This is a genomic window from Grimontia indica (assembly GCF_000333895.2).
Lineage (GTDB): Bacteria > Pseudomonadota > Gammaproteobacteria > Enterobacterales > Vibrionaceae > Enterovibrio > Enterovibrio indicus.
The window spans coordinates 114,424-172,094 of record NZ_ANFM02000016.1 but is presented as its reverse complement, the minus strand read 5'-3'; the positions used below and the strand labels follow the sequence as shown (position 1 = coordinate 172,094).

The following is a 57,671-nucleotide window of genomic DNA, read 5'->3' as shown; positions in this document are numbered from 1 at the left end:
ATCTGATAAATGGTGCTTTGATCACCGAGGGGCAAACCGCATTGCCCGTATACAACCCCGCCACTGGCAATGTGGCAACACAAGTCGATGTAGCAAGCGCCAAAACCGTCAACGAAGCGGTACGGCTTGCCAAAGAGGCTTATCCGGCCTGGCGTAATACGCCGCCAATCCGCCGTGCCAGAATCATGCAGAAGTTTCTGCAACTGCTGGAAGATAATACGGACACCATCTGCGAAATGATTGGCCACGAACACGGCAAAATTAAACATGATGCACTGGGTGAGCTTCAGCGTGGCATTGAGAACGTCGAGTACGCCTGTGGGATCCCGACACTTCTCAAAGGCGAACACAGCCGCGGCGTGGGGACGGGCATTGATGCCTGGAGTGAATTCCAACCCCTTGGTGTCGTTGCCGGTATCACTCCATTCAACTTCCCAGTCATGGTCCCACTTTGGATGTACCCTCTCGCCATTGCCTGTGGGAACTGCTTTATTCTCAAACCTTCAGAGCGCGACCCAAGCTCGACACTTTTCGTCGCCCAGTTGTTGCAGGAAGCCGGATTGCCACCGGGCGTGATGAATGTGGTCAACGGTGACAAAGGCACGGTTGATGCCCTGCTCGACCACAAAGACATCAGCGCTGTCAGCTTTGTCGGCTCAACGCCCGTGGCAGAAAGCATTTACTCCCGTGCAAGTGCTGCTGGGAAACGTTGTCAGGCATTGGGTGGGGCAAAAAACCACGCCATCGTGATGCCGGATGCTGACCTAGATAACGCCGTCAGCCAGCTTCTTGGCGCTGCGTTTGGTTCTTCGGGTGAGCGTTGCATGGCGCTTTCTGTTGTTACTGCTGTTGGTGACAGCACCGCCGACGCACTCATCGCCAAACTCAAAGAGAAAATGACAGATCTTCGCGTTGGGGCCTGTAACGACAACAACAATGACTTCGGTCCTGTGATTACCGGCGCGCACCGCGACCGCGTGATGCGTTTGATTTCAAGCGCCGAAACACAGGGAGCAGACGTTGTTGTAGATGGTCGAGAGCCTTTGGTTGCAGGTTTCGAATCAGGCTTCTTTGTTGGCGCGACCCTCATTGACCGCGTTACACCGGAAATGGAGAGCTACAAAGAAGAGATCTTTGGCCCGGTTTTACAGGTGGTTCGCGTTGAGACCATGGCTGATGCCATGCAGCTCATCAATGATCACGAATACGGAAACGGAACCTGTATTTTCACCCGCGATGGTGAGGCTGCACGTTATTTTTCGGATCATATTGAAGTCGGCATGGTCGGCATCAATGTGCCTTTGCCGGTTCCCGTCGCTTATCACAGTTTTGGTGGCTGGAAACGCAGCTTCTTCGGTGACCTGAGTGCCTATGGTCCAGATGGCGTTCGTTTCTATACACGAAGAAAAACCATCACCCAGCGCTGGCCTTCCGAAGCCGTGCGAGAGGGTGTGTCATTTTCAATGCCAGTGATGAAATAGTGTGAAAGCGTGATACTTAAGGGGCCCACTTGTGTGAGCGAGCTTATACAGGTGCGCCCCGACAATACGGTTTATACCCAAACGACCTGAAGGTGCTCGCATTCAGAGGTCATCAATGCGTTCAATTCAAGGCAAATTTCGCGAGGAATAGTGGTTCTATTTCCGTGGAATTTAACGAAGAAGTGGGCGCATTGAGGGCCTCCCTTCGGGCGAGTTGACTGACGTCGTGCTCGTTGTTGTCCCTTTTTGATGGAGGTGACTACACCTACAAAGGGACGCCGTGATCACAACGCCAGTCAAACTCGCTGAATCCGGCATCTTCAGGTTGTTTGGGTATACAGTCTAATGCGGATATACTTTCACCATATCGACTGAATCAGGTGCAGGGATGACGACAGAAAGACGCGAAAAAGCCTCATCAATAACCCGTGTATTGGAAATTATCGAAGCAATTTCCTGCTCAGAGCGGCCGCCGAGTCCAGCCGAACTGTCAATCATGCTCGATATTCCTAAACCCAGCATTCACAGATTGCTGCAACAGCTCGAACGGGAAGGCTTTGTACAAACCAACATGCGTGGAAACCTTGTACCAGCCAACCGTATGCATGACATCGCGCTCGGTGTATTACACACCACACACTTTAAAGCTATTCGACAGGCGATTTTGCAAAAGCTCGCCAATGAAGTGGGTGAAACCTGTGGTATCTCGTTGCCAAATGGTGTCGACATGATCTATTTCGACCGTGTACAAACCAACTGGCCATTGCAGATTAATCTGCAGACCGGCAGTCATACGCCGATTTGGTGCACCGCCAGTGGCAAACTTTACCTCAGCACCCTGTCAAAACGACGACGGCAGCGACTTATCAATAATATGAGTCTGGAGCGACATGCCAAGAATACGATTACAGATCCCATTGACTTGGAACGTGCGCTCACCGAAATAGAAAAACAGGATCTCGGCATCGACAATGAAGAGTTTGTAGATGGTATGGCTGCTATAGCGGTGCCTATACGAAATGAAGACGGACAGTTACATGCATGTCTGTTTACCCATGCCCCCGTGTTCCGAAGTTCGTTGGATGACTTGTTAAAATTCGAACCCCAGCTGCGTCGTGCAGCGAGGGATTTAGAAGCCCTAATGAAGGAAGGTTAAGCCCACTTTTTGCCTATCCGCCCAACGACTATCCTGCTACATTACCCATGATGTCGGCAGGTTTGTTTAGCTTGTAATTCCATCATTTTTCCGCCTATCCCAGAAAGATACATCCCTATTATTTTCAAATAGTTAATACCATTCAAACCTGCAATCAAACACAATAACCCTACTAATTTTAAGTAGTCTTATTATTGATTCAATTTTGGGCTAGCAGGATATTTCAGACCTCCTAGGATGAATATCGATACGTTAAGTATCAACTTGACACAAGGCAGTATCGTCAATCATCAATAAAGGGATAGTTTCTCATGAAGAAGATCACCGCATGTTCGTTAGCCATTCTGATGGGTTTCTCCATTCAGTCCGCATCAGCAACCACTCAGGAAGAGTTGGGTAATATTGGCGCGTATGTCGATTCCATACTGAATCCGAACATGACCCACACCGCCAATACCACAGGCACGACGTATAAAACCCACCAGCCTCCTTCCGTCAATCAAGCAGGTGAAGCGCTGCACTATTTGGCGTTTGCAGAGTATGTCTACAAAAGCTGGGGCGCACCACGCGGATGGGCACTGACGGAAAGCATCCACGACAGCAGCACAGGCTTCCACGCTGCTGTTTATACCAGTGGCAGCAACGCAGTAATTGCTTTCCGTGGCAGCGAACTGGGAACTTCTGACTGGGTAAACAACGGCATTATGGCCGCAGGTGAAGTGCCACCACAGTATCGCTTTGCAATTTCTGAGTCAGCGCGGCTTGCCAACAAATACCGCAGCTACAACATCCATTACACGGGACACAGTCTCGGTGGGGGCTTGGCAACAGTTGCCGCCATTCGCACTGGAAAACCAGCCACCATTTTCGATGCATCAGGTATTGGTAATGCGGTTCTGGCAGAGATAAAACAATCCATGACGAATGCAGGAGTTTCCGCATCTACTTGGTCAACCAATGCCCGTAGAATCACCAACTACAATCTGGAAGGCGAATTCGTTTCTGATGGCGATTTGCAGCAGGATGCCGACGTGATCGGCATAGATTCAAAACAGTATGGCAATATTTTCTACCTTTCAGCTGCCCGCTTTACGCCACTGTTTTTCCTTAATACAGGTCTGTCCCGCCACTTCACGACGCCATTGAAAGAAGAATTGCAGTTCCTTGCCCAACCTGTGTTCAGGGTTAATTCGAATGATTGGAATAGCATTGATAACGACATCAATGGGTTTATGGCGCTGTTTTACATTGACTGGACAGACGACACCCTGGACTTGATGGCGTGGCAGGCTGAATACGCCATTAACTCCTTCCCAAGTTTCCTTGAAGACCTTTGATAGCAACGTTGGCTAGGGGCTGTTGACCTTTGGTAAGAAAAAGCCCCTTAATCGGCCAGATTAAGGGGCTTTACTTTAATGGAACATCAACCAGGGGGAACAGTTGAATTCGTTACGCCGCGCGTGCCACAAAGGCTTTCGTGCGTTCGTTTTGAGGATTACCAAAGATCTGGGATGGTGGACCCTGTTCGACAATCACGCCGCCTTCCATAAAGATCACCTTGTCGGCAATCTCACGGGCAAACTGCATTTCGTGGGTCACCACAATCATGGTTTGCTTTTGCTTAGCGAGTGCTTTCATTACCGTCAACACTTCCTCTACCCATTCAGGGTCGAGTGCTGACGTAGGTTCATCAAACAGAATCACTTCGCCTTTACAGGCCATGGCACGGGCGATGCCGACACGTTGCTGCTGACCACCGGAAAGTTGCGCAGGGTATTTCTCTAAATGCGCTTCCATTCCGACGCTGACCAACAATTTACGTGCAGCTTCCAACGCTTTATCTTTTGGCTCTTTCCACACGGTGATCAGCGATTCCGCCACGTTTTCCAGTGCGGTTTTGTTCGCGAACAATGCATAGCTCTGGAATACAAAACTGCTTTGTTTACGAAGCTGGTGAATCTCGCTTTTCGATACCTTGCCAGCGTTAACACGCACATCACCAATCTGGATTTCACCACCACTTGGCACTTCCAGGTAGTTCAGGCAACGAAGCAGTGTTGACTTTCCCGTGCCAGACGGACCGATGATCACCACAATCTCACCTTGTTTGACGTCGAGGTCGATTTGCTTCAGCACTTCGACATCACCAAAGCGTTTGCTCAAATTTTTCACTTCAATCATCGTGCATACGCCTTGTTCAATCGGACTTCCATCACCGTTTGAATACGGGTGAAGAAAATCACCACCAGCCAGTAAATCAAAGCCACCGCCATGAAGGCTTCAAAGAACTTAAAGCTCGAAGAGGCTTCCATTTGTGCCTTCGCCATGATTTCCGCCACACCCAGCGTGAACGCCAGTGAAGTACTTTTGATCATGTCGATGAAATAGTTCATCAATGAAGGGGTTGCGACGCGCGCTGCCTGCGGCAGGATAATACGTTTCATTGCCTGCAGTTCAGTCATGCCGACACTCAGGCTGGCTTCCATCTGGTTCTTATCAATCCCCAGAATCGCACCGCGAATACTTTCTGCCATGTAGGCGGAGAAGTGGAGCGACAAACCAATCACGGCGGCAGTGAAAGCATCCATCCCTACGAAAATCGGGAAGACCTGTGGCAATCCGTAATACAGTAAAAAGAGCTGAACCAGCAGCGGTGTACCGCGGAAGAACGAAATGTACACGGCAACGACAGAGTCGAGCACATTGACTTTGAACACCCTTACCAGTGCCAGCAGCACCGACAGCACCAGAGCAATCACAAAGCCAATCAGTGACATTTCCAGAGTTATTCCCAGATACTTCACCAGTATCGGGAACAACTCCAGCATGTAGTTAAAATCGAAGCTCTGCATTATTGCGTGATGTCAGAGTCAAACCACTTCTCTGAAATCTCGCTGAGGGTGCCATCAGCTTTCATTTCAGTCAGTGCCTGATCCACTTTCGCTTTGATAGCCAGCTTCTCAGGAGTGTTCAGGAATGGCATTGCATTTTGGATAGTTTCGAACGGTTCACCCGCCAGTTGCAGAGGCAGACCAGACTTCTTGATAAGCTGTGCTGAAGAAACACGGTCCATCACGAACGCATCGGTGCGACCCAGTGCCACATCTTGTTCGAAACCAGAATCGTAAGTGATGATGTTGATCTCGTTGGCTTTGTCGTAGTTACGCAGCAGTTGCTCAAAGTTACTGCCAAGGTTAACCGCGACTTTCTTGCCTTTCAGATCCTCGATACCTTTGATGTCTTCGCGGCCTTTACGTACAACCACCTGCGCACCGTCCACCACATAAGGAACAGAGAAAGCGTATTTTGCTTTACGCGCGTCAGTCATGGTGATTTGGTTACTGATGGTGTCGATGTGACCCGCTTCCAACATGCCGAAAAGGCCAGAGAAGTTTGCAGTCACGAACTCAACGTCGTAGTCCGCACGCTCGCCAATTTCATTCCATACATCAATTTCGAAGCCTTGCAGCTTGTCCATTTTCACAAACGTGAATGGGAAATAGCGGCCAGACATACCCACTTTAATTTCTTCTTGGGCAAGCGAAGCGGTCGAAGTGAAGCTTGCTGCAAGTGCGACAGTAGCAAGCAAAACGTTTTTCATAGCAGGCATGGTTACAACTCCAATTGTTATTTTTCCTAAAACACCTTCCGTCGGGTTCACGTATTGTTCGTAAGGTGTTTCGTTTTATGGAGCCAAATGTAACTCATACATTTTTTTGTGATAAATAACGAAATGTTCTATGTAATAATCTGCAAATGAGAGCATTTATAGATACATCCGCCGCATTGGTTACTTTTTGAGCAAACATTACTCTGAACTAGCCCCGCTCTATCGAATTTTAAAAAGGCAGAAAAAATTTCACCCCTCTCACCCACTCGCCCGTTTATACCGACAAACCAGCAAGAAAAAGGAATCGGTATATGAAATTCAATCAAGTCACTATCGCTATCGTCACAGCACTGACCGTGGTTGTCGGCTGTTCAGAGTCCATCCACGACACCACTCAAACCTCGCCTCAACAGGAGCCACCTCTGGTTCAGGAAGAATTGGTGGAGCTGGAAGTCATGGATGCAACGAATCCACTACCCGCTACTCCAACCTCCAAAATGGCGTATAGCCGCGTTGCTACCGATCACCAATTTATGGTGATGCCAATGCCAGGTGTCGATCCCTACGTGCAACCTGAAAACCGAGATAGCTACCTAGAAACCCCAAGTAACGCCACTCAATTAGTGACAGTGTCACCCTTGTCGACTTTCTCTGTAGATGTCGACACAGGCAGTTACGCCAATGTTCGCAGTTACCTGAAGATGGGCAACAAGCCGCCAGCAGACGCCATTCGTGAAGAAGCCTTCATCAACTACTTTGATTACGCCTACCCAACACCTGTAACCAAAACCAGACCTTTTTCTGTCAGCACTGAACTTGCCCCAGCGCCATGGAATGCGGAACGTAAGCTAATGCGCATTGCACTCAAGGGTTACGACATTCCGGTCAACGAGCGTAAAGCATCGAATCTGGTGTTTCTGGTAGATGTGTCAGGCTCCATGAATGAACCCAATAAGCTGCCGCTGTTGGTACAAAGCCTCTCTCTGCTCGCTAAAAACCTTGGAGAGAAAGACAAAGTGAGTCTGGTGACTTATGCGGGGAATGCCTCCGTCGTACTCGAACCCACCAGCGGCGACAACCAACAAGCGATCGTCGATACACTTAAAAGCCTGCAAGCAGGCGGCGGCACCTATGGTGAAAGCGGGATCAAACTGGCTTACCAGCAAGCGAAGAAAGGCTTTATTAAAGATGGCGTAAACCGCGTGATTCTGGCGACAGACGGTGATTTCAACGTCGGCGTGACCAGCTTGGATGCGCTGAAAGATCGGGTGGAAGAAGAACGCGAGAACGGCATTTCTCTCACCACATTGGGCTTTGGACGTGGTAACTACAACGATGCCATGATGGAGCAACTCGCCAACATCGGCGACGGCAACCATGCTTATATCGATACCTTGCACGAAGCGCAAAAGGTACTGTTGCGACAGATGAGCGGCACACTGCAAAGCATCGCGGAAGATGTGAAAATCCAGGTCGAGTTCAATCCAGACACGGTTAAGGAATACCGCCTGATTGGCTACCAAAACCGTAAGCTGCGTGATGAAGATTTCAACAATGATAAAGTCGACGCTGGTGAAATCGGTGCAGGACACACAGTCACCGCCTTATATGAACTGACACTGGTTGGTGACCAAGGACGCATTGACGATCTGCGCTATCAGCAGAAAAAGACAGACGAGGCCTCACACAGTGACGAACTCGCCCAGGTCAAAGTCCGATATAAGCTGCCCGGCAAAGACAAAAGCCAGCTCACCACTCAGGTGATTAATGCCAGCAAAAGCAAGCCAACATTCACTCAGGCCAGTGCGGATTTCCAGTTTGCCACTGCGGTTGCCGCCTTTGCGCAGAAGCTCAAAGACAATCACTATGTGGATGGTTTAGCCTACAGTCAAATAGCTGATATCGCGCGTGAAAACCGGGGCAAAGACCCATTCAACTACCGCGGCGAATTTATCAGTCTGGTGGAGATTGCGCAGAACCTTTAGGGGCATTCGTTAACAGGCATCCATGGATAAACAAACCGACGAAACATTGATGGTGAACTTCAGCAAAGGTGACCAGCGCGCCTTTGCTGAACTCTATCAACGCCATAAAAATCCGCTATATCGCTACTTCGTCCGTCAATTGGATACGGCGCAACACGCCCGTGCCGAAGAGTTATATCAGGATGTTTGGTACCGCGTGATTGATAAGCGGAAAAGCTATGTGCCGACCGCCAAGTTCACCACCTGGCTGTATCACATTGCCCATAATCTGGTGATTGATGAACACCGAAAAATGATGTCATCCAGCGCTTATGCTCAATCATTGGACGACAATCAGAGCGAAGTCCCCGATTGGGACGGCGATAAGCAAACTGCCATCAAAGCCTGTATGGCACTGCTCGCGCCTTTGCAGAGGGAAGCATTTCTACTTCGTCATGAAGCAGGCTTTGAGCCAGCACAAATATGCGAGATCGTCGGCGCGAAAGCGGAGGCTGTGAAAACCCGGCTTCGCTATGCTATGGATCAACTTCGCCAGTGCCTGACAAAAAAACTCGGAGACCGACAATGACAGCGCCAATCAAAGACGAAGACATCGTCGCGCTGTACAAGGAAAGCGCGACAGAAACACCAAGCAAAGACTTAGACAATCGCATCCTTACCCATGCAAACAGTCAGAGCAAAAAACACATACCTTGGTGGACCTATGCAGGTGCCGCCGCAACGGTCGCTTTTATCGCTTTGCTGGCACCGTGGAAGTGGGTGGATGACACCCTAGAAACGCCTCAAAGTATCGAATCTATTATCGAACCTGATATCGAACCAAGGAACGCCCCTGCATTCATCAGCCCAGAAGCCTTGTCTGACCATGAAGCCGATGCGGTGCGGTCAATGGAAGTATTGCCACCAAAACCAGAGGAACAGCGTTTCTTCCGCAATTCACCCGCGGCGGCGAAATCTCTGCCCCAAATGGAGATGGAACTGGAAGAATCCATCATCACTGAGTTTGCAGACGTTGAAAGACTGCTTGATGAAGGTCAGGAACAACAAGCGCGAGAACTGTTGGAACAGATGCTGACCGACGATCCCAAGCTAATTAACAAGTTGCCGGAAAGACTGAAAACTCTGGTGGAAAAAGAAGGAAAATAAATCCAAGGTCTGATGTGGAATCAGGCCTTGGTGAGCTTCTCGACTTCTAGACATTACCCACGCTAGAAAAGGAGTATCGGATAAGGGTGAGTTTTAGGCAGAAATGAAAGTGTTGGATTCACTCACACCGGATTGATGCCAGTCAGATACTCACCCTTGCCCAAAGGCGTAATACACCATGAAGTATGCACTACTAGTCGGTAATGTATACCTATCCATACCAGCATGTTAGATGATATCACCCATCAATAGTCACAAAATCGGTCACGTAAATTCGAGTTTTAGTCATAACTCGAATTTAATATTAAATGATTAAAAAGTACTGATAAATTTATGAGAAAAAAGTTGTTAGACAATGAAAAGGCAATTAGAAAATTATAAACACCATCAGTGATATAAAAACAATTCTGTTTTGACACAGAGTTGACAATTAAAAACGCCTCCTCAACAATGTAGTTGCATTTGTTTAGCGTATAAACTATATGCATATATTGATTCCGTTAATCATTAATTTAATTAACAAAAGGGAAATATGATGAAGAAAATCAATTTTATCGCAAAAAAAGGTCCTGTACTCGCTACTAAGAAGGAACCTGAAAAGCCAGGACCTTGCTGTACGCCTTAATATCTTTACAGCAGATTCCATATCTCTAAACTTGTCTGAATAATACCTGTTATAATTTGGTATTCTGACTTTAAAATCAGGGGATGCTTTATCATCCCCTTTTTATGCTTTAGTTGTGAGATTAGTGAATGCACGTATTTCTTTTTTATATTACCGTAAAAGCGTTTTCACTTTGCATTTAGAATAAAACTGTGACAAGAGCTTCCTATTTATATCAACTTATCTATAAAAAGAGAAAATCTCATTCTTTGTCATTTTTGCTGTTGGCTTTGTTGTTAACCGCATCTCAAGCGCCGCTTCCCTATTTGTCTGGTCATCTCATCGACCAAGTCCTTCCCAGCTCAGATTCAAACTTGCTGCTCAAGACGGTATTCTTACTCGCTATGCTTTACTGCAGTTACCTGATTTTAAGCTACGTTAACGCATGGTTTCGCCTAAAGGTGCGTAAAGAGATTATGATTGAGTTCAATCAGGATGTGATAAAGAGCATTCTGGGGTTGAACTACAATCAACGACTTAAAATTAACAACGGTGATCTCTTGTCCCGGGTAACTAGGGATATCGACCAGTTTGAAGTCATTATGCCTTATGGCTTATCAAGCACGATTCACCATCTTGTCTTGTCAGTGGTGCTGCTGGTAATCGTATTTTTCCTGAACTGGCAATTGAGCGCCATACTGCTTGTCCTCCTGCCTGCTGCTGTCATGGTTTACTTAAGATTTGATGGCGCCCTTTGGTCTTCTTCCAAAGAGGAAACTAACGCCTCGGCAAGAAAGATAACTGTCGTACAAGAAACGATTGAATCTGATGCAGAAATAAAACTGTACCGCTCTGAACATTTCTTTTTGCGGTATTGCCGACAAGCCGTTGAAAAGCTGGAAAATAAGCGTTTTACCCGTCAGTTGTATGATACCAAGGTCAACATGATCATCATGGGTATCCCTATGCTCGCCATGGTCATCATCTGGTATCTGGGCGGTGCGATGGTGATTGAAGAACAGCTCACTATAGGCTTAATCATCACCTATACCGCCACGTTGAATTTGATGGTGCCGTCGCTGATCAGAATTATTGAATTTGCTTCAAGCCTCCCGAATGAATTGACAGCCTTAATGCGCGTAAAAGAGTTATGTGATTTAGCGAAGGTACAATCTGAACGGGATTTTCCTGACCACACCGAGCTTCAAGCAAATCCTTCTGCTTTCATCGAAAACATGGCAATAGAGGGAATGAGCTTTTCCTATCAACATGATTATCCGTTGTTTTGCAGCCTTGACCTCACCTTTGATCGGGGCCGCGCCCATTTGATCAATGGCGGTAACGGTGCGGGTAAATCAACGTTGCTGACCATACTCAGCGGAGAGTTACAGCCTCAGTCAGGGCATATCAGGTTGGATTCAACGCCCCTAAGTACGCTTTCAAACCGATCTGAATGGATTTCGATGGTGCCGCAGCGAATTCACATCATCTCCGATTCTATTCGCAACAACGTCACTTTCGGTATGGATGTTGAGGAAGAAAACATCCATCACGCTCTGGCTCTCGTCGGTCTGAATCAATGGATTGAGCGACTTGATAAAGGCATTGATCATGTCATCAAAGACGCGCATTCAGAGCTTTCAGGAGGCCAAATTCAAAAGCTGGGCCTCGCGCGTGCCATATTGCGCGATACACCGATTCTATTGATGGATGAGCCTACCAATAACCTGGACAGCGAAGCGGTGAAGCTACTTATCGATATTATCCGTACCCAAAGGCAATCCAAGATTGTGGTCATTGTCAGCCATGACGACCGCCTGTTTGATACGGTGGATCGAATTGTTTATCTCGAGAATGACAGCTCCAACTATTCAACCCGAGTCAGTGAAATGAACACCAAAGGTCAACAGACCCTAAGAAAGTGAGTAGCAAGAAAGTGTGGTTTTCCCCGAAACGTCAGTCAGCGCTACACACAGGCACACACGAAATGTTTAACTGGGGAAAAAGGCTAAGGAATGCATGATTTCAACGTCGACATCAATACAAAACTAATCAAATAGCCTCGCCTCCTTATCGTAGTAAAAACAGGGAATTGAAAGCCTCTCTATGACGTTAAAACAGTATGGACACAAACAATGAGACGCTACTTCAAGAGTATATTTGCCATCGTTGTGCTGGCTTCCGTTGCTGCTGGCTATTTTTTCTATGAGGAGCCGCCCCTTAGTGTTTCAGGTGTGCAGGTACAACGTCATGATATGGCCTACATCATCCGCGTGACGGGCGAAGTCATCAATGACCGCACTGTTTCTCTCACCGCGTTAGTCAATGGCCGTATTGAGGACGTTTACGTTGCCCGTGGCGATAAGGTGAAAAAGGATGACACGCTGGCTTCCATGGATAACCGTGCCTCTGTTGCCCGCCTCAATCGTGCCAAAGCCGTCGTTCAGCAACAAACGGTTCGTCTGAAAGAACAACAGCAGCGTTATGCCAGATTGTCTGAGCTCTCCAATAGAAAGCTCGTTGCCGTCGAAGCCCTGGATCAAGCGCAATACGAATTAGAAACGGCGAAAGCGGCGGTGGCGATAGCCAAAGCTGACGCCCAGATGAGTGCCATCGAGCAAGATTGGCAAAGGCTCGACGCACCATTCGATGCCGTTGTCACAGACAAATGGACTGAATCGGGACAGTGGGTTGAAGCCGGAACCCAACTTTTCCAGCTCGTCGCCATTGAAGGATGGGAAATTGAAGCCAACTTAGACGCCGTTGATACCGGAAGAATTCACACCGGCCAAGTGGTTAACGTGTCTTCTGATTCCTTTCCTGACCAAGTATGGCAAACCCAAATCCATTGGATTGGCCCAGCCATTGAACGCTCTGCAGAGCGCTACTTAAATACCTTTCCCGTTCGCATGGCCTTAGGGCCAGATGCACCGCAACTGCTACTGGGACAACAATTGGATATCGAAATCGTTATCGAAGAGCGTGGCGATGTTCTAAGCCTGCCATACAGCGCCCTGCGTGAGCGCGAACCAGGCCTGTTTGAAGTTGCCCTGGTTGAGCAAGGCGCTATTCGCTTACAGCCAATTGAATCTGGGTTAGAAACAGACACCCATGTTGAAATACTCAGCGGTATTCAAGAAGGGCAAAAAGTCGCGCTGTTTGATAGCGGGTATCTGGAAAATGGACGTGCAGCAAGGTTTATCGCGAACAATGATCAAAATTGAATCCTTGTATAAATCCTATTTCCGTGGGGAGACGCCATTACCCATCATACAGGGTGTCGATCTGCACGTAGAGCAGGGAGAGTTTGTCACCATCATGGGTGCATCCGGCTCAGGAAAGAGCACCCTACTCAACATTATTGGCTGCTTGGACAAAGCCGATAAAGGCACTTACCACCTGGACGGAACCGGTGTTCATCAAACCAATGACGATGGACTTGCAAAGCTTCGTTCGTCGTTAATGGGATTTATATTTCAATCTTTCAACTTGCTGTCACGCCGTGACGCGTTAGCCAATGTCATGCTGCCATTGGTGTATCAAGGCACACCGTCCTCACAGCGCCGAGACCTTGCGTTATCCGCACTTGAACGGGTTGGACTGGCAGATCGTGCCACCCATTTACCCAATCAGCTTTCCGGTGGCCAGCAACAACGGGTTGCCATTGCACGGGCACTGGTCAACAAACCCAAGTTACTAATTGCCGATGAACCTACCGGTGCGTTAGATAGCCAGACTGGGCAGCAAGTCATGGATTTGTTCAGGGAGCTTCATGCTGAGGGTCACACCATTATCATGGTGACTCATGATGCGCATCTGGCAGAGGCTGCAGACAGAGTCGTGCACATGCGCGACGGCAGGATAGTGGTATGACAGGGTTGCGGATTCTGCCGGATTTGTTTAAAGAGGCGCGTCTGGCCATGCTGGCGAATTGGGGCAGATCTATGCTCAGCATGATTGGTATCGCTGTGGGTATCGCCGCAGTGATGACAGTCGATACCGTCAGTACCGGAGGCAAAGCCTTTGTCATGCAAGAGCTGGAAACTTTCGGTCTCAAGTCTGTTTGGGTGTATCGCACACAAAGCAGCAAAGATCCCCACAAGCGCATGCGGACAGGCACAGGTATCACCAATAACGATTTAATCGCACTTCAGGGAGATTGCTGCCCATCCGTCAATCTGATCAGCCCCATCGTTAAACCCAGAGGCGGAACCCCAATCGTCCAAGCTGGCAATCGCTACAGCAATGCTGAAGTGGTTGGCGTCAATGCCGCCTTTTTAACCATCAACAACGATAAATTGCGAATTGGCAGAGGCCTAAGAGACGCAGAAATCAGAAATCGCAGACCTGTCGCTATTATCGGCGAAACCGTCGCCTCAGATTTGTTCCCTGGCATATCGAACCCTTTAGGTCACTCGTTTCGAATATCGGGTCGCGAATATCAGGTTGTTGGCGTGCTCCGTTCTAAAAGTCGGGATCTACTGGCCAGCATCGGCTCTGCGGGAGGCGATGTGAATAACCGCATATTAGTCAGTTACCCACTGGTACAGGCACTTAACGGCAATAATGACGTGAGCTACATTCAAGCTGAAGCCACAATGGTAGAGGCCGCAGAAGCAGCGGCCGCGCAGATAAAAGGCGTGCTTTCCCGTCGCTATCAAGGCGTTTTTGAATATCAAAGCAGCACACTCGCTTCCTACATTCGAACCACAGACAACATTCTTGGTGGCGTGACCATTATCGGCATTATTGCCGCTTCTAGTGCGTTGATCGTTGGTGCCATTGGCGTTGGTGGGATCATGAGCACGGCCGTTGCTGAAAGGACGCGGGAAATCGGTATTCGTGCCGCGATTGGCGCCCACCGCAGCCACATCATGATTCAGTTTATTGTGGAATCCGTGCTCATATGTCTGATTGGCGGTTTGGCAGGTTTAGCCGTGGGCATGCTGATCGGCGTGGTCTTGGACTTCTTTACCGGCTTTCCGCTATTCCCCGGCATCTTGGGCATCAGCATTGCCCTTTTTGTATCTATTTTGGTTGGATTGGTTGCGGGATACTTGCCCGCCCGAAGAGCGGCCCAAATGAAACCCGTGGACGCGCTTAGAGACTCATGAAGATTCGCCGGCACCGACCTTAAGGCTGTCCTGATATTCCTCGTAGAATGATGCAGAAAGTATAAGAACATTTCTGGTGAGGTGAACAAACCAAACGAACAGCAGGGAATCAGTCACCACATACGCAACGCCAAGGAGTATTGCGAAAAGAAAGAACTCTAATGAGTGCCACCCTAGCGGTCTGTTTTCCTCATGAACGGTCCAAAACAATACGGCTGACAAAAAAATAGCAGCCCATGCCGGTAAAGCCAACACTAGCGTACTGATTAAAAATACCCGCCATATCAGCTCTTCGTAAGCTGTGATCCCCAATTGAAATAGCAGATAGTTTTTGTTTTCTTTAAGGCACTTGATCCCGCGGATGCTATCAGCCATAAACTTTATGGGTTGCGGTGAACTTAGCGGCAATCCCGCGAGAAGTAAGACGCAGCCAACAACAATGCCGCCCAAGACTAAAGTGCTAATTTCAATAAAAGATGCCAGTTGCCAATCCAGATAGAAATACAAGGTATAAGCAATGACGGGCAGCATGAGCAGAAAGCCAACGCGATCCCCAATGAATCGCGGGTAAAGAAAAGACAAACAGACAACGGCGATGAGCAGCAATACAAGCAAGGCCACGTTTAGAAGAGCCCTTGCCTAAAGTGACGGCGCAATACGCCCTCTTTGTGCTCTTGCAAAAATGCCCGGAAATCCTCTGAAAACATCGCGTACAGATGGTAGTCGTTCCATCCATCCCCCACAGGGACATAGTTTTTCAGCACACCTTCTTTGATACCACCAAATTCTGCCAGACGAATGGAATCCTCATTTCCTGAAAGAACATAACCATAGACCTTATGTAAATTCATGACATTAAAGGCCATTTGCAAGCTCAGCAACGCTATCTCTGGCCCAAAGACACTGGTACGGTATTCCGCTTCTCCCACGAGGTAACGAAGATCTGCAGTGCGGCTTTTCCAGTCGATGTTATTGAACCAGACCATCCCGATTGGCTTGCCACTTTTGACTGAACACACCAAGCCTAAAAGGTTGTCTCCACCATAAACCGCAGCATTTTGCTCAAGCCAACTCATCACCTGCTCTTGGGCACCATCCGCAAACGTCGAGCTGTCAAAAACCGTTGAATTCAGATAGGGATCTTCCAGCCAGCGAGCAATGGTATCAATATCTTCGAGATTGGGACGACGCAAAGCACAATAAATTCCACGAACACTGTCAAACACGTTGATCCTCACTTCCCAGCATTAATAAATCGTAATAAGCGCCTTCAACAAACAACTGATCTCTCAAACGGGCTTCTTCAGTAAAACCTAATCGTTTCAGACAATCTATTTCTTGCTGTTCATGAGGGAGTAACTGGACATAATACTTACCGATGCTGTAGTTCCGGGCCAACCAGTTCATGACGAACTTGATATTTTCGTCAGCAGAGTCACACAGCAAATGAACATCTATATAGGCAATGCCCTCGAACACAGCTCTTATTCTGAGAAATCCGACTTTGGTGGTTTCACCCAATACCACGAAATCTCCACCACCCAACGCCGCATCAAGTTCGGATTGTGAGCAGCCAAGAGGGTAAGCCAGGTTTTTATATGTAGAACATTTGAATCCTGATGATCCTAAATCAAGATAATCATCCACCGTTGCCAATCTAAATGACACTGAAATCTCCACTCTTTTTTATAAGGAAAACACGCTCACTATTCGGCGAGGTCTATACCCAAACGACCTGAATATGTAGGGTTCAGGCCTATGAGGCATGTTGAGAAATATGCTCAATGAGATTTTTTCGCTTGATAAACGACAGGTCGAACGTGGCAGCCAGCACTTCCCGCCCATTCACATAGGAATGACCCGTTAGCCTGGCGCCCAATCGGTTGATGGCCTTTATGCTGACGCGCGCTTCTAAGGTGTCTCCCGGCAGAGCAGGAGACTTAAATCGCATTTGGCTGACAGTGCTGGCAACCACATCGGTTTCTTCTTCAAATTCACTCCGGTAGTGAATCAACACAATGCCGGCCTGTGCTAATGCTTCACCCATCAAAACGCCAGGCATCATGCTGACATGTTTGAAGTGTGCATCAATCAGATCTGAAGATTCAGGGATGTGGTATTGCGCCACGGCCTCAGACTCAGTCAAATAACTTACTGAATCAACGAATAAGAAGGCATCACCATAGGGCAAGATTGAACGAACAGCCGCTTTACTCAATCCACCCTGTGGCCCCCTCAATCCATCAATAATATTTCGATTCATAGACGCCATTCACAGACAAAGGTCATTCCACTTTTTGCAGGATGGTCGCCGCATTCGTGCCACCAAAACCGAAATTTAAAGACAGAACTCTCTTCAAATCAGCTTGTGTGGTTTCACGTACGATGGGAGCATCCTCAAACAGAGGGTCAATATTTTCGATATTGATGGATGGCGCAATGAAGCCATCTTTTAGCATGGCGATGCATGCAATCAGCTCGATAGCACCCACCGCCCCAATCGCATGTCCAGTCATGGATTTCGTTGACGAGAACCTTGGAACATTGCCGCCAAATGCACGGCGTAATCCATTGACCTCCGCCACATCACCCGCGACGGTGCCTGTCCCATGCGTATTGATTGCATCGATATCGGCAGAGTCAATACACGCGTCTTCTAACGCGCTGGCAATACAGTCAACAAATGTACCACCATCAGCTTGAGGCAGAACCAAATCATAAGGATCTGAGTTAGCGGCATAACCTGCGATTTCTGCATAAATTGGCGCATTACGCGCCAACGCAGAATCAAGTGACTCTAAGACAAGCACTCCTGCCCCGCCGCTAATCACAAAGCCATCTCTGTCTCGATCGTAGGGGCGTGATGCTGTTTCCGGGGTGTCATTAAAACCGGTGGACAGTGCCATTCTCAACGCTTGAAAGGAAGCGACGATCAGGTCGCTCACTTCCTCACAACCACCTGTGATGGCTCTGTCTATCACTCCATCACGTATCAGTTCATACGCATGTCCGATATTGTGCGTACCTGTCGCACACGCCGACGAAATGGAATAGCTTCGCCCATTAATACCAAAGAGTTTGGTCAGAAGTGCACTTGGTGTACTGCTCATGGATTTGAGCACGGTATAGGGTTCAGTTCTTCGAACCTGACCATTGAAATACTTTACACCTTCTCGATGTATCACACCGACATCCGCCACACCGCTGCCGACAAGACAAGCCGTTCGCGGGTCAGAGAGCGCTTCAGAACTTAAGCCGGAAGCCGAAATCGCGTCATTGGCAGCGACACTGCAATAGAGTGTTGATGTCGGCATCGCCCGGCGGAGTTTGAGCGGAATGTTCGTGGACTGTATTTTGGCTTCTTCTAAATCGATTAAACCGGCAACACGGCTCGTTAATCCATATTCAGACCAAGATTCGACAGCGCGAAGACCACTGCGACCAAGCTTTAGCGATTCGGTAAAAGTGTCAAAGTCGTTGCCAATGGATGAAACAACGCCAACCCCTGTTACGACAACACGTCTACGATTATCCATTTTTTTCGCTTAGCTTGGATTCAATGATTTCTAAAAGATCACTCACAGTGTCAAGCTTGATTAAGTCTTCGTCATCGATGGATATCCCCAAAGAGTCTTCCAAATCAAGAGTGAGTGAAACTGCTTGCATTGAGTCCATACCAAGATCATCACGCAATGACATCGATGGGACAATATCTTTCGCTGAAATAGCATTTTCTGACTCAGACTCTAATCGACTCATGATTTCCGATATTATCGAATCTGTTAAATATTGTTTGTTCTCGAGGATAGAATTCATATTAATTACACCAACTACATGAATTAATGATAAGGTTCGTATATCCGAACAACGACAAGACGAAATAATTCAATCAATTGTTTTTTATTGCCAATCGATATGGGAATTTATCTAGTTGCTGTTAGCTTATCTTTCACGACAACCTGCTTCAAACCCTTTCAACATTTCTTCTGTCAAAATATCATCACATCTCAAATACAAAACATAACATACAGTTTAAATACCGTTCCCATTCGAATGAGATCAATGGATATCCTTGATTTTTTATAGCCCTTTCAAATGACTCACACTATTCTAATTAGAATTTATTAAATATAACTTACATGCTAATTTGGAAATTCGTGACACTCTCCCATAAATTATTTAGTGAAAAATCAAACTTCATTTTCAGTCATTTTTAAAAACACTGTCTTTACTTAATATATACACAAACCGTATAGCGTTCATTTTTGTTCATCAAAAGATGTGCATAAAAATTCATTATGCACTAGATTACATAATATTTAAGTCACAAAAAAATCTCACTCAAGTGACACAACTGTTAACCACCTCCGTCCTAATATTCCCATTGATTTACACACAACAATCGTACGGAGAATGCGGATGAAACACTCGCTACCAGTATCTATTTTTTCCTCAGCAGCGCTGATGTTGTCAGCAAGCGTGTTTGCTGATACCACACCATACCTGCCGTCAAACAGTGTTGTTGTCGACGCTTACATAGGCGGTGATGAGTTGACAGAGGCCAACAATGGTGCCATCAAAGTTGTCGAATACAATGAGACGACGATTAATTTTAATTACGCTTTTGACACCACGTCTCATATGTTCACGGCACCTGTGGCTGGTCTCTATAATATCGATGCCCGTTATGCTCAACGTACTTGTGGGTTTAAGTACCTGCTTCGGATTGGCATCTCACTGCCAAATGCTGTTCCTCCTGGCAGCAATGCTTCTATTGGCCCTGTTACTTTTGCAAACAACGACACGGGTTGTGCCATCCCTGGCGTCGCAGCAGTAAACAGCATTATGCAGCTTGAAAAAGGCGAAACTATTTTCATCCAAGGCCGCTATCAGCGTGCACCTTATGATGTATCTCCTTGGAACTACCAGAACCGCTATCAGAACCGTCTAGTGATCACCTATCTAGGCTGTAACTTCTGCGGTTTTCCCCCAGCAAGTTAAGTCAATATCAAATAGAAAGGGACGCAGATGCGTCCCTTTCTATATCGAAATTGTGCTTGTTAGTAACGCTTTTCAACGGTGAAATCATCAAGCTCCAGACGCCAAACGCCATCAGCTTCTTTCACCCACTTTTCCAGCGTGATATGGCCTTCGCCGATATTCATTTTCCAGCGAGATTCCATCACCACAGTTTTATCATCAAGCTCTGTAAATTTGGGTTCTATGTAGACCAAATCTGTCGCACCATCGCTGATCAATTGCTTCCAGAATGCCGTTGCCGCCGGACGGCCATGATACACACCAAACGGGTGGGAAATCATGGTCGATTCCATGGTGTATGCATCACCAAGATACTGATAGTCACCTTTATTGAATGCAGCGATCCACTGTTTTGATGCTTCTTGTGCCTCTTCAATCGGGCCCGCATAAGCTGCACCTGCGAATACCATTTGAGTCGCGATTGCCGCTGCCATTAATTGCTTTTTCATCCTTCACTCCACATCGCTTTATTTGGGTTGAGCAAAGAGTACCTACGCATTATTGTTAGATATATATCGCACAATAGAAAACACTGTTTATGGAAACTAAACATATTAGCTACCAAATGCAGCTTTACGTCGCCTTGGTTAGGGCAGGCAGTTTTACTCAGGCCGCAGAACAACTGGGCATTACCCGCTCTTGGCTCAGTCAGCAAATCAGTGGATTGGAGAAATCACTAAACACCCTGTTGTTGCATCGCACCACCCGCACGCTGCGGATGACAGATTCCGGCGAGCGCTTTTTTGAACATGCCGTAGCAATGGAAAATTTGCTGGAAAAAGCCCAGGAAGATATTTCTTCAACCCAAGCGGGCATAAAAGGAAGAGTCCGAATTTCCTGCCCAACAGCCCTGGCATCGGTATTGGTTGTCCCTACGATTAAAACCTTAAGGTGCGAACATCCTGAACTGGATATCGAACTTGTCGTGACGGATACCATCCAGGATCTGCTGCAGGAAAATATCGATGTGGCGATTCGTGTTGGTAACCTCCCCGATAGCAATTTGAAAGCTAGATTACTCGGCCGATTTCACCAACGCTGGTATCAGTCACCTGAATTGCCAGAAAATTCAGATAACCAAATTTTGCTGCCATGGCAAACCGCTGAACATGCCAACGTGCTTCGTGTAAACAATATCCTCACCGCTGCCGAAATGGCAAAGCAGGGTTTGGGACGTGTATTGCTGCCTGATCTTTTTGCCCAATCTTGTTGTGAGCAAGGGTTGTTAACCTTGGTTTCAGGAGCAGAGCCTGAGCCAGAACAACAGCGTCATGTTCACGCCATCCACGCGTTTTCAGAGTTTACACCCGCGCGAATCCGTCTGGTTATCGACACGCTGCTGTCGAAGTTCCAGCTTTCACAGTCAAACATGGACTAAACAAAAACGGTGACTACCCGAGTCACCGTTTTAAGCGCTGCTTGTTATCAAATCACCACTGGGTTTCACCTTCGTGAACCTGTGCGCCTAGCTCCAGCGTGAAGGTGGCACCCAGTTTCGGGTAGTAACCCACCATGGTATCAATCACGCCTTTGCTGTTTTCGCTCTTGGCTTTCGCATCTGCAAATCGTTCAATCCAGGTGGCTGTGTAATCAATGGTCGAAGGATCCAGTTTGCCTTCGGTTTTCATGTGACCCGGGATGACCAGTTCAGGCTTCAAAGACTGCATTTCCTTGAGCTGATCCAACCACGCTGTCACTTCTTCATCGGTTTGGGTGTCTGCCATCCAAACGTGCATACCTTCAACAATGCCGACGTTACCCAGAATGGCCTTCTCAGATGGGATCCAGAGGTACGGACGATGCGCTAGTACCCCATCTGTGCCTTTGATTTCGATAACCGCATCATCGACTTTTAGCTCTGCGCCGTTAAATACATCAGGTACACGAGGTTGCTTCGGTGCGTTCGAACCCATTTTGGGGCCCCAGAAACTGATCTTGGTTTCCAGCTTTTTCACGATAGCGTCACGTACTGCTTGAGTGGTCAGCACATTCGCATGTGGGAAGATTTCAAGTAGCTGTGAAGCGCCGAAGTAGTAATCCGGATCCGCCTGGCTGATGTAAATGGTTTTCAACTCTTTGCCGGAGTCCAATACTTTAGCGGCGATTTGCAAAGCATCCGCACGGGTAAAACCTGTGTCGATCACCATCACTTCTTTTTCGCCTGCAACGACGGTAGAAGTCACGTTGAAGCTGTTGTCGTCTCCGTAGTAAATGTCAAATGTCAGTGGTGTAGTCTCCGCCATTACTGGGGCAGTCAAAGCGAAAGATAAAGCTAATGCGATTGCTGTTTTCATTGTTGTACTTCCTCGTTATTTGGGCTTTGGAAGAAGCATAACGATTGGATATGCTCGGAAATACCGCCTATTCTTTGCATCATTATTTCTCAAATCGAACAGATAACGAGTGAACTTATGGATAAGTTGACTGCCGCAAGGGTGCTTCTCGATGTGGCGCAAACGGAAAGTTTCACCGCCACCGCTGACCGGTTAGAGATGTCCCGACCTATGGTGACACGCTATGTGGAAGCCATGGAAAACTGGCTTGGGGCGAGGCTGTTAAACCGCACTACCCGCAAAGTGTCTCTCACCAATATGGGTAAGCAAGTGCTACCAGATATGCAGCGATGGGTGGAACAGGCACTGCATCTGGAAGAGAGCCTGATGCCCGGCGAAGCGCTGAGCGGATTTATCCGCATCAGCACCAGTATGTCATTTGGTTTTTCCCTGTTGATGCCAGCACTGCATGAATTTCGGGAGCGTCATCCCGGTGTCACCATTGATATCGACGCACAAGACAGAGCGGTTGATCTGGTCTCCGAACGCGTTGATCTCGCCATCCGCACCGCCAGCAACCCAGATCCTTCGCTGATTGGCCGACCCCTCGCTCCCTGTGAATCAACCTTGGTTGCCTCTCCTGCCTATCTGAAATCGCGGCCGCCTATCTTGGTACCGGAAGATCTCAAAGCGCACGAATGCCTGGGCTATAAGAACTTTGGCCGACACGAATGGCACCTCACCAAAGGCCATGAAAAACAAACTATTGAAGTAAATTGTCCGATCACTGGCAACGAAGCAACAGTGCTGCTTCATGGCTCATTAGCAGGCATGGGAATTTCCATGCAGCCGACGTATCTGATCGAGGAAATGCTGGAAAAAGGCGAACTGGAAGCAGTATTGCCGGAATGGGAATTAAACACCCTGACCATCTATCTGCTGTACGCATCACGCAAGCATCTTTCGAGGCCTGTGCGTGCTTTGATTGATTTTCTGGTTGAGTATTTTGATGGGAAATTCTGACGCTCAGGAACAGACCCTCCCCTTGAAGGAGGAGGGAGTATAGGCGCTTACTTGTAAGCACCCGCTGCGTAATGCAGTTCGTAAGAGTGGCTGTAGATCTCAAGGATGTTACCGAACGGGTCTTCCATGTAGATCATGCGGTAAGGCTTCTCGCCTGGGTAATAGAAACGTGGCGCTTTCATGCGCTTCTTGCCACCCGCCGCGACAATTTTTTCTGCCAAACCTTCCACATCCGGGTCCTGCACACAGAAGTGGAAGATACCGGTTTTCCAGTATTCGAAGTTGTTCTCTGGGTTTTCTTGATTCTTGAACTCAAACAGCTCAACACCAATGCGGTCACCGGTAGAAAGGTGCGCAATGCGGAAACGTTCCCAGCCGGCACCGAATACATCCGTACACATTTCACCGATGGCAGAATCGTCTTCAACAATCTCAGTCGGCTCCATGATGAGGTACCAGCCCAGTACTTCGGTGTAAAACTTCACCGCTGCTTCCAAGTCAGGAACGGAAATACCAATGTGTGAAAAGTTACGGGGATATGGCGTTGTCATGGTCAAAGTCTCTCAATGCGTTATCGGATGAAGAGAAGTTTACTTATCACCTGTTTCATTGAAAAATTATCGATTATTATTAAATCCATAATATTTTGTTATTCATCCCCATATGCTGAATCCTAAATGGCTCAACACCTTCGCCACGCTGGTTGAAACTGGCAGCTTTACCAAAACCGCTGAACGACTTTACATGACGCAACCCGGCGTCAGTCAGCATGTGAAAAAGCTGGAAGACGAGTTGGGGGAAACCCTCATATACCGTGAAGGAAAGCAGTTCGAACTGACACGTGAAGGCATCATGCTGAATGCCTTTATCGCCGAGCAAAAACAGCAGCAGGCAGACTTTCTGGCAAGAATGAAAGACGATGATCCGCATCAAGGAGCAATTCGCATTGCCTGTTCTGGCGCAATGGCGATGAAGCTATATCCGTCTTTGTTGAACTTGCAAACCTCATACGCCGGCTTATCGGTGCAGCTTGAAGCCGCGCCCGCAGACAGAATTCGTCAGATGCTCATGGATAACCAAACCGACATTGGCATCACTACCCAAAAATTCGATCACCCTGCCTTTGAAGAAACCTTACTCGGTGAAGAAGCACTTTGTGTGATCGTGCCTTCCAACGCTGATATTCCCCAAGGCAATTTCCATGCGCTTGCTTCATTGGGCTATATTCATCACCCCGATGGAAAACACTACGCCGACTTGGTGCTTGGAAGTAACTTCCCCGAAGAATACCGTGGCGTCGAATCCTTGAATCATCGCGGTTACGTCAACCAACTGGCGCAGATCCTTTTGCCCATATCAAAAGGCATTGGTTTCACCGTGTTGCCAGAAAGCGTCATGAGTCGATTTGAGCAAAAAGAACAGCTTACGTCGCTCCCGCTGGAGTCACCGGTTTCTCAATCCCTGTTTCTTTCGAAGAAGAAACATCGTGATTTGCCGAAGCGATTCGAAGCAGTGATGGAAATCATTCACCAATCAACATGCAAATAAAAAAACCGCCCAAGCAGGCGGCCAATGTCTTCAAGCGTAAAGACTTAACACACTTTAAACTTGCCAATGAGTGCATCAAGCTCATCCACTTTTCTGTCGAGCGAGGCAATGCGGTCTGCACTTTGCTGAGCACTGTCCAGCGACTTGGAAGAAATATCGCTGATGGCGGTAATATCTGAGGCGATTTCTCGGGTCACGGATGTTTGCTCATCGGCTGCCGTCGCAATCGTGCTTATCATGCTTTGCACGGATGCGGCGCCATTGAAGATGTCATCCAGCGCTTTCACGGCGCTCTCGCTGTGGTTTACACCAATCTCAACCAAACCACAGTTCTCTTCGGTACTGGTGACGGCATTTTGTGTGCCCGTCTGGATCGATTGGATAATAGTAGAGACTTCTTGCGTCGCCTGCGTAGTGCGCTCCGCCAGTGCGCGAACTTCATCTGCGACAACGGCAAACCCACGCCCAAACTCGCCCGCACGCGCGGCCTCGATTGCCGCATTCAGCGCAAGCAGGTTGGTTTGTTCAGCAATACCCTGAATCACTTTGATCACGTTGCCAATTTCTTCACTGTGGCTGCCCAGCTCACGCATCGATACCGACATTTCCTGCATTTGCACAGACACCTGCTGAATACTGTTTACCATCTCACCAATCACGCGGCGGCCTTCATGCGCTGCTTCCTCTGAGCGTTTGGCTTCATCAAAGGTCGCAGTCCCCTGATTCGCCACTTCAGAAATGGTCAGGCTGAGTTCTTCAGACGCAGTCGCAATCAAGGTCGCTTTTTCATCCTGCATCGATGCGCCTGATACCACATCCTGACTAATCGTAGACAGTGCTTTAGCCGAAAAATGCACCTCTTCAGTTACGCCACGGATGGATGAAATCAGGCTCACCAATGATGCTTGCATCCCGTTAACAGACACCGCCAGGCTGGCGAGTTCATCGCCAGACTTATCTTCAATCGATTCATTGGAAAGCTCTCCATTGGCGATACGCTGTGCCGCTTGGTTCAAGATTGTCAGACGACGTGTAATCGAGGTGGAGAGCAGATAAGCAATGCCGCAGGAGAGCAAAATAGCCACCGCTGCAAGAGAAAGCAGAGTCATTCGCATCACTTCATAGGCTTCAAGCAGACTGCCAAGTGCCTTATCAGTTTCAGCCACTTCCTCAGAAGAAACTTGGTCGAGAATGTCTTCGATAGGTGCAAGGTGCATGAGATACACGTCGTGAAGCTCTTCCACCAAATCAGACATTTCAACACCATTTCCTACCCGCGGAAGAATGCTGTTTTCAAAAGCGGCTAGATAAGCCTTCATGTGCTCTTCTATCTCGGCCAGTCTCTGAAAGTCTTCCGACCCTGGGGTTTCCAACAGGCGCACATGACCAATCAAATCCATATACTCTTTGATGTTGCTCTTTAAATCCTCCTTGGCACCAGTGACATCATTTATCACTCCCATTGAATCCCGGTAAACATCACCGGCTTCATCAATCAGTCCAAGATAACCTATCGCTTCCGGTACATCGTCGGTTCTGACCTCGATACCAACCTCCTGAAGAAACGCCAACTTAATCCAGACAAACGCCACCATACCAACTAACAGGCTAAGAATGCCCCCAAACCCAAAAAACAATTTTTGACTGACCGTCAGCTTCCTCAACATGCTGATTCTCCTCCCCGATGAAATGAATCATTTACCGTATGATGTATCGACCTACGCACCATTCGCTTTAGTGATAAATCGAACAATTACATAACAGGCACGCCGCGTTCTCTCAGGATGGGCACATCATGCTTTACTATTCAGTGGGTTAGTTTTTGAATAAAAAATGCGCAGGATTTGTTAAAAGACCCATTGATAACTTGTAGGGATGGAAACAAGGGAGAAGCACTGATGAAGCGTCAATCGACTGCCGAGCACTACCAGAAAAGACTTTCTGTGCTGTCGGATTATATCTACGACAACCTGGAAGACGATCTGGATATGGACAAACTCGCTGAGGTTGCGCTGATCTCGCCTTATCACCTACACCGCATTTATCGTGGGATTTACGGCAATAGTCTGACGGATTCCATCCGTTGGGTACGTCTTCACTATGCGGCGGATAGGTTGATTAAGACGGACATGAGTATTGAAACAATTGGGCGTCTGGCGAGATACAACTCTGTGCAAAGCTTCACCCGTGTTTTCAGTGAGACCTTTGGCATGCCACCTGCACGCTTCAGACGTGAGGGTGATCATGTTCAATTTTCGCAACCAATACGGAAGAACGAGGACTACCCCATGCAAGAGATTACAATCAGAGAAAGCGAAACGATGACCCTTATCGGATTCGAACACCATGGTGATTACATGAAGGTGGGCCAGCAGTTTGAGAAGCTGCAGGGCTGGCTGGCGACACGTAACTTGATTGACGAAAACACCCGCTTCTTTGGCGTCTATTTCGATGATCCTGATACCGTGCCGACTGACGAATTGCGCTCCTTGGCTTGCATCAAAGTGAGCAATGTAAATGACTTTCCTGAGGAAGATGGCTTAAAGCGTTTTGACATTCAGGGAGGGAAATGTGCGGTGATGCATTACAAAGGTCCATATGCCAACATGGACGCCGCGTACCGCTGGTTATTTTCTGAATGGTTACCAAATTCTACTGAGCGGGTCGGTAACCAACCAGCCTATGAAGAGTATCTGAATGATGTCCATTCCGTACCACAAACTGAGCTGAGAACGGACATTTACATCCCTCTTGAATAGTTTTTTTAAGTGTCTATCCAATCATGGATAATATTTAAGGCGGTGTTTAAATTACCGCTTTATTTATTTGTTTTATATAGTCTTAATAATTTTTCAAGTTCACACCTCCCTTGAAATTTCGAACAAAAAACTCGATTTAATACCGTTATTTCATGTCATTACCAGCAACAGAAAGCGTTAACGCCCATATCTTAAATCTCATGCTTTTTTAATACTCATTCATGTTGATGAATAGAAATTCAGTAATGAATATTACAAATAGTGTAATGAACATTAGATACAGTGAGTTACAGCCTTATAGGTAGCATGGTTATTTGGCGACAGATTTTCATCCTTCATACTTCCCTAAAACTCCATATGTGCCACTGACAACGCCGTCTCGATAGCGAGACTAGACCTCATTCCCTGTGCGGTTTTCCGCCTTTATATTTCATTTCTGAATAAGCCAATACAGAACAATAACGGCACGTGCTCAACAGGGAGACAATGACGTGGCAAATATTATCAATGGGACAGAAGAAGACGATTATCTGCGTGGAACCAACGACGTAGATACAATTTACGGCTACGGTGGTAACGACTTTATTCAGGCCGATGGCAACACCGACTACGTGTATGGTGGTGATGGCGATGATACGGTGATCGGCGGTGACGATGAGGATATCGTCCATGGCGATGCCGGTAATGACTGGGTACGCGGTGGTTTCGGCAACGATTTTCTCTACGGCGATGATGGCGATGATCGCGTCGAAGGCAATACAGGCGATGATTTCCTTTACGGTGGCCGAGGCAATGATTTCCTCTACGGTGGTGAAGGCACCGATGTCCTGTACGGCGAAGAAGGTAACGACCGTTTAAGAGGTGGCGAAGGTAACGACACACTTCACGGTGGCACAGGCCATGATGTGCTTTTCGGCAACGAAGGGAATGACACCCTCAATGGTGACACTGGCAACGACGTCCTTTGGGGAAATGAAGGCAATGATCACCTCGTGGGTGATGATGGCAACGACCCTGATGTCGGCCAAGGTTCAAGCAGTAGCAGCGGTATCCAACTGAAAGCCGATGGCCCAGCCGTTGAAAGTGCGGCAAACACCGGATGGACCACCACGACTGTCACTATCGACGGCGTGCCCTATGTGGTGACCACCCAGTTCGGCTATAGCGGAACCACCATCATTTCCCGCGTGGAAACCGATGGCACCCTAACGGAAACTGACCGCATTACCTTTGATAACAGCACCAAAACTGCCTCTATCTCTTCCAGCGGTGACATTACCGCTGACATGGCTGATGCAGGCCTTTCTGTAAATGCGCTTGGTAATGGCCTTCATCACTCTAATATTTCGTTTGTTGATGGCAAAGCAACCCTGTTTCTGACATCTCAAAACAGCGGCTCTATCACCACATTTGAAATCTCTCCCGACGGTACTCTCTCGCTGGAAGGTGGTTTATCAGAATTCGGCGGCTCGCAAACCTGGCTGCGTGACGGCATCATCCGTGAAAACGTGGTGTTTGAAGCCAACGACGGCAGCGAATATGTGTATGTCACCCGTCCTTTTCAGGACCGTGTCGATATCCTGACCTACGATCCGGAAACCGGTGTAATGGCCGAGACAGGCAAATCGGTTGTCGCGGGTGACATCACCTCAAGCATCGATATCATCGAAGCTTACGGCCAGACGTTTGCCGTCGCGAGTGGCAACGCCAGCGTTCACCTCTACTCGGTGAACGAAACCACAGGCGACTTGACGGCGATTGACACCGAAGCGGTCACCAATGGCAGCGGCAACTCAGTTAACTTTTATCAGACCGCAGATGGCACCACATACGCTATTAGCTCAAGCTCTGGTGGTAACTACGCTTCGGTCTTTGAATTGGGTGCTGATGGTTCACTGACGCTGACTGACACTGTCGATGGTGGTGGCGCGTATATGTCGACCGCAGGCTATGTGGAAGGCCAGCCTGTGTTTGTGATGCCAAATGCGACCGAAGGTGTGGATCTCTTTACCATTGATGCTAACGGCCAGCTTGAACTGCGCACGACCATCACGGATCTTCAAAATGACAACACGCCACCTGTGATTGTCCAGACGGTTGATGGCAGCTATTTCCTCGTCGATGCTGACGGCAATGCCTCTTCTGTGAAATTGGCCGTTGATGATTTCTTCAGCGAGCCACGCAATGACTTGCTGTTCGGTGGAGATGGGGAAGATTTACTGGAAGGTGGAGCTGGCAACGATGTCCTCACCGGTGACAACGGTGTGGCTTCTGAAATCGATATTGCCCAAGGCGATGCGGTCACCAATGAAGCCAACTCAGGTTGGACGACGACGACCATCGACATTGATGGTGTGCCCTATGTGCTGACAACCGTATGGGGCTACAGCGGTGCCGCGATTCTTTCCCGTGTGGAGAACGATGGCACACTGACAGAAACGGATCGCATGGTGTTCGACAACAGCACCAAGACTGTTACCACCACTTCACAGGGAGATATCACCGCACAAGTGCAAGATGCTGGATTGTCCGTTGGCTCAATGGGTAACGGCTTGACGCATTCCAACATGGCGTATGTTGATGGACAGGCAACCCTGTTCCTGACCTCCCAAAACAGTGGTTCAATCACCACCTGGCATATTTCTGATGACGGTAAGCTGTCGCTGGATGGCGGCCTATCTTATTTTGGTGGTTCGCAAACCTGGCTGCGTGGCGGTATCGTGCGTGAAAACGTGGTATTTGAAGCAAACGACGGTACGGAATACCTCTACGTCACACGCTCCCAGAATGACCGCATTGATATTCTGACTTACGACTCTGAAACCGGGAAAATCGCCGAAACGGGCAAAACGGTTGAGGCAGGCGATCTGGTTTCCGGGATCGATATCGTTTCCATCGGTTCGCAAACTTACGTGGTTTCAAGCGCCAACGGGAGCGTTAACCTGTACGACGTCAACCGTGTTACCGGCGACCTGACGCTGGCTGATACCCAAACGGTCACCGCCGGCGGAGGCAACTCTGTGAACTTCTACCAGACGTCAGATGGCGCTACCTACGCCATTACCTCTGGTAGCGGTGCGGACTACGCATCTGTGTTTGCTGTCAGCGAAGAAGGCACGCTCACACTCACTGACACTGTCTCTGGTGGTGGCGCTTACATGTCATCGGCAGGTTATGTGGATGGCGAGCCTGTGTTTGTGATGCCAAACGCAACCGAAGGTGTCGACCTCTACACCATCGACACAGATGGCAAGTTGGTTCACCAGCTCAATGTCACTGGCATTCAGAATGACAACACGCCACCGGTTATCGTTCAGACAGAAGATGGCAGCTACTTCCTGGTGGATGCCGATGGCAATGCTGCCTCTGTTGAACTTAGCTTTGGTTATGACAACCTGTCGAATGAAACTGATGGTTATGACGATGAGCTTCACGGTGGCACCGGCAACGACCGACTGGAAGGCAATCAGGGTGACGATAAGCTCTACGGCGACGAAGGCAACGACGAGCTGAAAGGCCAAGACGGTGCGGACTTCCTTTCCGGCGGCGCAGGATTTGACACCCTCACAGGTGGCAAAAATGCCGACGTTTTCTTCTTTGACAGCGAGTCGGGTTCTGACACCATCACTGACTTTAATCTGCGAGAAGACAGCATCCAGATTGACAGTTCTCTCGCCAGCGGTGCTGACGCACTTCTTTACTGGCAAAGCGGCGCTGATACTGTGATTTCGGTTAATGATGGCGCAGCAACGATTACCCTGGAAAACTTCGATGTGGACCGTGTGTCTGCGGACATGTTCGACTTTACCTGATAAATCGCTTTAGGAACCAAACGGCCCCAAGGGGCCGTTTTTTATGTCTCGAGCTTTCATATCAGGCTGAGAGCTCTGAAACTATCCAGTTATGGAATGCCTGCACCTTTTTAATCCTGAGGTGAGAATCCGGGCAGACAAAGTAGTATCCAAACGCCACTTTCTGGTTGTGCTCACGGCCAAAGGGATACACCAAACGCCCTGCTTTCACATCTAGGTCCGCCAGTGCAGTGGAAGTAAGCGCTACGCCTTGCCCTTCTATCGCCGCCTGCATAGCGAGTGCTTCGCTGGAAAACTGATGACCGGAATTGGCATCTGAATGCTCAACACCTGCCGCGCGCAACCACATTCCCCAGCAAGGAGCCTGTGCCTGAGTGGTTTGCCAATCAGAGCGTAATAACATGTGGTGCTTCAGGTCTTCTGGTGAACGCAAAGCATGTTTGCCTTCCAGCAACGCGGGACTACAAACTGGCACCACTTCTTCCGGAATCAACACCTCACAGTGCACGCCAGTGTAATTGCCACCACCATAGCGAAGCGCAATATCAACGCCATCCTGTCTAAAATTCACCAGAGATTCGCTGGCATCTACCCGCAAACGATACGCCGGATACTGCTGGTAAAAACTCCCTAATCTTGGCAGCAACCACTTTGCGGCAAATGTGGGGGACACACTTACCACCAGCTCGTTGCTGTGACGATGCCGATGCAGTTGCCGAATTCCCTCCTCGAGTTTGGCGAACCCTTCTTCCATAAACGGATAAAGCTGTTCACCCACTTCGGTAAGTGAAATTGAGCGCACCTTGCGCTCAAACAACTCAACCTCTAGATAGCTTTCCAGTGTTTTAATTTGCTGACTAACGGCGGCTGGCGTGACATGCAGCTCTTTCGCAGCCTGCTTAATACTGAGGTGTCGCGCTGTACTTTCAAAAGCTCTCAGCGCATTCAACGGGGGAAATCGAACTTCCATGACTTAGTTTTCCTTATCCATAACACAGGAAACCTCGTTTGTTGTAGCAGAAATAGTAGCCCAAGATTGGTTTCAACTTAAGCATATCTTGGTCAACAGAGATAAAACCGGAGGAAAGACAAATGAAGATTTCAGAAAAGAAAAGTCATACTTTGTTGGTCGCGCCTTTTGAGCAGAATAAAGAGACGCATATTGAATTAAGCCGAATGATATGGAAATTGGTCGAGAGCGTGATGGCTAGGTATCAGGCACTTAGGCTCAAACATCAACGGGAAAAACTTCGCGATTCACTCACTGACTATCCGGACTACCTCCTTAAGGATTTTGGATTAAGTCCGGAAGAAATCAGTGTGATTAAAACCCGAAGTGCTCATTTAAAGTCAGAACAAATTGTGCACAGTGTGAGAAGGAATTGAGCGTTCACCTACCCTAGGTGAACTTTCCACCTAGGCTAGGACTTCACTTTATCGCTAAGTTCACACTGCGCTTCCCACTTTACATACCAAGCTTCCAACTCCTCTATGGGCTTGGGATGACAGATAAGAAAGCCCTGTATCAGCATGTTTGGGTAGTGGGATGTCAGATATGCCAACTCCTCATCCAACTCCACGCCTTCCGCAACCACTTTGCATTCGGATTCCAGTGAGAAATCCGCCAAAGAACGGACGATAGCCTGACCAAAGTGATCCGTGTGGATCTTGCTTATCAGGGAGCGATCAACCTTCACTTCTGTAAAAGGTAAGTGACGAAGATGCCGGAAGTTGGCAAAACCCGTCCCAAAATCATCAAGCGAAACACCGAAACCCTGCATCCGTAAACGATTCAAGGACTCCAGTTGTTCCGGAGAATTCAACGCCGACTCTTCGGTGATTTCCAATGTTATTCGCTGTCGTAATACATTCTTTTCTTTAAACAGCGCACCCAAACGGTTGGGAATACTCAGATCATCCAACTGCTCCGCAGATAAGTTGATGCTAACAGTCACATCCTGCCCGAAAATCGCCGACAATGTTTCCATGTCAGAGGCTGTTTTCTCCGCAATCGTCGTTGTCAGTAAGTCGACTAAGTCATGCTGCACTGCCGTAGACAGAAAGCTTCCAGGTAAAATCACCCCTCCACTGTCAGCGTCCAGAATGCGTGCTAATACCTCAACACTTTCTACACAACGAGTGACGGGATTCACTTTCGGCTGGTAATAAGGCACCACACTGCCATTGATCAGGTATTTGATCAGAGCTTCACGCGCCATTGCAGAATTTTGTTGAAACTGCATTTCATGCGGCTTTGGCAGTTTGTTCAGTGTCTTTTCCAAGGCATCAAGGGTGATTGGCTTTGAAATGCTACCCAGTAGATAGACCCACTGAAGCTTAGCGATTTCCGCAGCCAATTCGGTAACACGGTTTTCCAAATCAGAAATAATGCATACCGCACCTCGGAAGTTCATCTTCCCCAATTCACGGATAACGCACATACCATCAATATCTGGCATCCCCAAATTAGTAAAGACCACGTCATAATGTGTCTTTCCGATGTTTATTTCATCTAATGCTGTTTGCGGGCATGAAAAACAGCTGACTTTTTCATAACCCAAGCAGCTAAGCATTTTTTGAATCAACAACAACACGGACTCAGAGTCATCTATGACTGCAACATGTTTAGTATTTTTCACTCTCCCACCAACCCAATGTCCTATTAGTGCCAAGAATACTTTCAATCTTGTTGTTGACTTAAAGATCTGTGATTTTTGGTAATTAAAATTGACACACAGACCTTTTCTCCTCTCTATATTTTTTGTTCTTAGAAGAGTGATAAATCTAATCGTTTATATGAAATTAACTTGATAGAAAATCGCCAAAACAAACCAAATCAACGATTAATAATTAATAGAAAACATATCAGCTTTGCGCCAGAAGCGTTTGAAAAAAATGTCTCCTTTTTGGGAGTAATTACAATAAAATCATCTAACCATATGTTTGTAAGGTTATTTTTCCATAAGCAAGCAAGTTTACATCCATATCACTTCGTATCAAGTGGTTTCATACCGTTATCAATGTATCATTTTAGAGACACATGGCTTATACATATGAATCAATTTCCATATATCAAATAAGGTTTCCAATAATAAATTTCGAACATACAAGATAAAAACTCGCAGAATAATGTATGAAACTCTTAACCCATAATCCATTGAGATACATTTAAACAGACATTTTAAACACAAGAAAGCGGTTGCTGTCATAAATGATGTCAATATCAAGATATGTCTAACTTCACCATGTTGCCGCGAGTAAATTCAATCACTTCAATTAAAGATTCTAGTTTAACGGATACTAATAAAACGAAGAATGAAAAGTAGTGAGGGACATCTTCGTCTTTAAAAAGCTAACAGTTATATCAATATTGGAAGGAAGATCATTAATTTGAGGAATCGAAGTGAAACGTCAATGGACTCCAAAGCATTTTTTCATCCCGCATGTCAGCAATGCCTGACACCCCAACTTTTTTCGTTGCTCCGGGATTCATTTGTGTTTGCTCTCTATACCCAAACAACCTGCAGGACTCGCCACCCGTCAATTAGCCCTGAGGGAGGGGCTCAATGCGAGCATCTTGAGGTTGTTTGGGTATAGAATACGGGCCTGAAAATTTGTAATGAATTAGAGTGCCCTTATGTCTCGTGACTACACATTCGAATGCCTTGTCACCATGCCACGCCATGAACTGGAAGAATTCAGCGCCCGAATGATTGGCCGCATGGTGCCAGAAGATGTGATGACTGAAATCTTCACATTTGATCAGGAAGAAATAGACAGTGAAGAACGATTGTTGTCAGCACGTCTTGATGCCATGTTGCGAATGACTGCAATCGCACTGAATGAAACCCAGCAAGCTTTTGATGATTCAGAACACGCAAAGCAGAACAGCGAAAGAATGACGCGATTGCTCCTTTGGCATTTCTACGCCATCTCTTTTCGTTTGGAGCAAGCCATAACGTTGGAAACGCATTGTGAAGAAGTTGAGAAGCTGCTGAAAAGCGCGCCGAAAGATGTGTTTGGCTGGGTGAATACCCTGACAGAATTACTACACACCTATGCCGAGATCAGTGCGGAACAGAACCCTGAAAGCTAACTAGGCATTTTCCCCCAGCTTTTTCAGCTCCTGTTCGCTGAAGTTTACAAACCCGATAGGAACATCGCTGCCAAGCGCAGCGATGATCTTTTCTGCACTTTCCGCCCCAAATCCACCACAAAGCTCTATGACCTGTGCACCATTGGCGATCAGCCTTGTTGCTGCATCTATCGCTTCTTCATCGGTGCTGACACCCAGTATTTCCGTTCTGAACAATGGAGACTCGATAACAGACTGATGTTCGTGTTGCTGGTAATCCGGCGCTTTGATGATAAAGCCGTAGTGAGAGATCATGTTGAATCCTTTTAGCTAAAGTGATTTGTAAGAGAGAGACTGTTGACCCTAACATCTTAGTCCCAACTTCCCAGAAATTATCCACGCAATTGAATCCTTTGGGTTTTGCTCTATCTTTTCAGATACACGCAGTTTGTAGAGCTCCTCATGAACCTGAAACGCATTGAAACCTTTGTACTCGTCGCCACCCTTCGCAGTTTTCGCAAAGCCGCTGAACAACAGTTCACAACCCAGCCTGCCATCTCGTCGCGCATTGCAAGTCTGGAAAAAGAGTTGGGCGTTATTCTGTTTGACCGCGAAGCCTCGCCCATTACCCTGACCGCCAAAGGCCGCGAACTGCTGCCCTACGCTGAGAAAATGCTACTTACGGCGGAACAATTTCAAAAGCGGGCTGAAAACAATGCACTGTTTACGGGAACCTTGAGGCTGGGGATTTCTGAAACCGTCGTGCACACCTGGCTGACGGAGTTTCTTCGGAGCTTTAACGATAAGTTTCCGCGGCTGGATATCGACATCACGGTGGATGTAACGTCGAACCTCCGTCATGACTTATTGGATAGAACGCTAGATTTGGCTTTCCTGATGGGACCGATTTCGGAGCCTTCCGTCCAAAATATGCCGCTTTGCCGCTATCCGCTGGTATGGGTGGGAAGCCCGTCGTTGGGGCTTTCCAATTACACAATGAATTTGGCTGAATTGGCCGACTTCCCCATCATTACTTACGCAAGAAATACTCAGCCCTTTGGCGAAATTAAAGAACAGTTTGCTCAGGCTGACGCCGCCAACGCCCGCTTCTTTACCTCCAGTTCTCTTTCTGCCTGTTTGCGGATGACCAGAGACGGATTGGGTCTGGCGACCCTACCGACTGTCATTGCCGCTCCTGAAATTGAAACGGGAAATCTGCTACTTGTTGATTGCGGATGGGTGCCGTCTCCGCTCGGCTTCACCGCTTCTTATCTACATGCCCCAATGAATGGCGCGGCGGAAGAAGCAGCAAAACTGGCGGTGGAAGTGGCGGCGATGCACAGCATCAAGGTTGACTAGGCGGGGATTGCTCCGCTTTCACCAATGTCTTCGGCCTGTAGCCCTCCGCTTTCCATTTCTTCCATACGGACTCATCAACACTGACATTCACTGCTTTCAGCTCATCAGGTTTATTGCCAGCATAGGCGCGGTAAAAGCGGCCCTGATCGTCGCCTTTACCTCTGAATCGACGAAACATCCCATAAAGCCCTTTCAAGAATTCTTCATAGGAATCTCTGGGAGATGTTTTCCATGCATCCTGATCGAATACCACGCGGGAAAGATCTAATACCAACCCCTTGTCCTGCGCTTTTTCTGCCATCCACTTGAACGGAATTTGCTTTAATTCGTCGTTTTTATAGCCGCCACCGACGTTGGCATGCGCACCGATAAACCAGCGCTGCTCCACCTTTTTAGGGTCACGGGTTTCTTCTGAACCGACTGGAAGCGTCCACAATGCAGTGTCGTAAGCAGCACGGTGTTCATCCAACGCCACTGCATGAAAAGCATTGAGTACACTTCGGGAGAGTTTGGTGTCGTGCCATTTGAATATGCCTCGCTCGGAAAGCACAGTGCCCGGCACACCCAGCGCACCGACAGTGTCCCATATTCCAAGAAAATGCACCTTAGGCTCGTCACAATAGGCTTTTCGAAAGGCAATACACTCTTTGGAATTGGGCGAGAGTGCCTTATTGCGATAGAGCGTTTTTGCTTGCTCTAACAAATCAGGCGTCGCTGTTCTCAATACACCACATTTTCGGATGAGCCCCGCCAGACTCCTTGCGGTATAAGCCCCTCGGCTAAAACCAAAGATCCAAATCTGCTCATTCTGATGATAGTGCTTGGCTAGCCATCCATAACCCTGCATCAGGTTCTTCGTCAGACCCCATCCTGTTGTCCCACCGAGAAAGCGGGTAAACGGCGATGTGCCAACACCCGGATCATAGAAAAAGCGCTGCCTGTTTCCTTTGTCATCCGTGGGTTTGATGCATTGAGACATCAGGAAAACGTTGGTCTGATCCTGAGGGTCATTCCAGGTGCCATCGAAAAGAACAATCAACTTCTCGCCAGAAGCCTCTCCCTGTTCGCTTGTTACAGCGTCCTGATCCTTGTCAGCCATAGATACCTCCTCCACACATCACACTTTCTTCCCGTGCTCTGTGACGCCTGCAGGAAATTTCGTGCGGTGTGGGTGTGATTATTGCGTTGTGTCCGATGCTTTTCTTGAACGGTAACTCGTCTGAAATTCTATGCATTGTCAGGTGTTTAACCTTATACAAACCCGAGACAAATCGAGCTAATTCATGATGATTACGGCGTATCAATCACTTAGTACCCGTGAGTTGAAAGGATGTCTCACAAACTGAACAGGGAAAGAAAGTTGGCTGACAAAGTTGTCAGCGTATCAGGGCATAAAAATTATTTATCAGAAAAGGTAAAAAACTATAATTGGACGAAATGACATCAGACTGCAACATTTAGTTAACAAGACATTCAACCAACGAGGCCAAGGAAAGCCATGAGTCAACTTGCAGGACAAGAAGCCCCTCTTTCATCCAATCACTACGAAGCAGCCCTGACACAGGCACGTGAATTAAGAAATCTGACACGTGACGGCAAGTTTATTGGTTCGACAAGTGGATTTGCCCCTGGCATCGCACAGGGAAACCTTGTCATTCTTCCCAAAGACTGGGCGGACGACTTTCTTGTATTTTGTCAGAAGAACCCCGTTCCTTGTCCTCTGTTATCAGTATCCAGCCCGGGTGAACCAATGATTGATTTGCTTGGCAAGGATATCGATATTCGCACCGATGTACCTGAATACCATATCTTCCGAAACGGTGAATTGGCTGAGAAAACTCATGACATTAAAGATCTTTGGTGGCATGACATGGTGACTTTTGTCTTGGGTTGTTCTTTCTCGTTTGAAGATGCTTTGATTCGTGCTGGCCTGTCTCTTCGTAATATTGATTGCCAATCGAATGTATCAATGTACCGCACCAACTTGGCGACGACACCAAGCCAGTATTTCAGTGGTAACATGGTGGTTACTATGCGCCCGTTTAAACCAGCAGACGCTATTCGCGCCATTCAAATCACTTCCCGCTATCCGAAATCCCATGGTGCGCCAGTACATATAGGAAACCCCGCCGACATTGGCATCAAAGATCTCTCCAACCCGGATTTTGGTGATGCAGTACCTATTAAGGATGGTGAAATCCCCGTTTTCTGGGCATGTGGTGTAACGCCACAGTTGGCCATTATTAATGCTAAGCCGCCCATCGCCATTACCCATGCACCCGGCAAGATGCTGGTGACGGATATCAGTAACGAGCAACTCTCAGTTTTATAAGTAGTAGGGTCCGTAGACCCAAATAGGACACTAGTGAAAAGGAGACTTCCGATGAAGTTGTTGAAAAACCTGCTGCCAGCCATGGCAGTGTCTCTCGCTGCACTGTCAGTGCCGTCTGTACTCGCTGCACAATGGCACATGCCAACGCCTTATGGCGATGCTAACCTGCCGACCAAAATCGCCTATGACTTTGCCGAGCAAATCAAAGAATCCACAGGTGGTGAAGTCGATATCAAGGTTCACTCGGGCGCGTCTTTGATGAAGCACCCTGAAATCCCTCGCGCAGTGCGTACTGGTCAGGTGCAGCTTGGCGAAGTTTTCATTGGCATTATGGGTAATACCCACCCTATTTTTAAGCACGACAACATTCCTTTCCTGGCCACTGACTACGAGCAAGCCCAGAAACTGTGGGAAGCCGCCAAGCCTGAAATTGAAAAGCAACTCAGCAAAGAAGGCATGATCCTGCTCTACACTGTGCCTTGGCCAGCACAAAGCCTCTACACCAAAAAGCCGGTGAATTCGCTGGCGGATATTAAAGGCACCAAGATGCGTGCTTACAGCCCATCCACTTCACGTCTTGCTGACTTGATGGAGACCACACCAACCACGGTTCAGGTGCCGGATATTCCACAGGCATTCAGCACTGGCATTATCGATGCGATGGTGACTTCACCTTCGACGGGCGCAAACGGTCAGGCGTGGGATTACCTGAGTCACTTCACCGAGATCAAAGCCTGGATTCCAAAGAATTTCGTGGTTGTGAACAAGCGTGCGTTCAAACGCCTGGATAAAGATTCACAGAAAGCCATTTTGGATGCTGCAGCAGCAGCCGAAGCACGTGGCTGGGCAGAGGTTTTAGATCAAGAAGCCAAAGACACCAAAACACTGGCTGACAACGGCATTGTGGTTTCGAAACCTTCCGAGCAATTGCTAAATGAGCTTCAGGCGATTGGCGTGACCATGACTGAAGAGTGGGAAGCAGAAAACTCACAAGCGCTAGCGCCTGTTTTGAAAGCCTATAAAAACTAAGTAAGTAGTTACTTACTACGACGTACCCTCCCCTGGAAACGGACTTGGGGAGGGCTTCAATACCCTGAGCTACGCCTGTCTGGAAGCATTATTATGAAACGAGCTCTGTACCTGCTGTCGGGTGGTTTATCCGGCTTCTTTATTGTGTTGATCATGCTGATCATCCTCGCCCAAATTATTGGCCGAATGATGGGCTTTATTGTCCCGTCAGCAGAAGATTTCTCCGGTTACGCTTTGGCTGCCTCAACCTTCTTTGGCCTCGCCTATACCTTTCGTGAAGGTGGTCATATCCGCGTTAACCTTGCTATTCAAAGGTTGCCAGAATCGCTGCAACGCCCTCTGGAAACTCTGGTCCTAACCCTTGCGTTTTTGCTGCTTTGTTTCTGTAGCTATTACTGCACTTATATGGTCTGGGAATCCTACGACTTCGAAGAAGTCACCCACGGTTACATTCCGATTCCTCTGTGGATTCCACAAGTGCCACTCGCGGTCGGCATGATTGCATTCAATCTCGCCGTGCTGGATAGCCTGATTGACAACATTCGCGGTATTACCCCCCATTACAAGCAGTTGGAAGGTGAAGACGTTTCGCTCGAACTGATTGAAAACCCTGACGAAGCAACAGCTCCGCAGGCAAGCAGCAAGGAGCGCGCAAAATGACGGACATGACCTTAATCTCTTTTATTCTCGCCCTCTCCATGCTGCTGTTTTTAGCCGCTGGTCTATGGGTCTCCCTTGCCTTGATTGGTGTCGGTGTCATGGGTCTGTACATGACAGGCAATGAACAAATCGGCCTGTTGTTCGGCTCTTCAAGCTGGGGGGCGAGCACCAGTTGGTCGCTGACGGCTCTACCGATGTTTATCTGGATGGGTGAGCTTCTGTTCCGAACCCGACTCTCGGAAGATCTGTTTAAAGGCCTTTCTCCTTGGCTTAGCAGCTTTCCCGGCAAACTACTCCATGTAAATGTGTTGAGCTGCGGCATTTTCGCTGCGGTATCGGGCTCATCCGCCGCCACTGCGGCCACTATTGGACGCATGACCCTGCCCGAGCTGAAAGCACAGGGCTACAGCGAGAAGATGGCCGTCGGCACGTTGGCAGGTTCCGGTACTCTGGGTCTTCTTATCCCGCCTTCCATCATCCTTATTGTGTATGGGGTGGCCGCAGAAGTGTCCATTGGACGCTTATTTATTGCCGGAGCCCTACCCGGCATCATGTTGATGCTCCTGTTTGTGGGTTACACCACCATATGGGCATTGATGAATAAAAATGAAGTGCCTCAGCACTCGAGTAACGATGTTAATTGGCAAGTTAGATTCAAAGCGCTGAAAAAGCTGCTCCCGATAGTCGCCCTTATTTCCTTTGTTTTGGGGTCGATCTACGGCGGTTTCACTACACCGACAGAAGCAGCAGCGCTTGGCGTGTTTGGCGCCATGGTTTTGGCCGCCCTTACCGGCTCTTTGAGTCGTCAGAGTTTCATCGACAGTCTGCTGGGTGCCGTGAAAAGCGCCTGTATGATTGGCTTTATTCTCGTGGGCGCGCATTTTCTTACACTGGCAATGGGATTCCTCGGCATTCCCCGCGCGTTAGCGGAGTGGATTGCTGCGATGTCGCTGTCGCCGTTTGAACTCCTGCTTTACCTCACCATCTTGTTTGTGGTGCTGGGCTGCTTCCTGGATGGTATTTCTGTGGTGGTTCTGACCGTTGCAGTTGTATTGCCTATGGTGCAGCAAGCAGGCATTGATTTGCTGTGGTTTGGTATCTTCATCGTTCTGGTGGTGGAGCTGTCGCAAATCACCCCGCCCGTTGGCTTCAACCTGTTTGTTATTCAGGCACTCACGGGCAAAAACATTCTGTATGTCGCACGCGCTGCGTTTCCGTTTTTTATGCTGATCCTTTTAGGGTTAGTGTTGATTACCGTCTTCCCGGAAATCGTGACCTATCTGCCGACCACCATGAGTCAGCGCTAGCAGGAAAAACTGCTTCTAAAGAAAGCAGAGCAACAAGGAGTGAGTTGAGATGAAATTAAATTGCGACATGGGAGAAAGCTTCGGTGCCTGGACCATGGGGAAAGACGCTGAAGTGATGCCCTGCATTGATATGGCAAGCATCGCCTGTGGCTTCCATGCCTCGGATCCAGTCACGATGCAAAAGACCGTCGCTTTAGCCTTTGAACATGGCGTCACCATTGGCGCCCACCCTGGCTACCCGGATTTGATGGGCTTCGGCCGCCGCAAATTTGATTGCACAGACGAAGAACTTTACGCTTGGCTTGGCTATCAAATCGGTGCGCTGAAAGGCATTTGCCGTCAGCAAAAAGCCATTGTCGATTATGTAAAACCCCATGGTGCGCTCTATAACACCATGATGAAAGACATGGCCGTTTTGAAAACCGTGATGCGCGCAGTGAAAACCGCTGCGCCGGGTTGCCCATTGGTGGTGATGGCGATTCCTGAGCGCCAACCTATTCTCGATTTGGCGGCAGACATCGGCATTGACGTGATGTTTGAAGCTTTTTCTGACCGCGCTTATGACGATGAAGGGTTCCTCGTCGATCGCCGCATTGAAGGCGCGGTTCATGGTAGCGCTGATGCCATTATCAAGCAGGTACAGCAGATTGTTGAACAAGGCTCGGTCACAACGTTGAGTGGAAAAACACTCAAGGTGGATGCCGATACGCTCTGCATTCACGGAGATGGTCCTCACGCTTCGGCAGTAGCCCAGGCATTGAAGCAGTGGAGGGCAAATGGCGCGAATTGAGGCAGTCAATGAACAGACATTGATTGTGTATTTTGGGGACAGAATTGACGATGCCATCGCCGCTGAAGTCAACTGCGCCATCTTTCAGGTTCGGGAAAGTCTGGGGGATTTAGTCACAGACATCATCCCCTCCTACAACTCAATGCTGATTGGCTTTGACTTAAACAGGACGGACCGTTTTGACATCATCAAACGCATTCGTTTGGCGCTTGAGTCCAATACTGACGCCGTCACCAATAACAACGACAATCAAGTAGTTGAAATTCCGGTTTACTACGGCGACGAAGTCGCGCTGGATATGACGGATGTGTGTGACAAAACTGGCCTAGATAGTGAGTCTGTCATCAAACTACACAGCGAGAAGGAATACCGCGTTTATGCCATCGGCTTTAGCCCCGGATTTGCTTATCTTGGCAGCTTGGATGACGCGATAGTCATGCCGCGTAAATCCACACCACGCCTCAAAGTACCAACGGGAAGTGTAGGGTTGGCGGATAACCAAACAGCCATTTACCCCAGCAGCACGCCGGGAGGCTGGCAAATTATTGGTCGTACACCATTGAATATGGTGGACTGGGACAGTGAATCGTTGGCAAAAGTAAACGTCGGTAACCGTGTGAGATTCTGCCCCATCGACAAGGACGAGTTTTTGAAGCAAGGCGGCGTGTTATGAGTTTTGAAGTACTAAACCCCGGCATGCTTACCCTGCTGCAAGACAGTGGTCGCATTGGTTTCCAGCATTTGGGCATCACCACAGGTGGCCCAATGGATGAGCATGCTTTTTACTGGGCAAACCGTCTACTGGGAAACAAGCCAGATGCAGCGCAGCTCGAAATCACCTTCGGCCAACTGCAGCTACAGGTGAATGCCGCCACAACCGTTGCTATTGCAGGCGCAGATCTTTCCGCCACCTTGAACGACAAAGCTATTCAACCCTGGCTCACCTATGCGGTGAAGCCAGGTGATGTCTTGGCGTTTGGTGCACCCAAAAGTGGGCTGCGCACCTATCTCTCCGTGGCTGGCGGCTTTGAATGTGAACCTAAGCTCGGGAGTTGCTCCACGGTGAAAAGGGAGCAACTGGGCGGTTTAACCGGTCTTGGTGATGCCCTGAAAACGGGGGATATTCTACCCTTTACCGCAACGACTGAATTCACCGAACAGCGCACACCTAAATGGGCTATTCCCGATTACGATGCGCCGCTCGAACTCGGGGTGATGCCTTCCTATCAGCATGCGTCATTTAGTCATGATGAACAGATGACGTTTTTCACCAGCGAGTATGAAGTCAGCCAGAACATCGACCGCATGGGTTATCGCTTATCCGGCGCGCCAGTGAAAAGCAGTCTCGATGGCATCATCTCAGAAGGTATTGCCTTTGGTGCGATTCAGATCCCCAACGATGGCCAACCTATCGTCTTGATGAAAGACAGGCAAACCATCGGCGGCTACCCGAAAATCGGCTGTTTGAGCAGTTTAGGGACCGGCCAACTTTCGCAGCGCCAACCCGGGCAAATTGTTAATTTCTCCCCCATGGATGTTGCGGATGCCGAAGTGGAAAGAAGGCTCTTCAACCGGGTCATTTTCGGATGAATCCATCTCAGGGGAAAATGGTGCACATCGACAAGGCCACGAATACGAGGCCGGATGATGTGCGCCCTTTTCTCAAGGCGATTAATCGGTATATCTCAGCCAAAGATAACAACAAGCCACACCTGCTCACCAAAGTGTTTACAGAAGAATCGCTGCTGGAAATGAAGGTCAACACCGACAGTATTTCGTTTCCCTCAGATGTGGTTGGCGTTGAAGCAATCAGCCATGTTCTGTCCTCCCAGTTCAACCAGCGTTTTGAGAATGTTTATACCTTCTGCTTGTCAGACTCCATTGTCAGGGATGACACTCATCTCACCTGTAAGTGGCTCGTCGTGATGACAGAAAAGGACAATGACATCCTGCGCATCGGTTGTGGCTATTACGACTGGCTGTTCAGCGATGATTCTTCTATCGCGGTAAAGGATCCGAAAGTGGACAAGCTCACCATTACCATTGAGTACATGGCTGCCATCAACTATTCCAATAAAGATCACTTGCTCGATGGGATAGGCGAACTGCCTTACCCTTGGTGTTTCAGCAGTTCCCTGAGTATTGAAATGCCGATGATAGAGGACTTAAAAACAGTGAGACGCTTTCTGGAACAGGATTAGAAGTAGCCCTACATTTTATCTGGCGAAATGTGACGATTTTACGCTACGCTTCGCCTACACCCTTTGCTTGTTTACTATCAGAAAAACAAAGAACTATGAATCTAATAACAAGAACTGCGCTAGCTTCAGATGCCAAGAGCATCACCGATATCGTCAACCCCATTATCGAAAGCGGTCGATACGTGATTCTCGACTCCGCTTTTTCGGTATCAGACCAAAGTTTCTTCATCCAATACTTCCCGGTAAACGGCGTATTTTTGGTTGCTGAAGATCATGACTCGAAAACTGTTCTGGGCTACCAAACCGTTGAGCCATATGCCAGCTATTCACGCGCACTGGACCATGTCGGCATCATCACCACTTATGTTGACGAGAAACATCATCGACAAGGCGTCGCAACCTCGCTGTTTGCTTCCACGCTCGATATCGCGCGCTCACGCGGTTTTGAAAAGCTGGTTGCTCAAGTTAGATCAGACAATGAAGTGGCTCTGCACACTTATCTAAAACATGGTTTTGAAGTGTCGGGCCGCGCAAAAAGTCATGCGAAAATTGGCGGCAAGTACATCGATGAGATTACGTTGGAACTGTTTCTGTAACGTTTAAATTTGCCTATTAAAAAACAGCCCAGACAAGTGTCTGGGCTGTTTTTTTGGTAGCGTCGCTTTCAAATTTACACTGCTTACCAGACCCAGCTCGTTTCTGTGTTCGGAATCCTTTTCTGGACAGGCGGCGTTCCATCCGTAAACCACACCTCAGCAAGCACGTAATAGTGAGATTCTGAAGAAACAAAATCGACAACCGCTTCCCCTGATTCCAAGGAAGAGAAAGCCATTCGACTGTTGTAGGCCGCCGTGTAAGTTCCGTTGCTATTCTCAGAAAACTCGCTGTATATCGACACTACACCGGGTGATGTTGAATAGCCGCTGATATCGACGACAAAACTCTGCTCCAACACAGGGCTATATGAGAAACCATCAGGCACAACTGTTTCGTTAAAACTCGATGCTGAACTGGTGACGGTCTCCGGAATGTTTGCTTCGCCACCAGAGGTATCAACCATAATTTCAAACTCTGACAGACTGGATACTTCAACATTGCTTTCCGGTGCAGACTCATCAGCGATAACGGTTGAAGACACGTTTGAACTGCCGCTTCCGTCACCACCGCCACCACATGCGCTCAGAAGGGCCATTAACGCTAACAGACTGATATTCTTATTCATGGCACTTACTCCTCAGACAAGTAGTATTTGTTTTCAGTTGCTTTTTCTAATAAATACCACTGAAGATTATTTTCACCGCCGGACTCGGCATAGCCTGCAAACTCTGGATATGCCTCGACAAGGTCGACATGCTCTCTCGGCCAAGACCACTCATCTGGGATAAGCAGCGCCCAAGGATGATTCGAAGAGGTTTTAAAGTAACGTGATGTTGCTGGGTCGCTGGAGTCGCTCCACCACCCTAGCCAGTAGGTGTCGAATTGCTCTGTCGGCGCCTGATCGGCGAGGTGGATTTCTAATCCTCGTCCAGGGTTATACCAGAGCCCGTCGCGGACATAAGCGCCCGGTGTGGCAAAAATAAACGGGTCATAAGGCATTGTCATCAGAGAGCTCGTATCAGTACCCTCGTTGAAATACACATCTATTTCGAACTCGAAGACCAACGCTTCCTGGCAATGCTGCGCCGTTCGATAGTACATACAGCCTACTGGGAGTTTCTGTTTGAGATCGTCTGAAACAATGAATATTGCCTCATTGGAGTCGCTCTCTAAGCCGTTGCTCTCTTGTAACACTGCATTGTGTGTCAAAGTGCTCGCTGAGCTGATGTCAGACCGGTTTATTCCCCCGAGTCTGAATGCAAACCCATTGTGATAACCAGCGCCGTAGGCTGAAAGATAACCTTGAATCAATACACGGGTAATCGCGCTGTTTTCATCCAGTGTTTCTGTGATGCGGAATTTAAAGACAACATCGTTGAGATCGTAATCCCCCTCTTTAGGCCAGTTGTCCTCAAAAGCGATCGTGGCATATCCACTCTCGCTGGGGTAGTAACGCAGCGAGGAGCCATTTTCCATGATAGTCACAGGATGATCCTCAACTTCGCCGGTTGTGGCACCACCGAAGTAATCGAGACCAGACGCTTCTGAAAAACGGAAACGAGACCAAGTCGAACCAATCGTCGCGCCTGCCGGAACCGCAATGGAGAGAGAATTGATGCCCGAGGTTAACAAACTGTCGCTAAAGACCTTCTCACCTGCGTCTTCAAAATCGCCGTCCTGGTTCCAGTCTATCCATGCTGACAAATAACCAGCAGTAGATGCCTGAACAGAAACCAGAGACGTGTTACCCACTTCCAATGCGGTAACAAAGCCAACACCGTCTTCATCCGCTAAACCGGCTTTGTTGTCATCAAGAGGGGATGTAAAGCCGTCACCTTCGCTGTCTGGTGCGATGGAGCCTAAGTAGAAACCGCTATCCACTTCGTGACGCGGACCGTTGGAGGCAAGCAACGTTTTGTAGCTGTCTGGCGCGTCACCAAAATCAATCGTCGAATCTTCATCAATAATGGGTGCGTTTGCACACCGTGCGCCGTCATTTTGTCCAGATATCGGCCCTGAGGCGAACAGCACTGCCTCCAGGTTTTTGTCATCGATATCGTCTTCGTTTGAAAGGTCGATTCTGAAGATTTTGCCATCATCATTTCGGGAGATGTAAAAGTTGCCATCAACGTCGAAATAGACCGCGCCAAAGCCACCAGATGGTGGGCCGATATCAGCCACCAAACTGTAGACCATGTCGGAATCGCCTGTTTCTAAGTCCACGCGATACAGGTTGTACGAGTTGTTGTTGACTGCATAGAGATTGCCATCAATCGGGTTGATCGCAACGTCTGACGTTCTGAGGTTATTGAGGTCGGTGTCTAATGTGGTCGCTGTTAATGTCGCCGAAGGGTCAGCCTCCAGAGGAGAAAGGTCAATTTTGATGATTCCCAGCTCTCTGCGGTGCAGATAGTAAACCTGGTCATGCACATCACCACTAATAAATTTAGTGTTGTTAGGCAACCCATTCACTGTGAGTTGTTCACCAACGTAGTTTTGGCCAATCCGTATCACCACCTCGTTGTCGTAATCAAAACCGTATATATAGCGATCTGATTGGTTAAACCCAACTGCGTTGATATGGGTGTTGAGACCAGTGGTTTCTGCCAGCGTTGAATAGCCACCGGTGACAAGGTTCACACCATAAACTTTACTGGGTGAGCTTTGGAACAAGAAGGCTTTGCTGGGACATGTATCAAAAGGCTCAACGGAAGCTGGTGTTCCAGCGTGTACCGAGGAACCGAAAAGAGCTGATAAAAAAATGGGGATAAATAGACGCACGACATAGGCTCCAATTAAGTCCGGACTTTAGAGCGTATAAACAACATCCATGCCATGTAATTATCTTATTGATTAAAAAGAATTTATCAATTTTCGTCTCAGGAATACTCTCACATCAAATCCAGTACTGAGAAAAGATGCACGCACTGTGTCATTTTGAGAAAACAGGATGAAGTAACACTTAGTCATTGTTTGTATCTTCCATAAGCCAAAACTCAGAAAGCGCTTCCTGCACAATGTACCGAGCTACATTTATTAGGAACATAGTGCAAGCCAATCATCACTCGCTTGCCCGTTTATCGATGAGGGAAAAGACCGTGAAAATTGCCGTTACCGCCGCCAGTGGGCAATTGGGCTCAGAAATCGTCAAAGCGCTGATTGACGTAATACCGAAAGAAAATGTCATTGCTTTAGCCCGCACCCCAGAGCGCGCCAAAGAACTTGGTGTTGAAATCCGTCCCGGTGATTACGAAGAGCCTGAAGAGCTTGAACAATCACTACAAAGCATTGATACCTTGTTACTGGTGTCCGGAATGGATGCGCCTGACAAGCGCATTGACCAGCACCGCAATGTGATTAATGCTGCCAAAAAAGCAGGGGTCAATAAGATTGTTTACACCAGTGTTCAAGGCGCTGAAGAAGGCACTGCGTTTTCACCCATTATTCAAAGCAACAGACAAACCGAGCAAGATGTTCGTGAATCGGGGCTTAACTGGGTGATAGGCCGCAATGGTATCTACATTGAACCGGATATCGAATACATCGAGAATTACAAGAAAGCTGGGGTTATCACCAATTGTGCGGGGGAAGGGAAATGCGGGTATACCTCTCGTGGAGAGCTTGGTTATGCCTATGCCCGAATGCTGACTGAAGACAAGCACAACGGGCAAACTTACAACCTGCATGGTGAAGTCCTCACTCAAACCCAGTTAACGGAATACCTCAACGCGACATATCACACTCACCTGACTTACGTGCCGCTCTCTTTTGAGGACTATAAGGCTGAGCGCATTGCGGAGTTAGGCGAATTCCTTGGAACCGTCATTGCAGGGATATATCAGGGTATCAGTGAAGGTAAGGTCGACAACACCAGCCATTTTCTGGAAGCTTCTGGACGCGAACACCAAAGCTGGGGCGATTACTTTGCGGATATAGAGACGGAAGATTGATCTGGATTGGCGATCAGGCCGCTCATTCTGGCCTGATCGTCTGAAATACGGGATACATACTGGCACCGAAAGAGGACAGATTCTCACCGACTCTCGAAGCAGCAAGTGTTGCCATCGGATAATCAAACGAGCGCTCAGACCATACTTTTTCTAGGTTCATTTCTTTAATAAGCGCTTCCGCAATTTCTTTGGGGGCAGAGCCGCCAAACACCACACAGTCAGGGTCAAACCAAGACAACGTTAGCATGATTGCAGGAGCAAGCTGGGTGGCAGATTTCTTAATCCAAGCATTCACCACCGGATGCTCAAGCGAAGGAATGTCTGTCAGCAGATGTACATCTAAACCTGCTTCACGCAAATCAATCATCAGTTCACGAAGGCAAGGTCGACGCTCAGGCATCATGGTGAAGTAAGCGCCAATCTCCCCGGCGTTCTGGTGTTTACCGCGATATAGCTGTCCATTAATGATCGCCCCGCCACCAATACCATGGCCAATTTCTAAAAGGAGCATATTGTTCACGTGGTTCCACTTACCGGAATAGAACTCTCCCACCGCACCGACGTTACAATCATTATCAATCCAGACAGGCCACGGAAAATGGCGGCCAAATGCTTCCGCTAAATCCATATCGCGCCAATGCGCCATCGGCGCTATCGCCCAGACATACTTACCATTTTCCGTTTGCGGACCAGGCATGGAGACTCCGACACCTAAAATACGCGCGTGTTGAAGACGGTGTTTAGTGACCAATCGTTGCACGCTAGCCGCCAGCAGCGACAGTGTGTCTTCAACCGATTGGGATTCATCATATTCGATGGAATCCAAATCAACCGTATCACCACGAAAGTTAGCCAGTGAGATCTCAAGCCGCGCAATATGAAAAGCCACGCCAAAAGAGAAGGCAGCATAGGGACTGATTTCAACAGGCACAATGGGTTGACCACGACCAACCACCATACGCTCGCCTTCAATGATCCACTGCATAGACAGAAGTTCTTTGCAAATCGTGGTCACTGAGCCACTGCCAAGCCCTGACCACTCTGTGATTTTGGCACGCGAGACCGGGCCATTTTGACGAATAAGGTCCAGGACCTTTCGCTGACCAGGGCTCAGTTCAACAGTTAGCGGAATAACAGGTGCAAGCATATATACATTGAGCTCTTTAAAAATAACGGCTGGGAATCATAGCACTCGATATCTCGACCGCCTATCCAAGGCCTGAAGGAATGTGATTCTAGATCCCCTCTAACCCTGCCTCATCAGCAAGCGAACGAAGCATGGCAATATCGTCATGGCTAATCATGTCTATCAGGCCATCACGCATCCAACCAATGATCTCTCCCCTTACGTCGTAGCCGAATTGACGATTGAAAAACAGCGTTGTGTCTTCATTGTTTTCTTTCGTCGGCAAATACAGTCGCGTACATAAACCTGCTTCTTTGTAAGCGACAAGATCTTCCACATGGGCATTCGGGTATTCAAAACAAACACAATCTGCCCGCGAATTCAAAACGGCAGACAGCTGGTTGTTGTACCTTGCCAACGTCACTACCTGCAAGTTCACTTCCGGCACCCGTTTTTTTACCTGATTGATAAGCACATGATCGAAAGCCAGTAATTGAATATGATCCAAGGCCTTCGGTATACGTTTTAGGAGTGTGCTTAACTCTAGAACAAAGGCGTCGCGACGCCTCCTCTGTTTTGCTTCCACCACCAAACCAACATTGTTTTCCATAGCCCACAGCAAGGCTTCCGTCAGGAGCAGTATCTTCGTCCCTTCGAACTCGGGAGAAAACCAGCCGCCAAAATCTAGCGCAGCCAGCTCGGCATAAGTCATTAATTCCACATATCCCTGACCATTCGATGTGCGCTCTACACTTGGGTCATGGATAACGACGATTTGATTGTCTGCCGTCATCGCAATATCAATCTCGATGGTGGAGGTGCCCGCTTTGAGAGCGCCTTGAAAAGCTGGGAGGGTATTTTCGGGGAATAGCGTTGAGTAACCACGATGGCTGTTAAGGTAAATTTTTCCTGTTCCCGCAATACAGAAGTTAAATGACATATCAAATATCCTTTATAATAAAGTTTAATAAAACTCTATATGCCAAAGATAACCTTAGTCAATCTATATTCGCCGATAAAATTAATATATATAAATAACAATGACATATGTCATTTGTTAATAATGTGTGACATTGATCTCTCGCGGATTTAACCAAAGTAACTTATGTTTGTCATACTCATCAATTAATCTTTTTAGAAAAGTTTATTTGTGAGTGACAGATAAGGAGATCACTTACAATGCAAAAAGCAATGGAGCTGAAATCACTCATGGAAACGGTTAGTACGCCAACACTGGAATTGCGCAACATCTGTAAGAAATTCGGCGAATTCACAGCGACGGACAAAGTGAGTTTCACCGCGGATATTGGTGAGTTTGTCACCCTGCTCGGACCTAGCGGATGCGGGAAAACAACGCTGCTGAAAATGATTGGTGGGTTTCACGACATAGACAGTGGCAACATTCTGCTGGGTGGAACAGACATCACCGCACAGCCACCCGAACAACGCAGCACGGCTATGTGTTTTCAGTCTTATGCACTGTTCCCACACCTGAGTGTGTCGCACAACATCGTCTTTGGCTTGGTACAAAAAAATGTCAGTGAAGAGGAGCAGCAACAACGTCTAAAACTGGCGCTGGAGCAGGTTGGGTTGACTGAACACAAAGATAAAATGCCAGCTGAGCTCTCAGGTGGTCAGCAACAACGCGTTGCGTTGGCGCGGGCAATGGTAGTAAGACCTGACGTGATTCTGTTCGATGAGCCGCTTTCAAACTTGGATGCCAAACTACGCGAAAGCGTTCGCTATGAAATTAAAGAGCTTCAACAAAAATTTCAGTTAACCGCCATTTACGTCACCCATGATCAGGCAGAAGCGCTCGCGATGAGCGATAAAATTGTCGTGCTGAACAAGGGTCGGATAGAGCAAATTGGCTCGCCCGAAGACATCTATCACAGGCCCGCTAACCGCTTTGTTGCAGATTTTATCGGTGCTGCCAACATTCATACTGCGACAGTGCTTTCTACGCCAGAACCCGGTGTCTACCGTATTCAATGCGAGTTGGGCGAATTCACAGTGAAATCAGACACAGCACCTCCGGCGGAGCGGTGTTACATCTGCTGGCGGCCAGAAGAAGCAGAATCTGTGCAAGCAAGCGGTGAGAACGTGATATCAGTAGAAGTCACAGAAAAAGCCTTCCTTGGGAACATGACTGATCTCTTTGGCAGCATAAACGGTGAAACTGTCCGTATTCAGTTGCACCGTCATAGCGCTATACAGCAAGGCGAAAAGGCACACTTCAACGTCCCTGCAGACTGTATTCGCTTCCTTGAGGAGGCGACATCATGAAAGTTGTTTTGCTGTTGCTGCCTGGACTCGGCACCATCTTATTTTTAATGGGTGATGCCTTCTATACCACCATTTCCCATAGCTTAGGCTTGGGCAGTGAAGAAAACCGATTAACCCTGCAATACTGGAATGAAATGTTATCGGACAGCATTCTCTGGCGCTCCGTGGGTTACTCCTTCCGTACCTCATTGCTCGGCACATTGGGGGCAGTGCTCCTCGCTTATCCTATCGCTTTGTGGCTAACCAAACCGCTGCAAGGAAAAAACCTGATTATTGGCATGTTGCGAGCGCCTATGTTTGTGCCAGGTTTAGTTGCGGCGTTTCTTCTGATGAACGTGATCTCCTATCACGGCATTATCAACGAAGGCTTACTGGCTATTGGGGTCATTGATAAGCCTATCCGAATGATCAATGACAGTTTCGGCTGGAGCGTCGTTTTCCTGCAGATTTGGAAAAATCTACCCTTCGCGCTGATCCTGATTAGCGGATCGGTAAACAGTATCAGGACGGATCTCCTTCATGCAGCCAGTGATATGGGTGCATCACGCTTTGCAAAATTCCGGCAAGTGATTTTCCCGCTCACAATTCCTGCTTTGCAGGCCTCGATGATCCTGATTTTTATCGGAGCTATGGGCGACTATGCGTTTGCTTCCATCGCAGGCTCGCGTACCAGTTATTCGATGACCATGCTGATGTATTTTACCGCATATCAGTATTTAGAGTGGGAGAAGGTTTATGTCATTGCCGTCGTATTGATGACGATCGCTGCGCTCGGCGCGATTGTGATTACTGCTGTGCTGCAACCTTTCGCCCGCAAACGGTATTCGCTCATTTCCCTCGACAAAGCTGGACTTGATGGGGTGGCAAAATGACAACATTAGCACCAACTAAGCATTCACAGCTTGTTATTAAGCTGTCCGTCGGCTTTTTCTTCATCATCAATTTGATCTGGCTGGGTATGCCTTTTGTCATGGCGTTACTCTGGTCTTTGGTTGACCCAGAGCACCCGTGGAGCTTCCCGGATATTCTTCCACCCGTGCTTTCCTTCGGGCGATGGGAGCTGGTATGGGAAACCACCTCCCTGAAGGAAGCGCTGTTTAACAGTTACACCGTCGCGCCGACCGTTGCGCTGCTGACACTGGCGCTGGCGATGCCGACCGCATACGCTTTTGGCCGACTCTCTTTTCGCGGAAAGCGAATTGCGGAAATGCTGACACTGATTCCCATGGTTATCCCGCCGATGATTCTGGCGATTGTGTTCAGCGCAGTCTTGTTTGATTACGGTATATCTGAACCATTTATCAGTATTGTAATCGCTCATACCGTGCTCGCACTTCCCTATGCCATACGCATTCTTTCCGCCGGTTTTTCCAGCGTGCCTCAGGATCTGATTGAAGCATGTGCTGATATGGGAACCGGACGCTGGGGAACATTCCGACACGCCTATTTCCCGATGTTGAAACCAAGCCTGTTAGCCTCCCTGATTTTCTGTCTGGTGATCAGCATTGAAGATTTCAATATGGCCTACGTCCTTGGTGCACCGGATTTTATTACGGTTCCCACCATTTTGTATTCGTTCTTAGGTTACTCATTTATCAGACCGGATGCGGCAGTCGTATCGCTGATCCTGGTCATTCCAAACGTCATTCTAATGCTGATTATCGAACGCCTGTTGAAAGGGAATTATCTTTCTCAATCGACAGGCAAGGGCTAGTGATCGGCTTTTCAAATCACCCAGAGCAAATGAAGAAGTAGAGGACTTACTCCAATGAAGTACAAAGGATTATCGACAATCGCTGCTGCAGCATTTCTGCCATTGGTGGCATCCGCTTATGACATCACAACCATGAGTTGGGATGACATTGAGCAGCAGGCAAAGAAAGAAGGCGAAGTGACGTTTGCAGTCTGGTATCTGCAACCGGCATGGCGTGAATACGTGAAAGCGTTTGAAAATGAAACAGGCATTAAGGTGCGTATTCCCGAAGGTACGTTTGATGGCAACACTACCAAGCTTCTTGCTGAGACCAAGCGCAAAAGCGGCAGTATGGATGTGGTGGCTATTGGCGCTTCAAAGCTTAAGATTTTTGATGCCGAAAATCAGTTCGTCAATTTCAACCTACTGCCAGATTATGCCAAGCTCAATACTCGTCTTCAGGGGATTGAATCCAATGGTTACGCCGTCGGTTTTTGGGGAAACCAAACAGGCTTGGCTTATGACCCGACTCGCATCGACGAAGCAAAGCTGCCACAAACCTTCGAGGAGCTTTCAGCGTACGTTCAAGCCAATCCAAAAAGCTTCGGGGTCAATGATCCCAATGGTGGCGGTGCCGGCGGACGCTTTATACAGTCCACCCTCCAACACTTTGCGCCTTCAGACTATACCCAAGAGGCTTCTGAGGATGTTATGAAAGATTGGAGTCGCGCGTGGAAATGGTTCCACGACAATCGTGACAACATGATCATCACAGCATCCAACGCCGATAGCATCACCCGAATCAACGACGGTGAAATCGTGATTGCACCTGCATGGGAGGATCACCTTGCAGGCCTGCAGAAACGTGGCGCCATCGCAGAGAGGATTAAGTTTTATATTCCAGAGTTTGGTATGTCGGGCGGTGGCAATTTTGTCGTGGTGCCAAAGAATGCCAAAAACCTTGCTGCTTCCGTCTATTTCGTTGATTGGCTGACCTCTCCCAAAACCCAATCGGGTTTGAATGCTAAATTCGGCAGTGCGCCACAGCATCCAGATGCCAATGCAGAGGCCGCCTTGGTCAATGCTAGTATGCGACAGAACTCCACCGACTCATTTGGCGAAGAATACGATGTGGAATCAAAGAAACGTTTCACTCGTGAAGTGTTGATGAAATAAGATCAAACTACAGTGCCTTCAAACGCAACGATTTAAGTGCGTTTGAAGGCACCGTCGTTTTGATGGATCTCTATGAAGCTTGCCCCATTGAATAGACCTTACCTCTCCGTTACTTAACCTTCATTGCTAAACGACGCCAAACATCCATTTCCGACCAACTTTCCTGAAAACCATAGGGATAAGCGGGTAACCCCGGATCTGAAGCCTCGCTCAAGGCTTGGATATGCTTGTCTGGCAGTTGAATCTGAGCAGCGGCAAGGTTCGCTTTGAGCTGCTCAGCAGTTCTGGCACCAAGCAATATGGAACACACTCCCGGCCTTTGGGCTAACCATGCCAACGCGATATCGGCGACCGATCTTTGATGCTGGATAGCTATCTCATTCAATGCCTCCAATACCCGGTAGGTTCGCTCTCGGTTGCGAAGGTGATAAGCTTCTACGCCGCGATTGGGATTTTCTCCCAACCTTGTTTCGCCAATTGGCAGCAGATCTTTTTGATACTTGCCGGTCAGCCAGCCTCCACCAAGTGGCGACCAAGGGGTCATTCCTATCCCTTCTTCAAGACAACACGGCAAAAGCTCCAGCTCAATATCCCGCTCCAACAGACTATATTGAGACTGCATAGCGACAGGTACTGGCAACCCGTTCTCTTTCGCCGTGGTAATCACTCTCTGCAATTGCCAACCCGTGAGGTTTGACCAAGCGGTGTAGTGAATCTTACCCGCAGTGACAAGGTCACCCAAAGCCACCAGCGTTTCCATGACATCAGTATCCTTATCCCAGCCATGGATGTAGTAGACATCGATAACATCCAGCTGCAGCCGTCGAAGACTGGCATCTACCGAGCGAATAAGGCTCCGCCGTGAAGCGCCAAAACTGCCAGAAGGCGGTGAAAAGCGCCCTTTTGTCGCCACCAATACATTATCCAATCCACCACGCGACTTGCCCCACTTTCCAATGATGGCTTCCGACAAACCCGCGCTGTAATTGTCTGCTGTATCGATAAAATTCCCACCGCTTTCAACGAATAGATCAAGCTGATTGAAGGCTTCCTGCTCAGAAGTTTCCGCGCCAAACGTCATGGCTCCCAGTGCCAACTTAGACACCATTGGGCCTGCATGCCCCAAGCGCACTTTTCCTAAACCTGTTGAGAGTGTGTGTTCATCTGCCATCGCGTTATTTCCTCTTATTTTTCCGGCGTCCACGCTTTACGACACGTGGTGACTGCTGACCTTCTCTAGACTAATGGCGAGCACCATTTCATCAACGAAACAGATTGATAAGGTCTTTTCATGAATAAAAAGGACGTGAACTGGAACGATCTTCAGTTGTTTATCGCTGTTGCCCGTACAGGCGGGTTGTCAGCAGCATCCAGAGTTACCGGGAAAAGTCCGGCAACACTGGGACGCAGAATGCTGTCACTTGAACACGATTTGGGCGCAGAACTCTTTGCCCGTCACGATAAAGGGTATGAATTGCTTTCGGCAGGGAGAAAACTCCTCGAAGAGTTGCAGAGTGTAGAAGCATCACTGGATAAACT

Annotated in this window: 56 protein-coding genes and 1 pseudogene (2 of these 57 only partly in view); 35 read left to right on the top strand and 22 right to left on the bottom strand. The window is 48.1% G+C overall.

Annotated features, from left to right (window positions below; all coding sequences use genetic code 11):
* From D515_RS10460 to D515_RS10445, 3 genes are all read left to right on the top strand, one after another.
* A protein-coding gene (locus tag D515_RS10460) for a CoA-acylating methylmalonate-semialdehyde dehydrogenase (RefSeq protein ID WP_002538311.1) crosses the window boundary here: on the top strand, positions 1–1,481 show its 3' portion. Its footprint begins 16 nt before the window's first position; only the last 1,481 of its 1,497 coding nucleotides appear in the window; the start codon falls outside the window, past its left edge; the stop codon is at positions 1,479–1,481.
* Positions 1,482–1,869: 388 nt separating this feature from the next.
* Positions 1,870–2,637 carry an IclR family transcriptional regulator gene (locus tag D515_RS10455; RefSeq protein WP_039849889.1) on the top strand — a complete coding sequence of 256 codons (768 nt, stop codon included), beginning with the start codon at positions 1,870–1,872 and terminating at the stop codon, positions 2,635–2,637.
* A 311-nt stretch (positions 2,638–2,948) separates the two neighbouring features.
* A complete protein-coding gene (locus D515_RS10445) occupies positions 2,949–3,974 on the top strand; it encodes a Tle-like phospholipase domain-containing protein (protein WP_002538307.1) in 1,026 nt (341 codons plus the stop codon).
* A gap of 112 nt (positions 3,975–4,086) precedes the next feature.
* On the opposite strand, the gene D515_RS10440 is transcribed toward D515_RS10445, so the two are convergent.
* The 3 genes from D515_RS10440 to D515_RS10430 are packed head-to-tail and all read right to left on the bottom strand — an operon-like array spanning position 4,087 to position 6,247.
* The gene (locus tag D515_RS10440; RefSeq protein ID WP_002538305.1) at positions 4,087–4,818 is read right to left on the bottom strand and encodes an amino acid ABC transporter ATP-binding protein; all 732 of its coding nucleotides are present in this window, start codon (positions 4,816–4,818) and stop codon (positions 4,087–4,089) included.
* The gene (locus tag D515_RS10435; RefSeq protein ID WP_002538304.1) at positions 4,815–5,489 is read right to left on the bottom strand and encodes an amino acid ABC transporter permease; all 675 of its coding nucleotides are present in this window, start codon (positions 5,487–5,489) and stop codon (positions 4,815–4,817) included. The genes D515_RS10440 and D515_RS10435 overlap by 4 nt, the downstream gene beginning before the upstream one ends.
* The gene (locus D515_RS10430) at positions 5,489–6,247 is read right to left on the bottom strand and encodes an amino acid ABC transporter substrate-binding protein (RefSeq protein WP_002538302.1); all 759 of its coding nucleotides are present in this window, start codon (positions 6,245–6,247) and stop codon (positions 5,489–5,491) included. The genes D515_RS10435 and D515_RS10430 overlap by 1 nt, the downstream gene beginning before the upstream one ends.
* Before the next feature lie 311 nt (positions 6,248–6,558).
* Here D515_RS10430 and D515_RS10425 point away from each other — a divergent pair, with 311 nt between their 5' ends.
* The 7 genes from D515_RS10425 to D515_RS10395 all read left to right on the top strand — a co-directional run bounded on the left by D515_RS10425 (position 6,559) and on the right by D515_RS10395 (position 15,096).
* Complete coding sequence (locus D515_RS10425) at positions 6,559–8,232, top strand: vWA domain-containing protein (protein WP_002538299.1); 1,674 nt, start codon at positions 6,559–6,561, stop codon at positions 8,230–8,232.
* A gap of 22 nt (positions 8,233–8,254) precedes the next feature.
* Positions 8,255–8,800: a sigma-70 family RNA polymerase sigma factor gene (locus tag D515_RS10420; protein ID WP_002538298.1), complete on the top strand. Its 546-nt coding sequence runs from the start codon at positions 8,255–8,257 to the stop codon at positions 8,798–8,800.
* A complete protein-coding gene (locus D515_RS10415; protein ID WP_002538296.1) occupies positions 8,797–9,378 on the top strand; it encodes a hypothetical protein in 582 nt (193 codons plus the stop codon). Before D515_RS10420 ends, D515_RS10415 begins: the two co-directional genes overlap by 4 nt.
* A gap of 873 nt (positions 9,379–10,251) precedes the next feature.
* The gene (locus D515_RS10410) at positions 10,252–11,907 is read left to right on the top strand and encodes an ABC transporter ATP-binding protein (RefSeq protein ID WP_239643965.1); all 1,656 of its coding nucleotides are present in this window, start codon (positions 10,252–10,254) and stop codon (positions 11,905–11,907) included.
* A gap of 210 nt (positions 11,908–12,117) precedes the next feature.
* Positions 12,118–13,206: an efflux RND transporter periplasmic adaptor subunit gene (locus tag D515_RS10405; protein ID WP_002538294.1), complete on the top strand. Its 1,089-nt coding sequence runs from the start codon at positions 12,118–12,120 to the stop codon at positions 13,204–13,206.
* Positions 13,193–13,855 carry an ABC transporter ATP-binding protein gene (locus D515_RS10400; RefSeq protein ID WP_039849888.1) on the top strand — a complete coding sequence of 221 codons (663 nt, stop codon included), beginning with the start codon at positions 13,193–13,195 and terminating at the stop codon, positions 13,853–13,855. The genes D515_RS10405 and D515_RS10400 overlap by 14 nt, the downstream gene beginning before the upstream one ends.
* Positions 13,852–15,096 (top strand): ABC transporter permease, encoded by a 1,245-nt coding sequence (locus D515_RS10395; RefSeq protein ID WP_039849887.1) that lies wholly within the window; start codon positions 13,852–13,854, stop codon positions 15,094–15,096. The genes D515_RS10400 and D515_RS10395 overlap by 4 nt, the downstream gene beginning before the upstream one ends.
* On the opposite strand, the gene D515_RS10390 is transcribed toward D515_RS10395, so the two are convergent.
* The 6 genes from D515_RS10390 to D515_RS10365 form a co-directional block, all read right to left on the bottom strand.
* Positions 15,091–15,717, bottom strand: a complete 627-nt coding sequence (locus D515_RS10390) for a CPBP family intramembrane glutamic endopeptidase (protein ID WP_051997496.1) — start codon at positions 15,715–15,717, stop codon at positions 15,091–15,093. The two genes, D515_RS10395 and D515_RS10390, sit on opposite strands and share 6 nt — an antisense overlap.
* Positions 15,718–15,719: 2 nt before the next feature.
* On the bottom strand, positions 15,720–16,322 hold the full coding sequence (locus tag D515_RS10385; protein ID WP_039849886.1) for a GNAT family N-acetyltransferase: 603 nt from the start codon (positions 16,320–16,322) through the stop codon (positions 15,720–15,722).
* Positions 16,315–16,764 (bottom strand): GNAT family protein, encoded by a 450-nt coding sequence (locus D515_RS10380; RefSeq protein WP_239643964.1) that lies wholly within the window; start codon positions 16,762–16,764, stop codon positions 16,315–16,317. The genes D515_RS10385 and D515_RS10380 overlap by 8 nt, the downstream gene beginning before the upstream one ends.
* Before the next feature lie 88 nt (positions 16,765–16,852).
* Entirely contained in the window at positions 16,853–17,359 is a 507-nt protein-coding gene (locus D515_RS10375) for a 3-hydroxyacyl-ACP dehydratase FabZ family protein (protein WP_039849922.1), read from the bottom strand.
* Positions 17,360–17,381: 22 nt separating this feature from the next.
* On the bottom strand, positions 17,382–18,632 hold the full coding sequence (locus D515_RS10370) for a beta-ketoacyl-[acyl-carrier-protein] synthase family protein (protein WP_002538285.1): 1,251 nt from the start codon (positions 18,630–18,632) through the stop codon (positions 17,382–17,384).
* Positions 18,625–18,912, bottom strand: a complete 288-nt coding sequence (locus D515_RS10365; protein WP_239643963.1) for an acyl carrier protein — start codon at positions 18,910–18,912, stop codon at positions 18,625–18,627. Before D515_RS10365 ends, D515_RS10370 begins: the two co-directional genes overlap by 8 nt.
* 603 nt (positions 18,913–19,515) lie before the next feature.
* Here D515_RS10365 and D515_RS10360 point away from each other — a divergent pair.
* Positions 19,516–20,097 carry a hypothetical protein gene (locus tag D515_RS10360; RefSeq protein WP_002538282.1) on the top strand — a complete coding sequence of 194 codons (582 nt, stop codon included), beginning with the start codon at positions 19,516–19,518 and terminating at the stop codon, positions 20,095–20,097.
* Positions 20,098–20,156: 59 nt separating this feature from the next.
* Here the strand turns inward: D515_RS10360 and D515_RS10355 are convergent, their stop codons facing one another.
* Positions 20,157–20,585, bottom strand: coding sequence for a nuclear transport factor 2 family protein (locus D515_RS10355; RefSeq protein ID WP_002538280.1), 429 nt, complete (start codon positions 20,583–20,585; stop codon positions 20,157–20,159).
* Between the two features lie 89 nt (positions 20,586–20,674).
* On the opposite strand from D515_RS10355, the gene D515_RS25020 reads away from it, so the two are divergent.
* On the top strand, positions 20,675–21,514 hold the full coding sequence (locus D515_RS25020; RefSeq protein ID WP_002538279.1) for a LysR family transcriptional regulator: 840 nt from the start codon (positions 20,675–20,677) through the stop codon (positions 21,512–21,514).
* A 52-nt stretch (positions 21,515–21,566) separates the two neighbouring features.
* Here the strand turns inward: D515_RS25020 and D515_RS10345 are convergent, their stop codons facing one another.
* Positions 21,567–22,430 carry an MBL fold metallo-hydrolase gene (locus tag D515_RS10345; protein ID WP_002538278.1) on the bottom strand — a complete coding sequence of 288 codons (864 nt, stop codon included), beginning with the start codon at positions 22,428–22,430 and terminating at the stop codon, positions 21,567–21,569.
* A gap of 117 nt (positions 22,431–22,547) precedes the next feature.
* On the opposite strand from D515_RS10345, the gene D515_RS10340 reads away from it, so the two are divergent.
* Positions 22,548–23,432: a LysR family transcriptional regulator gene (locus D515_RS10340; protein ID WP_002538277.1), complete on the top strand. Its 885-nt coding sequence runs from the start codon at positions 22,548–22,550 to the stop codon at positions 23,430–23,432.
* Positions 23,433–23,479: 47 nt separating this feature from the next.
* Here the strand turns inward: D515_RS10340 and D515_RS10335 are convergent, their stop codons facing one another.
* Entirely contained in the window at positions 23,480–23,983 is a 504-nt protein-coding gene (locus D515_RS10335) for a lactoylglutathione lyase family protein (RefSeq protein WP_039849885.1), read from the bottom strand.
* 112 nt (positions 23,984–24,095) lie between these two features.
* On the opposite strand from D515_RS10335, the pseudogene D515_RS26420 reads away from it, so the two are divergent.
* Together D515_RS26420 and D515_RS10330 are read left to right on the top strand one after the other, a co-directional pair.
* A pseudogene (locus D515_RS26420) lies at positions 24,096–24,269 on the top strand (helix-turn-helix domain-containing protein); the annotation flags it as partial.
* A gap of 126 nt (positions 24,270–24,395) precedes the next feature.
* Positions 24,396–24,980 carry a substrate-binding domain-containing protein gene (locus D515_RS10330; RefSeq protein ID WP_420835370.1) on the top strand — a complete coding sequence of 195 codons (585 nt, stop codon included), beginning with the start codon at positions 24,396–24,398 and terminating at the stop codon, positions 24,978–24,980.
* 44 nt (positions 24,981–25,024) lie between these two features.
* Here D515_RS10330 and D515_RS10325 read toward each other — a convergent pair whose 3' ends face one another.
* The gene (locus D515_RS10325; protein ID WP_002538273.1) at positions 25,025–26,647 is read right to left on the bottom strand and encodes a methyl-accepting chemotaxis protein; all 1,623 of its coding nucleotides are present in this window, start codon (positions 26,645–26,647) and stop codon (positions 25,025–25,027) included.
* A gap of 231 nt (positions 26,648–26,878) precedes the next feature.
* Here D515_RS10325 and D515_RS10320 point away from each other — a divergent pair, with 231 nt between their 5' ends.
* Positions 26,879–27,739, top strand: coding sequence for an AraC family transcriptional regulator (locus D515_RS10320; protein WP_002538272.1), 861 nt, complete (start codon positions 26,879–26,881; stop codon positions 27,737–27,739).
* Positions 27,740–28,230: 491 nt separating this feature from the next.
* Positions 28,231–31,551, top strand: coding sequence for a calcium-binding protein (locus D515_RS10315; RefSeq protein WP_002538270.1), 3,321 nt, complete (start codon positions 28,231–28,233; stop codon positions 31,549–31,551).
* Between the two features lie 61 nt (positions 31,552–31,612).
* On the opposite strand, the gene gcvA is transcribed toward D515_RS10315, so the two are convergent.
* Positions 31,613–32,521 (bottom strand): transcriptional regulator GcvA, encoded by a 909-nt coding sequence (gcvA, locus tag D515_RS10310; RefSeq protein ID WP_002538269.1) that lies wholly within the window; start codon positions 32,519–32,521, stop codon positions 31,613–31,615.
* 122 nt (positions 32,522–32,643) lie between these two features.
* Here gcvA and D515_RS10305 point away from each other — a divergent pair, with 122 nt between their 5' ends.
* On the top strand, positions 32,644–32,937 hold the full coding sequence (locus D515_RS10305; protein ID WP_002538267.1) for a hypothetical protein: 294 nt from the start codon (positions 32,644–32,646) through the stop codon (positions 32,935–32,937).
* 35 nt (positions 32,938–32,972) lie between these two features.
* Here the strand turns inward: D515_RS10305 and D515_RS10300 are convergent, their stop codons facing one another.
* Positions 32,973–34,190, bottom strand: a complete 1,218-nt coding sequence (locus D515_RS10300) for an EAL domain-containing response regulator (RefSeq protein ID WP_002538266.1) — start codon at positions 34,188–34,190, stop codon at positions 32,973–32,975.
* A gap of 998 nt (positions 34,191–35,188) precedes the next feature.
* Here D515_RS10300 and D515_RS10295 point away from each other — a divergent pair.
* On the top strand, positions 35,189–35,647 hold the full coding sequence (locus D515_RS10295; protein WP_002538264.1) for a hypothetical protein: 459 nt from the start codon (positions 35,189–35,191) through the stop codon (positions 35,645–35,647).
* Here D515_RS10295 and D515_RS10290 read toward each other — a convergent pair whose 3' ends face one another.
* Positions 35,648–35,941 (bottom strand): DUF6506 family protein, encoded by a 294-nt coding sequence (locus D515_RS10290; protein WP_002538262.1) that lies wholly within the window; start codon positions 35,939–35,941, stop codon positions 35,648–35,650.
* A 147-nt stretch (positions 35,942–36,088) separates the two neighbouring features.
* On the opposite strand from D515_RS10290, the gene D515_RS10285 reads away from it, so the two are divergent.
* Entirely contained in the window at positions 36,089–36,985 is an 897-nt protein-coding gene (locus D515_RS10285; RefSeq protein ID WP_002538261.1) for a LysR family transcriptional regulator, read from the top strand.
* Here the strand turns inward: D515_RS10285 and D515_RS10280 are convergent.
* Complete coding sequence (locus tag D515_RS10280) at positions 36,972–38,084, bottom strand: DUF2235 domain-containing protein (RefSeq protein ID WP_002538259.1); 1,113 nt, start codon at positions 38,082–38,084, stop codon at positions 36,972–36,974. The two genes, D515_RS10285 and D515_RS10280, sit on opposite strands and share 14 nt — an antisense overlap.
* 399 nt (positions 38,085–38,483) lie before the next feature.
* Here D515_RS10280 and D515_RS10275 point away from each other — a divergent pair, with 399 nt between their 5' ends.
* From D515_RS10275 to D515_RS10235, 9 genes are all read left to right on the top strand, one after another.
* On the top strand, positions 38,484–39,317 hold the full coding sequence (locus tag D515_RS10275) for a putative hydro-lyase (protein ID WP_002538258.1): 834 nt from the start codon (positions 38,484–38,486) through the stop codon (positions 39,315–39,317).
* A 51-nt stretch (positions 39,318–39,368) separates the two neighbouring features.
* Entirely contained in the window at positions 39,369–40,346 is a 978-nt protein-coding gene (gene dctP / locus D515_RS10270; RefSeq protein ID WP_002538257.1) for a TRAP transporter substrate-binding protein DctP, read from the top strand.
* A 93-nt stretch (positions 40,347–40,439) separates the two neighbouring features.
* A complete protein-coding gene (locus D515_RS10265; RefSeq protein WP_002538256.1) occupies positions 40,440–41,006 on the top strand; it encodes a TRAP transporter small permease in 567 nt (188 codons plus the stop codon).
* Positions 41,003–42,313, top strand: a complete 1,311-nt coding sequence (locus D515_RS10260) for a TRAP transporter large permease (RefSeq protein WP_002538254.1) — start codon at positions 41,003–41,005, stop codon at positions 42,311–42,313. The genes D515_RS10265 and D515_RS10260 overlap by 4 nt, the downstream gene beginning before the upstream one ends.
* A 49-nt stretch (positions 42,314–42,362) precedes the next feature.
* Positions 42,363–43,103, top strand: a complete 741-nt coding sequence (locus D515_RS10255; RefSeq protein WP_002538253.1) for a 5-oxoprolinase subunit PxpA — start codon at positions 42,363–42,365, stop codon at positions 43,101–43,103.
* Complete coding sequence (gene pxpB / locus D515_RS10250) at positions 43,090–43,776, top strand: 5-oxoprolinase subunit PxpB (RefSeq protein WP_002538252.1); 687 nt, start codon at positions 43,090–43,092, stop codon at positions 43,774–43,776. The genes D515_RS10255 and pxpB overlap by 14 nt, the downstream gene beginning before the upstream one ends.
* Positions 43,773–44,693 (top strand): 5-oxoprolinase subunit C family protein, encoded by a 921-nt coding sequence (locus D515_RS10245; RefSeq protein ID WP_002538251.1) that lies wholly within the window; start codon positions 43,773–43,775, stop codon positions 44,691–44,693. Before pxpB ends, D515_RS10245 begins: the two co-directional genes overlap by 4 nt.
* Positions 44,690–45,304: a hypothetical protein gene (locus D515_RS10240; RefSeq protein WP_239643962.1), complete on the top strand. Its 615-nt coding sequence runs from the start codon at positions 44,690–44,692 to the stop codon at positions 45,302–45,304. Before D515_RS10245 ends, D515_RS10240 begins: the two co-directional genes overlap by 4 nt.
* A gap of 95 nt (positions 45,305–45,399) precedes the next feature.
* On the top strand, positions 45,400–45,900 hold the full coding sequence (locus tag D515_RS10235; protein WP_002538249.1) for a GNAT family N-acetyltransferase: 501 nt from the start codon (positions 45,400–45,402) through the stop codon (positions 45,898–45,900).
* A gap of 83 nt (positions 45,901–45,983) precedes the next feature.
* Here the strand turns inward: D515_RS10235 and D515_RS10230 are convergent, their stop codons facing one another.
* Complete coding sequence (locus D515_RS10230) at positions 45,984–46,526, bottom strand: hypothetical protein (RefSeq protein WP_002538248.1); 543 nt, start codon at positions 46,524–46,526, stop codon at positions 45,984–45,986.
* A gap of 5 nt (positions 46,527–46,531) precedes the next feature.
* Positions 46,532–48,664: an LruC domain-containing protein gene (locus D515_RS10225; RefSeq protein ID WP_051997500.1), complete on the bottom strand. Its 2,133-nt coding sequence runs from the start codon at positions 48,662–48,664 to the stop codon at positions 46,532–46,534.
* A gap of 335 nt (positions 48,665–48,999) precedes the next feature.
* Between D515_RS10225 and D515_RS10220 the strand changes: the two genes are divergently transcribed.
* Positions 49,000–49,851, top strand: a complete 852-nt coding sequence (locus D515_RS10220; protein ID WP_039849884.1) for an SDR family oxidoreductase — start codon at positions 49,000–49,002, stop codon at positions 49,849–49,851.
* A gap of 22 nt (positions 49,852–49,873) precedes the next feature.
* On the opposite strand, the gene D515_RS10215 is transcribed toward D515_RS10220, so the two are convergent.
* Together D515_RS10215 and D515_RS10210 are read right to left on the bottom strand one after the other, a co-directional pair.
* Positions 49,874–50,998: an ROK family transcriptional regulator gene (locus D515_RS10215; RefSeq protein ID WP_002538244.1), complete on the bottom strand. Its 1,125-nt coding sequence runs from the start codon at positions 50,996–50,998 to the stop codon at positions 49,874–49,876.
* Positions 50,999–51,086: 88 nt separating this feature from the next.
* Positions 51,087–51,917, bottom strand: coding sequence for a glycerophosphodiester phosphodiesterase (locus tag D515_RS10210; RefSeq protein WP_002538243.1), 831 nt, complete (start codon positions 51,915–51,917; stop codon positions 51,087–51,089).
* A gap of 239 nt (positions 51,918–52,156) precedes the next feature.
* On the opposite strand from D515_RS10210, the gene D515_RS10205 reads away from it, so the two are divergent.
* The 4 genes from D515_RS10205 to D515_RS10190 are packed head-to-tail and all read left to right on the top strand — an operon-like array spanning position 52,157 to position 56,132.
* Complete coding sequence (locus D515_RS10205; RefSeq protein ID WP_002538242.1) at positions 52,157–53,263, top strand: ABC transporter ATP-binding protein; 1,107 nt, start codon at positions 52,157–52,159, stop codon at positions 53,261–53,263.
* Positions 53,260–54,135, top strand: a complete 876-nt coding sequence (locus tag D515_RS10200; RefSeq protein WP_002538241.1) for an ABC transporter permease — start codon at positions 53,260–53,262, stop codon at positions 54,133–54,135. Before D515_RS10205 ends, D515_RS10200 begins: the two co-directional genes overlap by 4 nt.
* On the top strand, positions 54,132–54,977 hold the full coding sequence (locus D515_RS10195; RefSeq protein ID WP_002538240.1) for an ABC transporter permease: 846 nt from the start codon (positions 54,132–54,134) through the stop codon (positions 54,975–54,977). The genes D515_RS10200 and D515_RS10195 overlap by 4 nt, the downstream gene beginning before the upstream one ends.
* A gap of 54 nt (positions 54,978–55,031) precedes the next feature.
* Complete coding sequence (locus D515_RS10190; RefSeq protein ID WP_002538239.1) at positions 55,032–56,132, top strand: extracellular solute-binding protein; 1,101 nt, start codon at positions 55,032–55,034, stop codon at positions 56,130–56,132.
* Between the two features lie 109 nt (positions 56,133–56,241).
* Here the strand turns inward: D515_RS10190 and D515_RS10185 are convergent, their stop codons facing one another.
* The gene (locus D515_RS10185; RefSeq protein ID WP_002538238.1) at positions 56,242–57,303 is read right to left on the bottom strand and encodes an aldo/keto reductase; all 1,062 of its coding nucleotides are present in this window, start codon (positions 57,301–57,303) and stop codon (positions 56,242–56,244) included.
* Between the two features lie 120 nt (positions 57,304–57,423).
* Between D515_RS10185 and D515_RS10180 the strand changes: the two genes are divergently transcribed.
* Positions 57,424–57,671, top strand: the beginning of a protein-coding gene (locus D515_RS10180) for a LysR family transcriptional regulator (RefSeq protein WP_002538237.1). The gene runs 568 nt beyond the window's last position; only the first 248 of its 816 coding nucleotides appear in the window; it begins with the start codon at positions 57,424–57,426; its stop codon lies off the right edge, out of view.

Bases quoted from the DNA above. Each gene is read 5' to 3' on its own strand.
- D515_RS10455 (WP_039849889.1), top strand. From the start codon at position 1,870: ATGACGACAGAAAGACGCGAAAAAGCCTCATCAATAACCCGTGTATTG.
- D515_RS10445 (WP_002538307.1), top strand. From the start codon at position 2,949: ATGAAGAAGATCACCGCATGTTCGTTAGCCATTCTGATGGGTTTCTCC.
- D515_RS10440 (WP_002538305.1), bottom strand. From the start codon at position 4,818: ATGATTGAAGTGAAAAATTTGAGCAAACGCTTTGGTGATGTCGAAGTG.
- D515_RS10435 (WP_002538304.1), bottom strand. From the start codon at position 5,489: ATGCAGAGCTTCGATTTTAACTACATGCTGGAGTTGTTCCCGATACTG.
- D515_RS10430 (WP_002538302.1), bottom strand. From the start codon at position 6,247: ATGCCTGCTATGAAAAACGTTTTGCTTGCTACTGTCGCACTTGCAGCA.
- D515_RS10425 (WP_002538299.1), top strand. From the start codon at position 6,559: ATGAAATTCAATCAAGTCACTATCGCTATCGTCACAGCACTGACCGTG.
- D515_RS10420 (WP_002538298.1), top strand. From the start codon at position 8,255: ATGGATAAACAAACCGACGAAACATTGATGGTGAACTTCAGCAAAGGT.
- D515_RS10415 (WP_002538296.1), top strand. From the start codon at position 8,797: ATGACAGCGCCAATCAAAGACGAAGACATCGTCGCGCTGTACAAGGAA.
- D515_RS10405 (WP_002538294.1), top strand. From the start codon at position 12,118: ATGAGACGCTACTTCAAGAGTATATTTGCCATCGTTGTGCTGGCTTCC.
- D515_RS10400 (WP_039849888.1), top strand. From the start codon at position 13,193: ATGATCAAAATTGAATCCTTGTATAAATCCTATTTCCGTGGGGAGACG.
- D515_RS10395 (WP_039849887.1), top strand. From the start codon at position 13,852: ATGACAGGGTTGCGGATTCTGCCGGATTTGTTTAAAGAGGCGCGTCTG.
- D515_RS10375 (WP_039849922.1), bottom strand. From the start codon at position 17,359: ATGAATCGAAATATTATTGATGGATTGAGGGGGCCACAGGGTGGATTG.
- D515_RS10370 (WP_002538285.1), bottom strand. From the start codon at position 18,632: ATGGATAATCGTAGACGTGTTGTCGTAACAGGGGTTGGCGTTGTTTCA.
- D515_RS10365 (WP_239643963.1), bottom strand. From the start codon at position 18,912: ATGAATTCTATCCTCGAGAACAAACAATATTTAACAGATTCGATAATA.
- D515_RS10360 (WP_002538282.1), top strand. From the start codon at position 19,516: ATGAAACACTCGCTACCAGTATCTATTTTTTCCTCAGCAGCGCTGATG.
- D515_RS10355 (WP_002538280.1), bottom strand. From the start codon at position 20,585: ATGAAAAAGCAATTAATGGCAGCGGCAATCGCGACTCAAATGGTATTC.
- D515_RS25020 (WP_002538279.1), top strand. From the start codon at position 20,675: ATGGAAACTAAACATATTAGCTACCAAATGCAGCTTTACGTCGCCTTG.
- D515_RS10345 (WP_002538278.1), bottom strand. From the start codon at position 22,430: ATGAAAACAGCAATCGCATTAGCTTTATCTTTCGCTTTGACTGCCCCA.
- D515_RS10340 (WP_002538277.1), top strand. From the start codon at position 22,548: ATGGATAAGTTGACTGCCGCAAGGGTGCTTCTCGATGTGGCGCAAACG.
- D515_RS10335 (WP_039849885.1), bottom strand. From the start codon at position 23,983: ATGACAACGCCATATCCCCGTAACTTTTCACACATTGGTATTTCCGTT.
- D515_RS10330 (WP_420835370.1), top strand. From the start codon at position 24,396: ATGGCGATGAAGCTATATCCGTCTTTGTTGAACTTGCAAACCTCATAC.
- D515_RS10325 (WP_002538273.1), bottom strand. From the start codon at position 26,647: ATGTTGAGGAAGCTGACGGTCAGTCAAAAATTGTTTTTTGGGTTTGGG.
- D515_RS10320 (WP_002538272.1), top strand. From the start codon at position 26,879: ATGAAGCGTCAATCGACTGCCGAGCACTACCAGAAAAGACTTTCTGTG.
- gcvA (WP_002538269.1), bottom strand. From the start codon at position 32,521: ATGGAAGTTCGATTTCCCCCGTTGAATGCGCTGAGAGCTTTTGAAAGT.
- D515_RS10305 (WP_002538267.1), top strand. From the start codon at position 32,644: ATGAAGATTTCAGAAAAGAAAAGTCATACTTTGTTGGTCGCGCCTTTT.
- D515_RS10295 (WP_002538264.1), top strand. From the start codon at position 35,189: ATGTCTCGTGACTACACATTCGAATGCCTTGTCACCATGCCACGCCAT.
- D515_RS10290 (WP_002538262.1), bottom strand. From the start codon at position 35,941: ATGATCTCTCACTACGGCTTTATCATCAAAGCGCCGGATTACCAGCAA.
- D515_RS10285 (WP_002538261.1), top strand. From the start codon at position 36,089: ATGAACCTGAAACGCATTGAAACCTTTGTACTCGTCGCCACCCTTCGC.
- D515_RS10280 (WP_002538259.1), bottom strand. From the start codon at position 38,084: ATGGCTGACAAGGATCAGGACGCTGTAACAAGCGAACAGGGAGAGGCT.
- D515_RS10275 (WP_002538258.1), top strand. From the start codon at position 38,484: ATGAGTCAACTTGCAGGACAAGAAGCCCCTCTTTCATCCAATCACTAC.
- dctP (WP_002538257.1), top strand. From the start codon at position 39,369: ATGAAGTTGTTGAAAAACCTGCTGCCAGCCATGGCAGTGTCTCTCGCT.
- D515_RS10265 (WP_002538256.1), top strand. From the start codon at position 40,440: ATGAAACGAGCTCTGTACCTGCTGTCGGGTGGTTTATCCGGCTTCTTT.
- D515_RS10260 (WP_002538254.1), top strand. From the start codon at position 41,003: ATGACGGACATGACCTTAATCTCTTTTATTCTCGCCCTCTCCATGCTG.
- D515_RS10255 (WP_002538253.1), top strand. From the start codon at position 42,363: ATGAAATTAAATTGCGACATGGGAGAAAGCTTCGGTGCCTGGACCATG.
- pxpB (WP_002538252.1), top strand. From the start codon at position 43,090: ATGGCGCGAATTGAGGCAGTCAATGAACAGACATTGATTGTGTATTTT.
- D515_RS10245 (WP_002538251.1), top strand. From the start codon at position 43,773: ATGAGTTTTGAAGTACTAAACCCCGGCATGCTTACCCTGCTGCAAGAC.
- D515_RS10240 (WP_239643962.1), top strand. From the start codon at position 44,690: ATGAATCCATCTCAGGGGAAAATGGTGCACATCGACAAGGCCACGAAT.
- D515_RS10235 (WP_002538249.1), top strand. From the start codon at position 45,400: ATGAATCTAATAACAAGAACTGCGCTAGCTTCAGATGCCAAGAGCATC.
- D515_RS10230 (WP_002538248.1), bottom strand. From the start codon at position 46,526: ATGAATAAGAATATCAGTCTGTTAGCGTTAATGGCCCTTCTGAGCGCA.
- D515_RS10215 (WP_002538244.1), bottom strand. From the start codon at position 50,998: ATGCTTGCACCTGTTATTCCGCTAACTGTTGAACTGAGCCCTGGTCAG.
- D515_RS10210 (WP_002538243.1), bottom strand. From the start codon at position 51,917: ATGTCATTTAACTTCTGTATTGCGGGAACAGGAAAAATTTACCTTAAC.
- D515_RS10205 (WP_002538242.1), top strand. From the start codon at position 52,157: ATGCAAAAAGCAATGGAGCTGAAATCACTCATGGAAACGGTTAGTACG.
- D515_RS10200 (WP_002538241.1), top strand. From the start codon at position 53,260: ATGAAAGTTGTTTTGCTGTTGCTGCCTGGACTCGGCACCATCTTATTT.
- D515_RS10195 (WP_002538240.1), top strand. From the start codon at position 54,132: ATGACAACATTAGCACCAACTAAGCATTCACAGCTTGTTATTAAGCTG.
- D515_RS10190 (WP_002538239.1), top strand. From the start codon at position 55,032: ATGAAGTACAAAGGATTATCGACAATCGCTGCTGCAGCATTTCTGCCA.
- D515_RS10185 (WP_002538238.1), bottom strand. From the start codon at position 57,303: ATGGCAGATGAACACACACTCTCAACAGGTTTAGGAAAAGTGCGCTTG.